Annotated in this window: 51 protein-coding genes and 1 riboswitch; of the genes, 32 read left to right on the top strand and 19 right to left on the bottom strand. The window is 73.2% G+C overall.

What is annotated here, in order from left to right:
• The 5 genes from AR3_RS15085 to AR3_RS15105 all read right to left on the bottom strand — a co-directional run.
• The coding region (locus tag AR3_RS15085; protein ID WP_305790610.1) for a biotin/lipoyl-containing protein at positions 1-320 on the bottom strand (320 nt) is incomplete at its 3' end.
• 39 nt (positions 321-359) lie between these two features.
• Positions 360-1,751 (bottom strand): dihydrolipoyl dehydrogenase, encoded by a 1,392-nt coding sequence (gene lpdA, locus AR3_RS15090; RefSeq protein WP_067914689.1) that lies wholly within the window; start codon positions 1,749-1,751, stop codon positions 360-362.
• 280 nt (positions 1,752-2,031) lie between these two features.
• Positions 2,032-3,525 (bottom strand): leucyl aminopeptidase, encoded by a 1,494-nt coding sequence (locus AR3_RS15095; protein ID WP_067914691.1) that lies wholly within the window; start codon positions 3,523-3,525, stop codon positions 2,032-2,034.
• 293 nt (positions 3,526-3,818) lie between these two features.
• Positions 3,819-4,577 carry an adenosylcobinamide-GDP ribazoletransferase gene (locus AR3_RS15100; RefSeq protein ID WP_067914693.1) on the bottom strand — a complete coding sequence of 253 codons (759 nt, stop codon included), beginning with the start codon at positions 4,575-4,577 and terminating at the stop codon, positions 3,819-3,821.
• Entirely contained in the window at positions 4,574-5,317 is a 744-nt protein-coding gene (locus tag AR3_RS15105) for a bifunctional adenosylcobinamide kinase/adenosylcobinamide-phosphate guanylyltransferase (RefSeq protein ID WP_313819666.1), read from the bottom strand. Before AR3_RS15105 ends, AR3_RS15100 begins: the two co-directional genes overlap by 4 nt.
• Positions 5,318-5,772: 455 nt before the next feature.
• On the opposite strand from AR3_RS15105, the gene AR3_RS15110 reads away from it, so the two are divergent.
• Both AR3_RS15110 and AR3_RS15115 read left to right on the top strand, forming a co-directional pair.
• Entirely contained in the window at positions 5,773-6,468 is a 696-nt protein-coding gene (locus tag AR3_RS15110; protein ID WP_067914697.1) for a DsbA family protein, read from the top strand.
• A gap of 42 nt (positions 6,469-6,510) precedes the next feature.
• Positions 6,511-6,711, top strand: coding sequence for a hypothetical protein (locus AR3_RS15115; protein ID WP_067914700.1), 201 nt, complete (start codon positions 6,511-6,513; stop codon positions 6,709-6,711).
• A gap of 57 nt (positions 6,712-6,768) precedes the next feature.
• Here the strand turns inward: AR3_RS15115 and AR3_RS15120 are convergent, their stop codons facing one another.
• Positions 6,769-7,770, bottom strand: coding sequence for an aldo/keto reductase family protein (locus tag AR3_RS15120; RefSeq protein ID WP_067914702.1), 1,002 nt, complete (start codon positions 7,768-7,770; stop codon positions 6,769-6,771).
• Between the two features lie 27 nt (positions 7,771-7,797).
• Positions 7,798-8,370: a DUF3043 domain-containing protein gene (locus AR3_RS15125; RefSeq protein ID WP_227023020.1), complete on the bottom strand. Its 573-nt coding sequence runs from the start codon at positions 8,368-8,370 to the stop codon at positions 7,798-7,800.
• A gap of 132 nt (positions 8,371-8,502) precedes the next feature.
• Between AR3_RS15125 and AR3_RS15130 the strand changes: the two genes are divergently transcribed.
• From AR3_RS15130 to pspAB, 4 genes are all read left to right on the top strand, one after another.
• A complete protein-coding gene (locus tag AR3_RS15130) occupies positions 8,503-9,342 on the top strand; it encodes a PspA/IM30 family protein (protein ID WP_083951548.1) in 840 nt (279 codons plus the stop codon).
• Complete coding sequence (gene pspAA, locus AR3_RS15135) at positions 9,339-9,617, top strand: PspA-associated protein PspAA (protein ID WP_067914706.1); 279 nt, start codon at positions 9,339-9,341, stop codon at positions 9,615-9,617. Before AR3_RS15130 ends, pspAA begins: the two co-directional genes overlap by 4 nt.
• A 237-nt stretch (positions 9,618-9,854) precedes the next feature.
• Positions 9,855-10,772: a zinc metalloprotease HtpX gene (htpX, locus tag AR3_RS15140; RefSeq protein ID WP_067914708.1), complete on the top strand. Its 918-nt coding sequence runs from the start codon at positions 9,855-9,857 to the stop codon at positions 10,770-10,772.
• Positions 10,773-10,774: 2 nt separating this feature from the next.
• Complete coding sequence (pspAB, locus tag AR3_RS15145) at positions 10,775-11,341, top strand: PspA-associated protein PspAB (protein WP_067914710.1); 567 nt, start codon at positions 10,775-10,777, stop codon at positions 11,339-11,341.
• A gap of 114 nt (positions 11,342-11,455) precedes the next feature.
• Here the strand turns inward: pspAB and nadA are convergent, their stop codons facing one another.
• Entirely contained in the window at positions 11,456-12,610 is a 1,155-nt protein-coding gene (nadA, locus tag AR3_RS15150) for a quinolinate synthase NadA (protein WP_067914713.1), read from the bottom strand.
• A gap of 275 nt (positions 12,611-12,885) precedes the next feature.
• Here nadA and AR3_RS15155 point away from each other — a divergent pair, with 275 nt between their 5' ends.
• Both AR3_RS15155 and AR3_RS15160 read left to right on the top strand, forming a co-directional pair.
• A complete protein-coding gene (locus AR3_RS15155; RefSeq protein ID WP_067914715.1) occupies positions 12,886-13,248 on the top strand; it encodes a HesB/IscA family protein in 363 nt (120 codons plus the stop codon).
• Between the two features lie 345 nt (positions 13,249-13,593).
• On the top strand, positions 13,594-14,580 hold the full coding sequence (locus AR3_RS15160) for a carbohydrate kinase family protein (protein ID WP_067914718.1): 987 nt from the start codon (positions 13,594-13,596) through the stop codon (positions 14,578-14,580).
• 154 nt (positions 14,581-14,734) lie between these two features.
• On the opposite strand, the gene AR3_RS31750 is transcribed toward AR3_RS15160, so the two are convergent.
• Together AR3_RS31750 and AR3_RS15170 are read right to left on the bottom strand one after the other, a co-directional pair.
• Positions 14,735-15,049 carry a sulfurtransferase TusA family protein gene (locus AR3_RS31750; protein ID WP_106258376.1) on the bottom strand — a complete coding sequence of 105 codons (315 nt, stop codon included), beginning with the start codon at positions 15,047-15,049 and terminating at the stop codon, positions 14,735-14,737.
• 87 nt (positions 15,050-15,136) lie between these two features.
• Positions 15,137-16,285: a cysteine desulfurase family protein gene (locus AR3_RS15170; RefSeq protein WP_106258379.1), complete on the bottom strand. Its 1,149-nt coding sequence runs from the start codon at positions 16,283-16,285 to the stop codon at positions 15,137-15,139.
• 206 nt (positions 16,286-16,491) lie between these two features.
• Between AR3_RS15170 and ctaC the strand changes: the two genes are divergently transcribed.
• The 4 genes from ctaC to AR3_RS15190 all read left to right on the top strand — a co-directional run bounded on the left by ctaC (position 16,492) and on the right by AR3_RS15190 (position 20,937).
• Positions 16,492-17,289: an aa3-type cytochrome oxidase subunit II gene (gene ctaC, locus AR3_RS15175; protein ID WP_067914720.1), complete on the top strand. Its 798-nt coding sequence runs from the start codon at positions 16,492-16,494 to the stop codon at positions 17,287-17,289.
• Entirely contained in the window at positions 17,286-18,950 is a 1,665-nt protein-coding gene (gene ctaD, locus AR3_RS15180) for an aa3-type cytochrome oxidase subunit I (protein WP_067914722.1), read from the top strand. The genes ctaC and ctaD overlap by 4 nt, the downstream gene beginning before the upstream one ends.
• Positions 18,951-18,956: 6 nt before the next feature.
• A complete protein-coding gene (locus AR3_RS15185; protein WP_067914724.1) occupies positions 18,957-19,367 on the top strand; it encodes a cytochrome c oxidase subunit 4 in 411 nt (136 codons plus the stop codon).
• 205 nt (positions 19,368-19,572) lie between these two features.
• Complete coding sequence (locus AR3_RS15190; RefSeq protein WP_227023018.1) at positions 19,573-20,937, top strand: L,D-transpeptidase; 1,365 nt, start codon at positions 19,573-19,575, stop codon at positions 20,935-20,937.
• Here AR3_RS15190 and AR3_RS15195 read toward each other — a convergent pair.
• From AR3_RS15195 to AR3_RS15210, 4 genes are all read right to left on the bottom strand, one after another.
• Positions 20,924-22,360, bottom strand: coding sequence for a M48 family metallopeptidase (locus tag AR3_RS15195; RefSeq protein WP_227023017.1), 1,437 nt, complete (start codon positions 22,358-22,360; stop codon positions 20,924-20,926). The genes AR3_RS15190 and AR3_RS15195 overlap by 14 nt on opposite strands.
• Positions 22,361-22,397: 37 nt before the next feature.
• Positions 22,398-23,681 (bottom strand): hypothetical protein, encoded by a 1,284-nt coding sequence (locus tag AR3_RS15200; protein WP_106258353.1) that lies wholly within the window; start codon positions 23,679-23,681, stop codon positions 22,398-22,400.
• A 259-nt stretch (positions 23,682-23,940) separates the two neighbouring features.
• A riboswitch (cyclic di-AMP (ydaO/yuaA leader) is annotated at positions 23,941-24,140 on the bottom strand.
• A 399-nt stretch (positions 24,141-24,539) separates the two neighbouring features.
• A complete protein-coding gene (locus tag AR3_RS15205) occupies positions 24,540-25,517 on the bottom strand; it encodes a C40 family peptidase (RefSeq protein WP_227023016.1) in 978 nt (325 codons plus the stop codon).
• 221 nt (positions 25,518-25,738) lie between these two features.
• The gene (locus tag AR3_RS15210) at positions 25,739-27,004 is read right to left on the bottom strand and encodes an NYN domain-containing protein (protein ID WP_227023015.1); all 1,266 of its coding nucleotides are present in this window, start codon (positions 27,002-27,004) and stop codon (positions 25,739-25,741) included.
• A gap of 321 nt (positions 27,005-27,325) precedes the next feature.
• On the opposite strand from AR3_RS15210, the gene AR3_RS15215 reads away from it, so the two are divergent.
• The 3 genes from AR3_RS15215 (at position 27,326) to AR3_RS15225 (ending at position 30,289) form a co-directional block, all read left to right on the top strand.
• Positions 27,326-29,104, top strand: coding sequence for a DEDD exonuclease domain-containing protein (locus tag AR3_RS15215; protein ID WP_067914725.1), 1,779 nt, complete (start codon positions 27,326-27,328; stop codon positions 29,102-29,104).
• A gap of 70 nt (positions 29,105-29,174) precedes the next feature.
• Positions 29,175-29,921, top strand: coding sequence for a rhomboid family intramembrane serine protease (locus AR3_RS15220; RefSeq protein ID WP_067914727.1), 747 nt, complete (start codon positions 29,175-29,177; stop codon positions 29,919-29,921).
• Positions 29,922-30,001: 80 nt separating this feature from the next.
• Complete coding sequence (locus AR3_RS15225) at positions 30,002-30,289, top strand: Lrp/AsnC family transcriptional regulator (RefSeq protein WP_067914729.1); 288 nt, start codon at positions 30,002-30,004, stop codon at positions 30,287-30,289.
• Between the two features lie 87 nt (positions 30,290-30,376).
• Here AR3_RS15225 and trpD read toward each other — a convergent pair whose 3' ends face one another.
• The gene (gene trpD, locus AR3_RS15230) at positions 30,377-31,426 is read right to left on the bottom strand and encodes an anthranilate phosphoribosyltransferase (protein WP_067914732.1); all 1,050 of its coding nucleotides are present in this window, start codon (positions 31,424-31,426) and stop codon (positions 30,377-30,379) included.
• A gap of 77 nt (positions 31,427-31,503) precedes the next feature.
• Positions 31,504-31,926, bottom strand: a complete 423-nt coding sequence (locus AR3_RS15235; RefSeq protein WP_067914733.1) for a type 2 periplasmic-binding domain-containing protein — start codon at positions 31,924-31,926, stop codon at positions 31,504-31,506.
• Positions 31,927-32,153: 227 nt separating this feature from the next.
• On the opposite strand from AR3_RS15235, the gene ctaE reads away from it, so the two are divergent.
• The 5 genes from ctaE (at position 32,154) to AR3_RS15260 (ending at position 37,788) form a co-directional block, all read left to right on the top strand.
• Complete coding sequence (gene ctaE, locus AR3_RS15240) at positions 32,154-32,813, top strand: aa3-type cytochrome oxidase subunit III (RefSeq protein ID WP_067914735.1); 660 nt, start codon at positions 32,154-32,156, stop codon at positions 32,811-32,813.
• 46 nt (positions 32,814-32,859) lie between these two features.
• Positions 32,860-33,771 carry a cytochrome bc1 complex diheme cytochrome c subunit gene (gene qcrC / locus AR3_RS15245; protein ID WP_067914738.1) on the top strand — a complete coding sequence of 304 codons (912 nt, stop codon included), beginning with the start codon at positions 32,860-32,862 and terminating at the stop codon, positions 33,769-33,771.
• A complete protein-coding gene (gene qcrA / locus AR3_RS15250; protein WP_067914740.1) occupies positions 33,768-34,880 on the top strand; it encodes a cytochrome bc1 complex Rieske iron-sulfur subunit in 1,113 nt (370 codons plus the stop codon). Before qcrC ends, qcrA begins: the two co-directional genes overlap by 4 nt.
• Complete coding sequence (qcrB, locus tag AR3_RS15255) at positions 34,877-36,535, top strand: cytochrome bc1 complex cytochrome b subunit (protein WP_067914741.1); 1,659 nt, start codon at positions 34,877-34,879, stop codon at positions 36,533-36,535. The genes qcrA and qcrB overlap by 4 nt, the downstream gene beginning before the upstream one ends.
• Positions 36,536-36,654: 119 nt before the next feature.
• The gene (locus AR3_RS15260) at positions 36,655-37,788 is read left to right on the top strand and encodes a glycosyltransferase family 4 protein (RefSeq protein WP_067914743.1); all 1,134 of its coding nucleotides are present in this window, start codon (positions 36,655-36,657) and stop codon (positions 37,786-37,788) included.
• Between the two features lie 86 nt (positions 37,789-37,874).
• Here AR3_RS15260 and AR3_RS30610 read toward each other — a convergent pair whose 3' ends face one another.
• On the bottom strand, positions 37,875-38,435 hold the full coding sequence (locus tag AR3_RS30610) for a hypothetical protein (RefSeq protein ID WP_146150197.1): 561 nt from the start codon (positions 38,433-38,435) through the stop codon (positions 37,875-37,877).
• A 1,290-nt stretch (positions 38,436-39,725) separates the two neighbouring features.
• On the opposite strand from AR3_RS30610, the gene AR3_RS15265 reads away from it, so the two are divergent.
• From AR3_RS15265 to AR3_RS15290, 6 genes are all read left to right on the top strand, one after another.
• The gene (locus AR3_RS15265) at positions 39,726-41,129 is read left to right on the top strand and encodes a M23 family metallopeptidase (protein WP_169803842.1); all 1,404 of its coding nucleotides are present in this window, start codon (positions 39,726-39,728) and stop codon (positions 41,127-41,129) included.
• Positions 41,113-41,880 carry a ferric reductase-like transmembrane domain-containing protein gene (locus AR3_RS15270; protein WP_067914747.1) on the top strand — a complete coding sequence of 256 codons (768 nt, stop codon included), beginning with the start codon at positions 41,113-41,115 and terminating at the stop codon, positions 41,878-41,880. The genes AR3_RS15265 and AR3_RS15270 overlap by 17 nt, the downstream gene beginning before the upstream one ends.
• Positions 41,877-43,370 (top strand): NADH-quinone oxidoreductase subunit NuoF family protein, encoded by a 1,494-nt coding sequence (locus AR3_RS15275; RefSeq protein ID WP_067914749.1) that lies wholly within the window; start codon positions 41,877-41,879, stop codon positions 43,368-43,370. Before AR3_RS15270 ends, AR3_RS15275 begins: the two co-directional genes overlap by 4 nt.
• A 258-nt stretch (positions 43,371-43,628) precedes the next feature.
• The gene (locus AR3_RS15280) at positions 43,629-44,267 is read left to right on the top strand and encodes a DUF4142 domain-containing protein (RefSeq protein WP_227023014.1); all 639 of its coding nucleotides are present in this window, start codon (positions 43,629-43,631) and stop codon (positions 44,265-44,267) included.
• 31 nt (positions 44,268-44,298) lie between these two features.
• On the top strand, positions 44,299-45,603 hold the full coding sequence (locus AR3_RS15285) for a DUF1996 domain-containing protein (RefSeq protein ID WP_067914753.1): 1,305 nt from the start codon (positions 44,299-44,301) through the stop codon (positions 45,601-45,603).
• 169 nt (positions 45,604-45,772) lie between these two features.
• Positions 45,773-46,438, top strand: a complete 666-nt coding sequence (locus AR3_RS15290) for an SDR family oxidoreductase (RefSeq protein WP_067914755.1) — start codon at positions 45,773-45,775, stop codon at positions 46,436-46,438.
• Between the two features lie 37 nt (positions 46,439-46,475).
• On the opposite strand, the gene AR3_RS15295 is transcribed toward AR3_RS15290, so the two are convergent.
• Complete coding sequence (locus AR3_RS15295; RefSeq protein ID WP_067914779.1) at positions 46,476-48,269, bottom strand: AMP-dependent synthetase/ligase; 1,794 nt, start codon at positions 48,267-48,269, stop codon at positions 46,476-46,478.
• Between the two features lie 333 nt (positions 48,270-48,602).
• Between AR3_RS15295 and AR3_RS15300 the strand changes: the two genes are divergently transcribed.
• The 6 genes from AR3_RS15300 to AR3_RS15325 all read left to right on the top strand — a co-directional run bounded on the left by AR3_RS15300 (position 48,603) and on the right by AR3_RS15325 (position 52,837).
• Positions 48,603-49,307: a copper homeostasis protein CutC gene (locus AR3_RS15300; RefSeq protein ID WP_067914781.1), complete on the top strand. Its 705-nt coding sequence runs from the start codon at positions 48,603-48,605 to the stop codon at positions 49,305-49,307.
• Positions 49,308-49,349: 42 nt separating this feature from the next.
• The gene (locus tag AR3_RS15305; RefSeq protein WP_067914756.1) at positions 49,350-50,117 is read left to right on the top strand and encodes a metallophosphoesterase family protein; all 768 of its coding nucleotides are present in this window, start codon (positions 49,350-49,352) and stop codon (positions 50,115-50,117) included.
• Positions 50,118-50,179: 62 nt separating this feature from the next.
• Positions 50,180-50,614, top strand: a complete 435-nt coding sequence (locus AR3_RS15310; RefSeq protein ID WP_067914758.1) for an SRPBCC family protein — start codon at positions 50,180-50,182, stop codon at positions 50,612-50,614.
• A 73-nt stretch (positions 50,615-50,687) separates the two neighbouring features.
• Complete coding sequence (locus AR3_RS15315; RefSeq protein ID WP_067914759.1) at positions 50,688-51,122, top strand: hypothetical protein; 435 nt, start codon at positions 50,688-50,690, stop codon at positions 51,120-51,122.
• 54 nt (positions 51,123-51,176) lie between these two features.
• Entirely contained in the window at positions 51,177-52,130 is a 954-nt protein-coding gene (locus AR3_RS15320; RefSeq protein WP_067914761.1) for an ROK family glucokinase, read from the top strand.
• Positions 52,127-52,837 carry an endonuclease/exonuclease/phosphatase family protein gene (locus tag AR3_RS15325; RefSeq protein ID WP_067914763.1) on the top strand — a complete coding sequence of 237 codons (711 nt, stop codon included), beginning with the start codon at positions 52,127-52,129 and terminating at the stop codon, positions 52,835-52,837. Before AR3_RS15320 ends, AR3_RS15325 begins: the two co-directional genes overlap by 4 nt.
• A gap of 17 nt (positions 52,838-52,854) precedes the next feature.
• Here the strand turns inward: AR3_RS15325 and AR3_RS31140 are convergent.
• Positions 52,855-53,423 (bottom strand): hypothetical protein (locus AR3_RS31140; protein WP_245637892.1); only part of this gene is annotated, 569 nt, incomplete at its 5' end.

The following is a 53,423-nucleotide window of genomic DNA, read 5'->3' on the forward strand; positions in this document are numbered from 1 at the left end:
GCGGACGGCGCGGGCTGCTGCGGCGCGGGCGCCTCCTGGGCGGGCTGCTCGGGCGCCGCCGGCGGCGCGGCGGCGGCCTCGGCCTGGTCGCCGATGACGGCGAGCTCGGCGCCGACCTCGACGGTCTCGTCCTCGGCAACGATGATCTTGGTCAGCACGCCCGACGCGGGAGAGGGGATCTCGGTGTCGACCTTGTCGGTCGACACTTCGAGAAGCGGCTCGTCCGTCTCGACGTGCTCACCCTCCTTCTTCAGCCAGCGGGTGACGGTGCCCTCGGTGACGCTCTCGCCGAGCTGGGGCATGGTGACGGAGACCGGCATGGCTCTCAGCGACTCCTTCGGAATCTGGCGTGCGGGCGTTCAGCCGTGCACGTGCAGTGGCTTGCCGGCGAGGGCGAGGTGTGCCTCGCCGACCGCTTCGGACTGGGTCGGGTGGGGGTGGATGAGCTGGGCGACCTCACCCGGCAGGGCCTCCCAGTTGTAGATGAGCTGACCTTCGGTGATCAGTTCTCCGACGCGGGCGCCGACCATGTGGATCCCGAGCACGGGACCGTCCACGGCCGCGATCACCTTCACCTCCCCCTGGGTGCCCAAGATCTTGCTCTTGGGGTTGCCGGCCAGGTCGTAGGTGAACTCCCTGACCTCGTGCCCCCGCTCCCGCGCCGCGGCGGTGGTCAGACCCACCGAGGCGACCTCGGGATCGGAGTAGGTGATGCGCGGCACCCCGTCGTAGTCGATCGGCTGCGGGTTCAGCCCGCCGAGCCGCTCGGCCACCAGGATGCCCTCGGCGAAGCCGACGTGGGCCAGCTGCGGGGTCGGCACCAGGTCGCCGACCGCCGAGATCGTCGGGACGCTGGTGCGGCAGTACTCGTCCACCTTGACGTAGCCGCGCTCGGTGGCGACGCCGACCTCCTCCAGTCCGATGCCGTCCGACACCGGGCCGCGGCCGACGGCGACCAGCAGCAGCTCGGCCTCCAGGACCTTGCCGTCCGCCAGCGCGACGCGCACGCCCGCGTCGGTGGTCTCCGCCTTCTCGAAGCGGACGCCGAGCTCGAAGCCGATGCCGCGCTTGCGGAACGCCCGCTCCAGCCGCTTGGACGACGACTCCTCCTCCAGCGGCAGCAGGTGCGGCAGCGCCTCGACGATGGTGACCTCGGCGCCGAACGAGCGCCACACGCTGGCGAACTCCACGCCGATCACGCCGCCGCCGAGGATGATCACCGAGCCGGGCACCCGGTCGAGGGTCAGCGCGTGGTCGCTGGTGATGATCCGCTCGCCGTCGATGTCCAGGCCGGGCAGCGACTTGGGCGCCGAGCCGGTGGCCAGCACGACGTGCCGGCCCTCCAGCGTGGTCACGGCGCCGTCCGCGCCGGTGACCGCCACCGAGGTCGGGCCGGTCAGCCTGCCGTGGCCCTCGACCATGGTGATGCCCTTGGACTTGATGAGGCCGGTCAGTCCCTTGACGGTGGTGGAGACGACCTTGTCCTTGTAGGCGTGCACGCCCGCGATGTCGATGCCCTCAAAGGCGGCTTTGACACCGTACTTCGCCGCTTCGCGGGTCTGGTCGGCGACCTCCGCCGCGTGCAGCAGCGCCTTGGTGGGGATGCACCCCCGGTTCAGGCACGTGCCGCCGAGCTTGTCGCGCTCGATCAGCGCCACGCTCATGCCGAGTTCGGCGGCGCGCAGGGCGCATGCGTACCCGCCGCTGCCGCCGCCGAGGACCACGATGTCGAAGGGGCCGTTGTCGGCCACTGGACGCTCCCTTTCCGGTCTGCGCGCTGTTGTTGTCCTTGCCAGTGTGGTCGGCCAGTCTCGTCGCACCACACCGCGCCGGGGCCGGGCTCCGGTCCGGCGTGCGTCCCGTCGCCGGGCACCGGCGCGTCCTGACGTCTCCGGCGGCCGGGCTCAGCGCACACGGCCCCGTCGCCATGGAGCAATCTATTCGGTTCTCGGACCGCCCGTACCGGCGGGGGCGAGCAAGGTTTCAGGCGCGTGTCCCGGGCGGGCCCGCCGCGCGGGTCCGCCGCGGCGGCTATAGGGCGCCGGCGGCCAGCTCCTCGGCGATGCGCACCAGCGCGCGGGTCGCCGCGCCGGTGCCGCCCTTGGGGGTGTAGCCGTAGGGCTCGCCCTTGTTGTAGGAGGGGCCGGCGATGTCCAGGTGCGCCCAGCGCAGCCCGTCGCGGACGAACTCCTTGAGGAACAGGCCCGCCACCAGCATGCCGCCCCACCGGTCGCCGCTGACGTTGGCGATGTCGGCCACGGCCGAGTCCAGGCCCTTGCGCAGCTCGGCCGGCAGCGGCATGCCCCAGAACGCCTCGCCCTCGCGCCGGGCCGCCGCGACCACCTTCTCCCGCAGGTCGTCGTCGTTGGCCATCACCCCGGTGGTGCGCGTGCCGAGCGCGACGATCTGCGCGCCGGTCAGGGTGGCGACGTCGATGAGCAGGTCGGGCTCGTCCTCGGCGGCGCGCACCAGCGCGTCGGCCATGACGAGGCGGCCCTCGGCGTCGGTGTTGAGCACCTCGACGGTCTTGCCGCCGTACACGCGCAGCACGTCGGACGGGCGCTGCGCGGTGCCGCTCGGCATGTTCTCGGCGAGCGCCAGGTAGCCGACGGCCTTGACCTTCACGCCGAGCCGGGCCATCGCCGACAGCGCGCCCAGGACCGCGCCCGCGCCGCCCATGTCGGACTTCATCCAGTCCATGGCGTCGGTCGGCTTGAGCGACAGGCCGCCGGAGTCGAAGGTGATGCCCTTGCCGACCAGCGCGAGCGTCCGCTCGGCCTCGGGGTGGGCGTAGACGAGGCGCACCAGGCGCGGCGGGTTGACCGAGCCCTTGCCGACGCCGGTGATGCCGCCGTAGCCGCCCTCGGCGAGGGCCTTCTCGTCCAGCACCTCGATCTCCAGCCCGGCCTCGCCCGCCACCCGCTCGGCGGTGCGGGCCAGGTCGTCGGGGGTCAGGTGGGACGGCGGCGTGTTGACGAGGTCGCGCACGAGCGAGACCGCCTCGGCCAGGGTGCGGGCGCGGTCCACCGCCGCCTGCGCGCCGTCGGCGGAGGCGGCCAGGACGATCCGCTCGACCGGGTCCTTGCGCTCGCCGGTGCGGAAGGAGTGGAAGGCGTAGTTGCCCAGCAGCGCGCCCAGCGCGACCGCCTCGACCTCGGCGGCGGACGCGGCGGGCAGCGCGATGCCGGCCCGCCGGGTGCCGGCCAGCGCGCGCACGGCCGCGCCGGCGGCGCGGCGCAGCGCCTCGGCGTCCGGCGACTCGCCCAGGCCGACCGCGACGAGCAGCGGCGCGGGCAGCGCGCCCAGGGTGGGCACCCGGGTGATCTCCTCGGCCTTGCCGGTCGCGCCCACGGCGCGCAGCGCGTCCGCCAGGCGGCCGCCGAAGGCCTGGTCGATCCCTTCGGCTCCCGCGGCGGGCCGGACGCCGTCGCCGCCGTCCTTTCCGTCCGGGACGACGCCGATCACCACGGCGTCGACGTCGAGTGTGGCGGGGGGCGCGTTGTCAAGGCTGATGGTGGTCGTCACGTCGTCCGATGGTAGTCCTCCCGGTGACCGGTTTCGCCCTTTTGGATCAAGCCTTGACCCTCGGGGCCCTGGCCGCTCGCGGCCTGCCGCCCTCCCGGACGGGGAGGGCCGAAGGCAGCCGGAGCGGTGGTGCACCGCAGGTCAGCGGCGTGTACGGAAGGGGGAACGGCGGGCTGCGCGCGGCACGTGCGCACGGTCTGGGAGTGATCGGCGACACGACGGGGCGGGCACCGCGGAAAGAATTCACGCGCGACGCTCCGCCGATCGGTGCGACCGTCAACTCCGTGCGGCCGTCAATGCGCGGCCATCACCACCAAGGCGGCGGTGGCCGCCAGCTCCACCAGGGCGCCGAGGACGTCGCCGGTGATCCCGCCGAGGCGGCGTACCGCGTGCCGCAGCATCAGCAGCGCCGCGGCCAGGCCGAGCAGCACGGCGGCGACGGCGCGCACCCCGCCGGCCGCGCCGTCCGCCCACACGCCCAGGCCGCCGGCGGCGGCCATGACGGCGGCGGTGACCGCGACCGCCTCACGGGCGCCGACCGTCCCCGCCACCAGAGCGCCCAGCCCTCCGGGACGCGCACAGGGCACCCCCGCACGGCACGCCCAGGGCAGGGCCAGCCGCCCGGCGACCGCCGCGACCAGCGCGGCCGCCGCGGCGTGCGGCGCCGTCGCCAGGGCGGCGACCTGGATCAGCAACGTCAGCAGCAGCGTCACCACGCCGAACGGCCCGATGTCGGACCGCTTCATCACCTCCAGGGCGCCCTCGGCGGGGCGGCGGCTGCCCAGCCCGTCGGCCAGGTCGGCCAACCCGTCCAGGTGCAGCGCCCGGGTCAGCGCCGCCGTCGCGGCCACGGCCAGCGCCGCCCGCAGCGGCGCCGCCAGCCCGGCCGGCGCGCCCACGGCCAGGACCGCCGCGGCGCCGCCGCCGACGATCAGGCCGGCGAGCGGGGCCAGCAGCATGGCGCGCCCGGCGGTGCGCCGGTCGATCTCCCCGGCGCCGGGCCAGGGCACGACGGTCAGCAGCGTGACCGTCAGCCGCAGCGCCGCGGTCATCCCAGCTCCAGCACGCGCCCCGCCACGACCAGCGCGGCCTCCTCCGACTCGGCGGCGAGCCGCTGGTTGAGACGGCCGAGCAGGTCGCGGAACGCGCGTCCGGAGGACGTGGCCGGCACCACCGACAGCCCCACCTCGTCCGTCACCGCGACCACGCGGGCGGACGTCCCGCGCCACGCATCGACGAGCTCGTCCAGGCGGGGCTGGACGGCGTCGGGGGCGTCCCAGGCGCCGGCCTCGTCGATGACCGCGGCCAGCCAGGTGCCGATGCCGTCCACGAGCACCGCGCCTTCAGCGGTTTCGAGCACGCGCATCAGATCGGTCGTCTCCAAGGTCGTCCACCAGGAGGGACGGCGCTTCTTGTGGGCCTCGACGCGGGCGTTCCATTCCGGGTCGTCGGCGCCGGTCTTTCCCGTGGCGACATAGGTCACGTGGGGGTGGGCGGCCAGCCGCAGCTCAGCCTCGGCCGACTTGCCGGATCTGGCCCCGCCCAGCAGCAGCAGACGGTGGGGACCGTCCTGAGGGCCCAGCCAATGCCTCAGACGGCGTTCCAGCTCGTCCGGCGAGGAGACCCGGTGGTCGATGTGGACGGCGTGCACCTCCGTCGCTTGGGTGACGGCCCCGATGCGGCGCAGCCATCCCAAATGCTCCGGGCACCCCACCAGATCGAGAAGCGCCGCGTCATATGCCGCCCCGTCCAGCGGTTCGGGACGGGAGCCCGGCCCGGACGCCACCAACACGCGGCTCCCGCATGGGCCCGTCACATCCCAGCCGCCAGGAACGTCGCGACGCGCGCACTCTTCCAGCGGCACGCCGTCCACCGTCGCCCGGGTAGGGGCGAACTGGATGCCGGCGGCACGCAGACGGTTGCACGAGGCGCAGCGGCAACCGGAAGCGGGCCAGCCGTCCGGTCCCGCGACGCCTTGCAGATCAATGTCCATCGTGGTCGAGAACTCTACGGGCCGCCCAAGGGCGGATCCGCCCGGCTACTCTCCACGTCAAGACCATTCGTCGCTGAGGAGACGCTGTGGCCAACCCCCCGAATGCACCTTGGCCCCCGAGTGCGCAACCGCCCGGAGCGTTTCCGCCCCCACCTCCCGCCCCTCCTCCCGGCGGCCCCGTCCCCCCGGGCACGCCCTGGGGGCCAGGCGGCACCCCGCCTGCGGGCGCCCCTCGCCGCGGCGGCCTGGGCCTGGTGATCGCCCTGGTCGCCGGAGGGCTGACGGTCGTGCTCGTCGCCGCCGTCGCCGCATTCGTCCTCCTGCGCGACGAGGAGAGCGGCGGCGGTCCGGAGCAGCTGCGCGTCGGGCAGATCGCGGGCGGCGCCGAGGCCCGGCCCGGCGCCGACGGCAGCCTCACCATGGTCCGGCCCGGCGTGGAGCGTCCCGTCGTGGAGGTCTACGAGGACTTCGCCTGCCCCCCGTGCGGCAGGTTCGACCGCGCCGTCGACCCCATGCTCAAGGAGCTGGCCGTCGCGGGACGGGCCAAGGTGGTCTTCCGGCCGATGGTCATCTTCGCGAAGGGCGTCGAGCCGATGCACGGCAACTCGCTGCGCGCCGCGTCCGCGCTGCGCTGCGTCACCGACGGCGCGCGCTGGCTGTCCTTCCAGGACGTCCTCTACACCCATCAGCCGGCCGAGGAGACGACCAGGGCCTACGAGATCTCCGATCTGCTCTCCTACGGGGCGTCGGTGGGACTGACCGACTCGCGGTTTCGCCGCTGCGTGACCGAGCAGGCCCGCGCGGAGGACGTGCTGAGCGCCAGCCGCACCTACACCACGTCGCACGGCGTCCATCGCACGCCGTCGGTGCGGGTGGACGGCCGCCTGCTCTCCGACGCCGACGTGCACTCTCCCGACGCCCTGCGGCGCGCGATCGAGGCCGCGAGCTGACCGGACGGGCTAGTCTCCTCACGGCGGAGGGAGGTCGAGCACATGGCGTGGAGCTGGCGGCTGGAGAAGGCCGACGGCCGAGAGCTAGGTCGCTCCGAGGAGACGTTCACCACGCAGGCGGACGCGGAGACCTGGCTGGGGGAGACCTGGCGCGGCCTGCGCGAGGAGGGCGTCGACCAGGTCACGCTCCTCGACGGGGAGTCGGTCGTCTACGGCCCCATGAGCCTGCACGATCCCGAATAACGGACGGGCCGCCGCGGCGCCGCCCGCCGTTCCGTGGCGGCGCCGCGGCGGACCCGTTCAGGGACGCGTGCGCGGGCTGACCGTCTTGGCCGGGTCCCGTTCGACCACCGGGCCCAGCACGTCGTCGATGCGCTTGAGCACGTCCGCGTCCAGCTTCACCCCGGAGGCGCGGGCGTTCTCGCGGACCTGCTCGGGACGCGAGGCGCCCACGATCGCCGACGACACGTTCGGGTTCTGCAGCACCCAGGCCACGGCCAGCTGCGCCATGGTCAGGCCCAGGTCCGCGGCGATCGGCTTGAGCTCCTGCACGCGGGTCAGCACGTCGTCGGTGAGGAACCGCTTGACGAAGTCCGCGCCGCCTTTGTCGTCGGTGGCGCGCGACCCCGGCGGCGGGGGCTGCCCCGGCAGGTACTTGCCGGTCAGCACGCCCTGCGCGATCGGCGACCAGACGATCTGGCCGACGCCCTCCTTCTCGCACAGGGGCACGACCTCGCTCTCGATCACCCGCCACAGCATCGAGTACTGCGGCTGGTTGGAGACGATCCGGTCGAAGCCCATCTCGTCGGCGATCTCGAGCGCGCGGGCGATCTCGTCGGCGCGCCACTCCGAGACGCCCACGTACAGCACCTTGCCCTGCCGCACCAGGTCGTCGAACGCGCGCAGGGTCTCCTCCAGCGGCGTCTCGTAGTCGAACCGGTGCGCCTGGTACAGGTCGACGTAGTCGGTCTGCAGGCGGCGCAGCGAGCCGTGGATCGACTCGAAGATGTGCTTGCGCGACAGCCCGCGGTCGTTCTGGCCGGGGCCGGTCGGCCAGTACACCTTCGTGAAGATCTCCAGGCCTTCGCGCCGCTGGCCCTTCAGCGCCCGTCCGAGGACCTCTTCGGCGCGCGTGCCCGCGTACACGTCCGCCGTGTCGAAGGTGGTGATCCCCTCGTCGAGGGCCGCGTGCACGCACGCGCGCGCCGCGTCCTCCTCGACCTGGGAGCCGTGCGTGAGCCAGTTGCCGTAGCTGATCTCGCTGACTTTGAGACCGCTGCGGCCCAAGTGTCGGAACTGCATGCTCCGACCCTAACCCCGGGTGATCGATCAGACCTTGTCGCCGATGTTCACCTGGGGGGCGGGGATGCGCAGCCTGCGGATCTGCATGGCGCGCATCGCCGCGTACAGGCCCACGCCGCGGCGGTCCTCGTCCGGGAACCGCTCGGCCGCCAGCTTCTTGACCCGCATGCTCAGCCAGAGCCCTTCGACCAGCACCACCGCCAGCAGCAGCGGGGGCGCGAGCAGCACCAGCAGCCTCGCCCACACCGTGGGCACCAGGCTCAGCAGGACGATGACGAGCATCGTGTACATCAGGTACGAGCCCACGGTGCGCCGCGCGTCGACGTAATCGCGGGCCAGCCGCCGCACCGGGCCCTTGTCCCGCTTGAGCAGGTAGCGCTCGTCGCCCCGGGCCATTCCTTCGCGGATCTTGGCGCGTTCGGCCGCCTGCTTCTCGCGCATGCGCCGGTAGGCCTCCCTGCGGTTGGCCGGCGCGGTGATCGGCTGGCGGCGCCGCTTCTCGGCGTCGCGGCGCTTGGGGGTCGGACGCCCCTTGCCGCCCGGCTTGGCTACTACCTGGGGAGGATTTGCGGGGGCTTCCTGGGTACGACGTCGGAACACGAGGTTCAGCCTACCGGCTGCGAACATCGTGGCTGCCTCGCGCGTTAACGCGTAGGGTGATAAGAACCCCAGCAGTGGTCATTGAGCCCAGTTTGCGACTGAGCCAGCACACGAAGGGACCGGCGCCGCGCGATGAGCGTGATGAAGCGAATGTCGATGATCTTCAGGTCCAAGGCGAACAAGGCTCTGGACCGCATGGAGGATCCTCGGGAGACCCTCGACTATTCCTACCAGCGCCAGCTGGAGATGCTGCAGAAGGTCCGTCGGGGTGTGGCCGACGTCGCGACCTCGCGCAAGCGTCTGGAACTGCAGATCAACCAGTTGGAGCAGCAGCACAACAAGCTCACCGAGCAGGGGCGCAAGGCGCTGCAGGTGGGCCGGGAGGATCTGGCCAGGGCGGCGCTGGAGCGGCGGGCCGGGCTCGACTCCCAGCTCAACGAGCTGCGGACGCAGTACGAGCAGCTGCAGGCCGAGGAGGAGAAGCTCACGCTCGCCTCGCAGCGGCTGCAGGCCAAGGTGGACGCCTTCCGCACCCGCAAGGAGACGATCAAGGCGACCTACACCGCGGCCGAGGCGCAGACCAAGATCAACGAGGCGTTCTCCGGCATCTCCGAGGAGATGGGCGACGTCGGTCTGGCCATCCAGCGGGCCGAGGAGAAGACCGAGACCATGAAGGCCCGCGCCGGGGCGATCGACGAGCTGCTGGCCTCCGGCGCCCTGGAGGACTTCACCGGGCCCAAGGACGACATCCAGGCCGAGCTGGACCGCATGGGCGCCACCACCGGCGTGGAGCTGGAGCTGGAGCGGATGAAGGCCGAGCTGGGGCAGGCGCCGGCGCCCAAGCAGCTCGAGAAGGGCGCGCCGGACGCGCAGCCGCAGCAGCAGGACGCCGCGCAGCAGGCCCAGCAGCAGACCCCTCAGCAGGCTCAGCAGCAGGCGCAGTACCCGCAGCAGCCCGGGGGTGGGCAGTGATCGTCAGGATCATGGGCGAGGGGCAGTTCGAGGTCGCCGAGACCGACCTGCCCGCGCTCAACGACCTCGACGCCCGGCTGGAGTCGGCGATCGAGACGGGGGACGAGGACACCTTCCGCGGCGCCCTGCGCTCGCTGCTGGACAACGTGCGCAAGGTCGGCACGGCGCTGCCCGCCGACAGCCTGGAGCCGTCGGAGCTCGTGCTGCCGCCCGTCGACGCGACCATCGACGAGGTGCGCGGCATGCTCGGCGACGAGGGGCTCATCCCGGGCTGACGCCGCCGCGCGGTCGCCCGTCGCACCGACCGCGCATCTCCCTGACGTCCGCGCGCAGCGCCCTCGTGGCGCGCGTCGCCGGACAGTGACACCCCCGCCCCCTTCGAGCGCGCCTGCCCGGAGAACGCCGGGCCGCCGCTGCTCAAGGGCACAAATGCGTCCCGTCGCACGTTCTTTTAATGGGATTTCGGGGACGCCCGGAATGCCGATGGGACCGACGACGGGAGGGGGCCGTTCATGGCGCGCACACGCTACGCGGCCGACCGGGGGCTGACGTCGCGCATGGTCGTGACCATGTTCCTGCTCGGCCTGGTGTACGTCGCCTTCGTGGCGGCGTTCTTCGCGATCGCGCCCGGCTGGGGGCTGGTCGCCCTGGCCGTCGCGGTCGCGATCCTGCTCGCCCAGTACTTCTTCTCCGACCGGCTGACGCTGTTCGCCATGCACGGCCGGGAGGTCTCCCCGCGGGAGGCGCCCGAACTGCACGGCGTCGTCGACCGCATCTGCGCCATGTCGGACGCGCCCAAGCCGCGCGTCGCCGTCGCCGACACCGACGTGCCCAACGCCTTCGCCACCGGCCGCAACCAGAAGAGGGCCGTGCTGTGCGTGACCACCGGGCTGCTGCGCCGCCTCGACCCCGTGGAACTGGAGGGCGTGCTGGCCCACGAGATGTCGCACATCGCGCACCGGGACGTGGCGGTCATGACCATCGCCTCCTTCCTCGGCGTGTGCGCCGGGCTGATCACCCGGTTCGGCCTGGAGTGGGGCCTGTGGGGCGGGTTCGGCCGCCGCAACGGCGACCAGAACGCCGGCCTGGTCCTGCTGGCCGTGGTGCTGGTCAGCGCGGTGGCGTACGCGATCAGCTTCCTGCTCACCCGGGCGCTGTCGCGGTACCGCGAGCTGTCGGCCGACCGGGCGGCGGCACTGCTCACCGGCCGCCCGTCCGCGCTGGCGAGCGCGCTGACCAAGGTGTCGGGGGAGCTGGCCCGCATCCCCAGCCGCGACCTGCGGGCGGCGGAGCCGTTCAACGCGTTCTTCTTCGCGCCCGCCCTCGCCAAGGGCTTCAGCGTCTCGGCGCTGTTCAGCACCCACCCGCCGCTGGAGCGCAGGCTGGCCCAGCTGCAGCAGATCTCCGCCCGGCTCGGCAGGGGGCTGTGACGATGAGGTTCCTGGACGCGCTGCTCGGCCGGTCCAAGCCGGCCCCGCCCGACCTGGACCGCCTGTTCGCGCTGCCGAACGCCGCGGTGACGCTGGAGGCGGCCACCGGGTTCACCCCCACGGGCCTGGGCTCGGTGTGCTTCCGCGCCGCCGAGGGCGGGGCGTTCGCGCGGCTGCAGCGCGACATCCAGGAGCTCCTGGACGCCGACGAGGGCCCCAAGGTGGAGGTGAGCACCGACTCCTACGGCTACACCTGGATGCTGGTCCGCCACGCCCCCGACGAGCTGCCCGCGGTGGTCACCGACCTGCACGCGATCAACTCCACGCTCGAGGCCGGCGGTTTCGGACCGCACCTGCTGTGCTCGCTGACCGGGTTCCGGGGGCCGGACGGACGCCGCCTGGCCCTGATCTACCTCTACAAGCGCGGCACCTTCTACCCGTTCGCCCCGCTGCCGGGCGACCGGCGCGACAACGCCCTGGAACTGCAGGTGCGCGGGGCCGTCGGCGCCGACCTGCCCGTCGAGGAGGACCTGGGCCGCTGGTTCCCCGTCTGGGGCGCGGAGTTCTGAGGGCCGCGCGACCCCGGACCGCGCGTCCGGCGCCAGGAGGCGACAGGGCGACGGGAGGAGAGGGGAGAGGCCGGGCGAGACGGGCGCGGAGCGTCCGCCCGGCCGCCGACGGCGCTACGGCAGCGCCAGCATCTGGTCGAGGGCGACGCGGGCGTAGTGCGCGGTCTCCGGGTCGACCTCGATGGGGTTGACGACCTCGTCCCGCGCCAGCGACTCCAGCGCCCACACCAGGTGCGGCATGTCGATGCGGTTCATCGTCGAGCAGAAGCACACCGTGCGGTCCAGGAACATCACGTTCTTGTCGGGGTGCGCGTTGGCCAGCCGCCGCACCAGGTTCAGCTCGGTGCCGACCGCCCACGCCGACCCGGACGGGGCCGACTCGATGGTCTTGATGATGTACTCGGTGGATCCGACCAGGTCCGCCTCCACGACCACCTCGTGCCGGCACTCGGGGTGGACGAGCACGTTCACGTCCGGCACCCGGGCCCGGATCTCGTCCACCGACTCCTTGGTGAACCGGCCGTGCACGGAGCAGTGGCCGCGCCACAGCAGCATCTTGGCGTCGCGCAGCTGCCGCGGGGACAGCCCGCCCTCGGGGCGGTGCGGGTCGTACACGACGCAGTCGTCCAGCGACATGCCCATCTGCAGGACGGCGGTGTTGCGCCCCAGGTGCTGGTCGGGCAGGAACAGCACCTTCGACCCCTTGGAGAACGCCCATTCCAGCGCGCGCTTGGCGTTGGACGACGTGCAGACCGTCCCCCCGCGGCGGCCCACGAACGCCTTGATGTCGGCCGAGGAGTTCATGTAGGTGACCGGCACCACCTCGTCGGCGATCCCGGCGTCCTCCAGCACCTCCCAGCACTCCTCCACCTGGTCGAACGTGGCCATGTCCGCCATCGAGCAGCCCGCGGCCAGGTCCGGCAGCACCACCCGCTGGTGGTCGGCGGTCAGGATGTCGGCCGACTCGGCCATGAAGTGCACGCCGCAGAACACCACGTACGGCGCCTGCGGACGGGCCGCCGCCTCCCGGGCCAGCTTGAACGAGTCGCCGGTGACGTCGGCGAACTGGATCACCTCGTCGCGCTGGTAGTGGTGGCCCAGCACGAACACCCGGTCGCCCAGCGCGGCCTTGGCGGCCCTGGCGCGCTCCACCAGCGCGGGGTCGGACGCGGGGGGCAGGTCGCCGGGGCAGTCGACGCCGCGCTCGCTGTCCGGGTCCGCGCCCCGGCCCAGGAGCAGCAGCGGAAGATCACGCACGGGGGTGGTCACGACGCTCTCCCTCCTGCGACGGACTTATCGTCGCTTTGACGACTAATAATCGCACACATATCGGGCACAGGGATCTGCGGGGGAGGGGTGTGACGCACACCGCAGCCGGAACGGCCGCGGGCCCGTGTGTCACACTGGCGTCACGTGGAATGCCTACGGGCCGAGGTACGTTGTCGTAAGAACGTCGAGGCGCGGAAGACCAGACGCGTCCCGTCTCGAAGGACATGCGAGACTGCGCCGCGGGCGCGGCGAAGCGAAACCCGGGAGCCACACACATGACGGTTTCAGGCGAGACCACGCAGGAGACCACGCAGCAGGGCGTCATCCTCACCGACGCCGCCGCCGAGAAGGCCAAGAGCCTTCTGGAGCAGGAGGGCCGCGACGACCTGGCGTTGCGTGTCGCCGTGCAGCCGGGCGGCTGCTCGGGCCTGATCTACCAGCTGTTCTTCGACGAGCGGCAGATGGACGGCGACCTGGTCCAGGACTTCAACGGCCTGGCGGTGCGGGTCGACCGGATGAGCCTCCCGTACCTGAACGGCGCGACCATCGACTTCGTCGACACGATCGAGAAGCAGGGCTTCACGATCGACAACCCGAACGCGTCGGGCTCGTGCGCCTGCGGCGACTCGTTCAACTAGGCCCGCGTTCGACTGGGCCCGCGTTCGACTAGGCCCGCGCGGCGCCCGAGCGCCGCGCTCGACCGCGCGGCCGGCACGGTGACCCGCACGTGACCTGCTCGGTGACCCGCACGCGCACGCGCGGTCGTCGCGAACGCCCGTGAGCGGCCCGGACGACGCGTCGTCCGGGCCGTCGCGCGTCCGGCGGCGGATTGGCGCCGTCCCTACGAATTACTTCCGTGCCGGAGATGGAGCGCGGGCCGATCCCGTGGTGCCATGGGCAGTAGTCTTGACCGTCCGCGATCCCCCCATGGGGTCGAGCGACAGCCGGACACTGCCGGACGACACCACGAGGAGAGCGACGCCGTGCGCATCGCCGTGACAGGCTCCATCGCGACCGATCATCTGATGACCTTCCCCGGCCGGTTCACCGACCAGCTGCTCCCCGATCAGCTCGATCGGGTGTCGCTGTCGTTCCTGGTCGACGAGCTGGAGATCCGGCGGGGCGGCATCGCCGCCAACATCTGCTTCGGCATGGGCAGCCTGGGCAAGGAATCGATCTTGGTGGGCTCGGTCGGCGACGACTTCGCCGACTACCGCTCCTGGCTCGAACGGCACGGCGTGGACACCGCCTCGGTGCACGTGTCCGAGCTGCACCACACCGCCCGGTTCCTGTGCACCACCGACCAGGACCAGAACCAGATCGCCACCTTCTACGCCGGCGCCATGAGCGAGGCGCGCTCCATCGAGCTGAAGCCGGTCGCCGACCGGGTCGGCGGGCTCGACCTGGTGGTGATCAGCCCGAACGACCCCGAGGCGATGCTGCGGCACACCGACGAGTGCCGCGCCCGCGGCATCCCGTTCGCCGCCGACCCGTCCCAGCAGCTGGCCCGCATGGACGGCCCGGACGTGCGCAGGCTCATCGACGGCGCCGCCTACCTGTTCAGCAACGAGTACGAAAAGGCCCTCGCCGAGGAGAAGACCGGCTGGTCGGAGCAGGAGTTCCTGGACCGGGTCCAGGTCCGGGTGACCACCCTCGGCCCCAAGGGCGCGATCATCGACCGCAAGGGCGAGGAAGGGCTGCACGTGCCCGCCGTCCCCGTCGCCAAGGTCGTCGACCCCACGGGCGTCGGCGACGCCTTCCGCGCCGGCTTCCTGACGGCCGTCGCGTGGGGCCTGCCCCTGGAACGCGCCGCCCAGGTCGGCAACGTCACCGCCGCCTACGCCCTGGAGGCCGCGGGCCCGCAGGAGTACACCCTGTCCACCTCGGCGTTCCTGGAGCGCCTGGCCGGGACCTACGGCGCCTCCGCCGCCGACGACGTGCGCCCCCACATCTCCTGCCCGAACCCGTAACGGACACGGCCGCAGCGCCCCGCCCGCACCGCGCGACGAGCGCCGTAGGGCGGGGCGCATCCGTTTTCGCGCCCGTCTGCTCATGGACCGGCGGGGCGCGCGCCCCGCATCGCGGCGCACGCGGCGCATCGGCCCGCTCAGCACATGCGGCGGATCAGTACATCCGGCGGATATGGAAGGCCCAACCGCCGCGTTCGACGGGCTCCTCGCGGACGAACTCCTGCGACTTCATGCGGCACCAGGCGGGCACGTCGGTCCGGGCGGCCACGTCGTCGGCGAGCACCGCGATGATCTCGCCCACCGGGACCTCGCGGATCCGCTCGGCCAGCATGATGATCGGGATGGGGCACTTGCGGCCCAGCGCGTCGACGACCAGCGCGGGCCGGGGCCCGGCCGGTGCGGCGGGCGGGTCGGCGGGGGGCTGCTGCGCGCGCCGGGCGGCGCGACGGGAACGGCCGGGGAACCTCATCGGAGCGGCCGCCTCGCGGTCGCCGGCGACGGCGGCGCCGGACGGGGGGGACGGGGCCACGGGGGCGTCTGCGGGGTCATCGGGGCGTCACTCCACGCTTGCTCCGGCGGCCCGGCGCAGCCGGGCGACCGCGTCTGGCAGCACCTGAAGGAACCGGTCGACGTCGGCCGGGCGCGCGTCGCGAGGAAGCGACACCCGCACGTTGCCATGGGTGATCACTCCCATCGCCTCCAGGACATGGCTGGGACGCAGCGTATCGGCCGTGCACGAGCTTCCCGACGAGACCGCGAAACCCAGGCGGTCCAGTTCGGTCAGCAGCGCCTCGCCCGGCACGTACAGGCAGGAGAAGGTCACCAGGTGCGGCAGCCGCCGCTCCGGGTGACCGACCACCTGTACGTCTTCGATCGTACGCGGCACCCGGTCCCGGATACGGCCGATCAGCTCGGAAAGACGGGGCGCGCGGACGGACATCTCGTCCCGCAGCGCCGCGAGCGCGGCCGCCGCCGCCACCGCGCCGGGCACGTTCTCGAACCCGGGCACGCGCCGCCGTTCGCGCTCGTCCTCCGGCAGCGGAGAGCGCCAGCGCACGCCCTTGCGCACCACCAGCACGCCGACGCCCGGCGGCCCGCCCCACTTGTGCGCGCTGGCGGCCAGCAGCGACCAGCCGTCCGGCACGTCCACCCGGCCGACGGACTGCGCCGCGTCCACGAACAGCGGCACCCCCGCGGCGCGGCACGCCTCGGCGGCCTCGGCGACCGGCTGCAGCGTGCCGACCTCGTGGTTGGCCGACTGCAGGCAGGCCAGCGCGGTGTCGGGGCGCAGCGCCGCGGCGAACTCGGCGGGGTCGACGCGCCCGTCCCGGTCCACCCCCACGACGGTGACCTCGCCGCCCTCGCGCTCGTGCGCCTCGGCCGTGTGCAGCACGCTGGAGTGCTCCACCGCGCTCACCACCAGGTGCCGGCCCGCGCGGCGGCGGGCCCGCAGCGCGCCCAGCATCGCCAGATGCACCGCCTGCGTGCCCGACGAGGTGAACGACACCTCGTCGGGGCGCACGCCGAGCACGGACGCGACCTGCGCGCGCGCCCGGTCGAGCATGATCCGGGAGCCGCGCGCCAGACCGTACAGCCGCGCCGGATCGGCCCACCCGGATTCGAGCGCGCTCAGCAGCGCCTCGCGCGCCGCCGGGTGGAGCGGCTCGCTGGACGCGGCGTCGAAGTAGACCCTCTCGCCGGCCATCTCGGAAGGGGGCGCGGCGTCGGTGCCCATGTCGGAAATGGCCACTCCAGGAGCGTAACCGGGACCCGATCGGGGGTTCCGGGGACCCTCGCGCTAATCTGTCCCTCGCACGTGTGACAACCGACCTGACCGCCCGGAGGACCGGGCTTCATCTGTGGGGAAGGCAATCCGTGAGTCCGACCCGCTCTAGGGAGCGGCGTACGCCTGTGCGCGGGCGCCGCGCGTTGAAAAGCGCAGGGGCCCTGGGCCTGCTGGCGTTGACCGCCACCGCCTGCAGTGGCGAGGTGAAGCGCTTGGGCATGCCCGAACCGATCAGCGAGCAGGCCGAGCGCATGCTCACGCTGTGGCAGGGCTCCTGGATCGCGGCGTTCGCCGTCGGCGGCGTCGTCTGGGGCCTGATCATTTGGGCGGTGCTGTTCCACCGCAAGCGCTCGGACGACCTGCCGCCTCAGGTGCGCTACAACCTGCCGATCGAGATCCTCTACACGGCGGTCCCGTTCGTCATCATCGGCGTGCTGTTCTACTTCACGGCGCGCGACCAGGACTACGTCGAGAAGATCGACAACAAGAAGCCGCCGGCGGTCACGGTCGACGTCATCGGCTTCCAGTGGAGCTGGCAGTTCGACTACAAGGAGAAGGACGCCTCCGGCAAGGAGCGCACCGTCGCCTCCGTGGTCGGCGTGCCGGTCTCCCCGGACTCCGACAACAAGCCGGTGCTGACCGTCCCGTCCGGTGAGCGCGTGCGCATCAGGCTGCACTCGAACGACGTCATCCACTCGTTCTGGGTCCCGGCGATGCTGTACAAGAAGGACGTGATGCCGGGCTATGTGAACGAGTTCGAGTTCACCGCCACCAAGACCGGCACCTATGAGGGCCGGTGCGCCGAGCTGTGCGGCGTCGACCACAGCCGGATGCTGTTCCAGCTGCGGGTCGTCACGCCCGAGCAGTACCAGAAGTTCATCGCCCAGGCCAAGGCCAAGGCGGCTCAGGGAGCCAAGCAGTGACCACCGTCAGTGACGCACCGAGCGCGCCGATCGCCGCCGCGCGCACGAGCAAGGGGCGCATCCTCGCGTCGTGGCTGTCCAGCACCGACCACAAGGTGATCGGCTACCTCTACCTGATCACCTCGTTCTTCATGTTCCTCATCGGCGGCGTCATGGCGCTGGTGATGCGGGCGGAGCTGTTCAAGCCGGGCCTGCAGGTGGTCAGCAACGAGCAGTTCAACCAGCTGTTCACCATGCACGGCACGGTGATGCTGCTCATGTTCGCCACCCCGCTGTTCGCCGGGTTCGCCAACGTCATCATGCCGCTGCAGATCGGGTCGCCGGACGTGGCGTTCCCGCGCATGAACATGCTGGCGTACTGGCTGTTCCTGTTCGGCAGCCTGATCGCGCTGTCGGGGTTCCTCACCCCGGGCGGCGCGGCCAGCTTCGGGTGGTTCGCCTACGTGCCGCTGTCGGACGCGGTGCGCTCGCCGGGCATCGGCGGTGACCTGTGGGTGATGGGCCTGGCCATGTCGGGCTTCGGCACCATCATGGGCGCGGTCAACTTCATCACCACGATCCTGTGCATGCGCGCGCCCGGCATGACCATGTTCCGGATGCCGATCTTCACCTGGAACGTGCTGCTGACCTCCATCCTGATCCTGCTGGCGTTCCCGCCGCTGGCGGCCGCGCTGCTGGGTCTGGAGGCCGACCGCAAGTTCGGCGCGCACATCTTCGACGCCGCGCACGGCGGCACGCTGCTGTGGCAGCACCTGTTCTGGTTCTTCGGGCACCCGGAGGTCTACATCATCGCGCTGCCGTTCTTCGGCATCGTGACGGAGATCCTGCCGGTGTTCAGCCGCAAGCCCATCTTCGGCTACATCGGCCTGGTGTTCGCCACCATCTCCATCGCGGGGCTGTCGGTGACGGTGTGGGCGCACCACATGTACGTCACCGGCCAGGTGCTGCTGCCGTTCTTCTCGTTCATGACGTTCATGATCGCGGTGCCCACCGGCGTGAAGTTCTTCAACTGGGTCGGCACCATGTGGCGGGGGCAGCTCACCTTCGAGTCGCCGATGCTGTGGGCGATCGGCTTCCTGGTGACGTTCCTGTTCGGCGGTCTGACCGGCGTCATCCTGGCCTCCCCGCCGATGGACTTCCAACTCAGCGACTCCTACTTCGTGGTGGCGCACTTCCACTACGTGGTGTTCGGCACCGTGGTGTTCGCGATGTTCGCCGGGTTCTACTTCTGGTGGCCGAAGTGGACCGGCAAGATGCTCAACGACCGGCTCGGCAAGGTGCACTTCTGGATGCTGTTCTTCGGCTTCCACGGCACCTTCCTGGTGCAGCACTGGCTGGGCGCCGCGGGCATGCCGCGCCGGTACTCCGACTACGCCGAGGAGTTCACCGGCCTGAACCAGGTGTCCACCGCCTTCTCGCTGCTGCTCGGCCTGTCGATGCTGCCCTTCTTCTACAACGTCTACATCACCTGGAAGAAGGGCAAGCGGGTCGAGGTCGACGACCCGTGGGGCTACGGCAACTCGCTGGAGTGGGCGACTTCGTGCCCGCCGCCGCGGCACAACTTCAACTCCATCCCCCGGATCCGCTCCGAGCGTCCGGCGTTCGACCTGCACCACCCGCACGTCGGAGCCAAGCGCGAGCTCACCGAGGCGAAGGGATAGCCGGCGATGCGCGTACAGGCGTTCATGTTCTACGGATGCGCGGTGTTCTTCCTGGTCACCGACATCGTGTACTGGCTGTGGTCCAAGGACTGGACCGGCACCACCGCGCTGGCGCTGTCCGTCGGCCTCGCGGGCCTGGTCGGGTTCTACATCCACTTCACGATCCGGCGGCTGGAGAAGGCCAACAACGGCCCGCTGTACGAGGACGACCCCGAGGGTGAGATCGCCGACGCCGCGGGCGAGCTGGGCTTCTTCAGCCCGCACAGCTGGTGGCCGCTGTTCGTGGCGCTGTCGGCCGCGGCGGTCGCGCTGGGCCTGGTGTTCGGCTGGTGGCTGGTGATCGCCGGGCTGGCCGCGTCGCTGCTCAGCACGATCGGCCTGGTGTTCGAGTACTACCGGGGCCACTTCTCGCACTGACGCGGACGCGGCGGCGGTCGGCGGGGTCGATCCCCGGCCCGCCGCCCGCAATGGCGCCGTGCCGATCGCTCCAGGGGTCGGCAAAGAAAGCCGTGGAGGGCCGGGATCCGTCTACCGGACGGGTCCCGGCTTTCCGCATAATGATCGTCGTGCACGATTCGTGAGAAATGTTTGCCCAGAGTGACACGGCGATCGGGGGGTCACGGTGCGCGTCGGTATCTGGGGAGCGAAGGGCCGCGGACGTCCCGTCGCGGCCGTCCGGCGACGGCCCGGCCCGGCGGGGGACGGCCGGCGGCGGACGACGGCGCTGCTGATGGGAGCGGCGGCCGTGGTGGCGGTCGGCTCGGCCGCCTGCGACGACGCCCAGCGCGGGCCGAACCCGCGCGACGCCGTCCACCTGTCCGTGACCCCTCAGGACGGCACCGCCCTGCTGCGGCCCGACAGCGCCATCGACGTGCGCGCCCGCAACGGCACCATCGAGAACGTCACGGTGACGACCAAGGGCACGCCCGTCGAGGGAGTCCTCAACGGCGACCGCGACCGCTGGCGTTCCCGCTGGACGCTCGACCCGGGAACCGACTACACGGTCGTCGCCACCGCGCTCGGCCGCGACGGCAGGACGCGCACGGTCGTCAGCCACTTCGGCACGGCCAAGGCCGGACGGACGCTGGGCGCCGCCGTCGTCGCCCCCGACAATGGGGAGACCGTGGGCGTCGGCATGCCCATCGTGCTGCGGTTCGAGCGGGAGGTGGCCGACCGCGCGGCCGTGGAGCGCGCGCTGGAGCTGCGTTCGTCCCGGCCGGTGGAGGGCGCCTGGCACTGGCTCGACGACCAGAGCGTGGTGTTCCGCACGAGGACCTACTGGCCGTCCTACACCGACGTGCGGTTGCTGGCGCACCTGAGTGGCGTGCGCGCGGCCAACGGGGTGTACGGCACGCGGAACTTCGACGTCGCCTTCCGCATCGGCGACCGGCACGACATCAGGGCCGACGAGGACACGTACCGGATGACGGTGCACAACAACGGTCGTCTGGTGCGCACCATGCCCATCAGCATGGGACGCGGCGGCATCGAGAAGTACACCACCACCAACGGCGTCCACCTGACCATGGAGAAGGGCAACCCGGTCATCATGGACTCGTCGACGGTGGGCTGCGGGCCCGGCTGCCCCGACTACTACCGCCAGACCGTCTACTACGCCGTCCGCATCTCCAACAGCGGCGAGTACGTGCACAGCGCGCCCTGGTCCGTGGGCTCTCAGGGGCGTGAGAACGTCAGCCACGGATGCATCAACGCCAGCCCGAAGGACGCGCGCTGGTTCTACCACTTCGTCTACCGGGGCGACCCCGTCACGGTGACGGGCAGCTCGCGCGAGCTCAAGCCCGACAACGGGTGGGGATACTGGCAGATGAAGTGGGACGACTGGGTGAAGGGCAGCGCCCTGAAGCGGTCGGTGTGGGTGGGCCCGCACGGCAGCACCCCCGCGAAGACGTCCGTGCAGGCGCCCAGCCAGGCCGACCGTACCTCCGCCCCGGGCGGGGGCGGCACCCGGGCCTCTAACGGCGACTGAGCGGCGGCGGCTCCGGGACGCCGTGCTTGCGTGCCCAGTCGCGGGCCATCGCGATGCGCTCGGGGGCGGCGGGATGCGTCCGCCACAGCACGTGCTCCACGATGTCCGGGCGCAGGTCGGAGATGTTGCGCACCGACAGCTCGCGCTGCATCCCGACAAAGGTCGACGGGTCGCGGGTGAGGTCGAGGGAGTGCGCGTCGGCGCGGGCCTCGATGTGCCTGCTGACCAGGTTCTGCACGGGGGCGCCGACCTGCGCGGCCACCGTCACCAAGGCCAGCAGGAGCGCCGCCGAACGGGCGTCCGCGATGCCGCTCCGGTCGACTCCGGCGCGTCGTCGCACCCGGGGGGAGGTCAGCACCACGTACAGGAGGCAGATTCCCCCGGACACGGCCAGCGCGCCGATGAGCGTGCCGTGGAGCACGTCGTTGTTCTCGGCGTGCCCCAGCTCGTGCGCGACGATCGACTCGATGCGGGCGCGCGGGGTGCTCTTCAGCAGCGTGTCGTAGACGACGATGCGGCGCGTGGACCCGAACCCGGAGACGTAGGCGTTGAGCGCGGTGGTGCGCCGCGACGCGTCGGCGACCAGCACGTCCTCCACCGGGACGCCGTCGCGCCGCGCCATCGCCAGCAGGTCGGCGCGCAGCGGCCCGTCGGGCAGGGAGTGGAACCGGTTGAACAGCGGCTCGACCGCCACCGGGTACACGAAGGACACGGCGACGACCAGGACGAAGCCGCCCGCCGCCGCCCCGGCCCACCACCAGCGGGGGAAGCGGCGCATCAGCGCGTACAGCAGCGTGAGCGCCACCGTCCAGATCACCCAGGTGACGCCGAGGGACTTGAGCTGGTCGGTCAGCCACGCCGACCACGACTGAGTGGACAGCCCGTACCGGCGCAGCACCGTCTCGCTCCACGCGTCGAACGGCAGCCCCGCCAGCCGCACCACCACTGTGAGCAGCAGCGCCGCCGCGGCCGCGCGCAGCGGACGGCGCCGCACCCGGGCGGTGGCCCAGCCGACGAACCGCGAGCCCAGGGGCGTCAGCCCCAGGACGAGCACGACGGCGAGGCCGACCAGCAGGCCCGCGTACGCGGGCGGGGCGAGCGCCGCGTCGAACGCCCGCGACCGCTCGATCTGGTCGGCGGTGAAGTCCAGGGACGGGTCGGGAGCGGCACGACCGCCGGGGACCGGGCCGGGCAGCGGGGTCCACGGTGTGGTGACCGCCAGGACGACCCCGACGGCGGCGAACAGCACGACCGACGCGACCGCCGCGGCGACCCGGGGCCTGGAGCGCCCCCGGGGGGCCGCCGGCTCCGGCCGATCCGGCGGCGGCCCGCTCGCCCGTGCGGCGCTCACCCGGGGGGCGTCCGCCTCCGCGGCTTCCGCTCCCGGAGCCGTCGTCGTCTCGTCGCCGCGCTCGCTGCTCACTGCCTCGCCTCCGCCCCGCCGTGCAACCCGATCGTCCTCAACCCAGTGTCTCGCGCAGATAGTCGCGCCATAGCGCGGTGAGGCGGGCCGGGTCGACGCCCAGCGTCGCGCGCAGGGCGGCGTCCAGCGGCCCGCGGCCCGCGGCGCGGTACAGCCGGACCAGCGCGGCCTCACCGTACCGCTCGGCGATCATCCGGCAGGCCAGCCACGCCTCCTGGTAGGCCTGCGGCAGCCGCGGCGCCGAGGCGGCGAAGTCGTCGGGGCCGGGGAGCCGGGCGGGCAGGCGTCCGGCGGCGACCTCGGCGCGCAGTTCGCGTGCGGCCGACCGGACGCTCACGTCGGCGCGCAGGTAGCCGACGTAGTCGGCCAGGCCTTCGATGAGCCACACCGGGGTGCGGCCGTCGCGCGCCCCGCCGGTGGCCACGTGGGTCAGCTCGTGCGTCAGCACCACGTCGCGGCCCAGCGCGCTGAGGCGGGCGAACGCGACGGGGGAGACGACGACGCGATCGGCGCCGCGGCCCTTCCCGGCGGTGGGCGCCGTGGTGGCGACGGCGGCGATCCGGTCCAGTCCCTGCGCGCCCGCGCCCGACGGATCGGCGAGCGCGGCGGCCAGCCCGGGGTCGGCGGGCGCCACCGCGACGGTGCGGCGCCGCCAGCCGTCGCCGACGACGCCGGAGACGACCGGCACGGCCGCGTCCAGGCGGCGGGCGATCTCGTGCAGGCGCGGCCCGTCGCCCAGCACGAGGGTGCGGCGGCCGCGGACGACGGTCAGCGGGCCGCCGTCGAAGACGTCGGCCTCGTCGGGGAGGCCGCGCGCCGCGCCGTCGCCCGCGACCGTCCAGGAGCCCGAGCGCGGCGCGAACGCCATGTACCGGGTCCGGACCACCGGGGCGTCGTCGAAGCCGCGCAGACGGTAGCTCAGGCGCACGCGCGCCACCGCCGATCCGGGCTCCAGGCGCACCAGCGTCTCGCTCCAGGACGCCAGGGGCAGCCGCAGCAGGTTGTCGAACATGCGGCCCTGGGCGTCGCGGTAGGCGGCGGGCGCGGCGGCGACGGTGGCCATGAAGGCGACGCGGTCGCGTTCGCGCACGGCGCGCGTCCGGTTGGCCAGGACGGCCGCGACCGCGCGGGGGTCGGGCACGGCGGGAGCCGGTGCGGACGAGGCCCCGGGGCGCCGGGACGCGTCGGACCCGGCGGCGGTCAGGCCGAGCCCCGCCAGCACGCCCCCCGCCGACGCGGCGGCGATCGCGGTGACGGCCGCGCGGCGCGGGATGCGGCGGACCGGCGGTCCGTCCCCTTCGGCGTGGCCGTCGTCGTTCATGCGCGCGATCCTATGCGGGCCGCACCGGTCGGGCGGCGGCCGGTTCGTCCTCCTCGGAGGATTCGGCGTCCTCGGAATAGGCGAAGCCCGAGGCGGGTTCTGCCGTGTGGGGAGCCGCCGGGTACGCGAACGCGGCCGCCCGTTCGGGCGGCCGCGTCGAAGCACACTATCGGTCAGTGGATGACGAACGAACGAGGATGGAGACCGCCGGGATACCGGGGCGGCGGTCCGTGCCTGTTGACAGCGTTCTCAGTCGGCGCTCACTCCTTCCATACGCCTACCGGGTTAGCTGACGGGTTCGGTCGTGGAAGTCGACCTACGGCGCACGGCCTCGACTCCGGGTGCGAGGCGCGGCGCCGATTCACCCCGGAGCCGGCCGCCCGCGAGCGGCGGGACGAACGGCTCGGTGGTTCCCCGGCTCCACCCCCGTGCCGGGGGCGGACTCGGCGGCCAAGCGGCGGTATTCGGCTGAACTCGTGACGAGGACGGGACCCGTGGGACGGACCCGTCGTGCCGGTCCCGCAGACCTTCCCAGTGCGCTCGCGGCGCCATGCACGCCGCAGGCGTGCGCACGGTACGGCCTCGAGCCGGCGGGAGGACGGCATCTGGCGGATGCCGCCAGGGCGACGCGGCACCGGGTGCCGCAGCGGGGGCGCGGCACCTGGCGGGTGCCGCGGGATGACATCCCGGGACGTCGGCGCTGGCACGGCGCCTGGTGGACGCCGTGAGCGGTCACAAAGTACCAAAGGCGGACGAAGAGGCAAATAGTCGGCAAAAAGATCTACGGTCCAGGTCAGAACGCGTCTGACCTGGACCGCAGTCGTGATCGTGCCGGAGGGCGAGGGGAGCGCGGACTCCTCAGACCCGGCCGGCGCCGTAGAAGTTGGTCCGGTAGTAGCCGGACGTGATCGAGACGATCTCCACGTTCTTGCCGGTGCGCGGCGCGTGGATCATCTTGCCGCCGCCGATGTACAGCCCCACGTGCCCCAGGTTGTTGAAGAACACCAGGTCACCGGGCTGCAGGGCGTCGAAGGACACCCGGCGGGTGGCGGCGTACTGGCTGTTGGTGACGCGCGGCAGGTTCACCCCGGCCGCGCCCCAGGCGCGCATCGTCAGGCCCGAGCAGTCGTAGGAGTTGGGCCCTTCGGCGCCGTACTGGTACGGCTTGCCCAGCTGCGCGTAGGCGAACTGGATGGCGACCCGGGCCGAGCCGCTCGCCGGGCCGTTGTAGGTGGCGCCGGCGCCCTCGCCGGGCGCGGCGTCCCGCTCGCCCAGCTGACGCAGCAGCTTCTTCTGCTGCGCGATCGACTTTTCGACCTCGGCCTTCTTCTCGCGCAGCTCCTTGGCCTTCTTGGCGACCTCGTCGTAGGCCTGCTGGGCCTGGGCCTGCTCGCGGCGCAGCCGCTGCGTCGAGGCCAGGAACTGCTCCAGCTCGGAGCTGCGGTTGCGCGACAGGTGCGCGAAGATCGCGGTCTGGTCGAGGATCTTCTGCGGGTCGTCCGCGGCGGCGAAGCCCACGACGTCGCCGGTCTCGCCGTTCTTGTAGGCGGCGGCCGCCATCTCGGCGATCCGGCGGCGCAGCTCGTTGAAGGTCTTCTGCTCTTCCGCGCCGGCCCGCTTGGTCGCCTGGAGCTTGCGCTTGGCGATCTTCAGCTCCTCGCCGACCTGGTTGTACTTCTCGACCAGCTGCTCGACCTGCTCGTTGAGCTTGATGAGCTTCTTGCGGGCGTCGGACGCGCTGGGCGTCGGCTCGGCGTGCGCCGCCGTCACGGGCACCGCGAGGGACGCCGCCAGGGTGAGGCAGGCGGTCGCCGCCAGGCGCCGGGGGGCGAGCAAGCCCCCGAAAGGACTCCGCGGGCCTCGCGGGTCCGCTGCGGAGCCCCCGGTCAGATCATTGGTCACGGTCGGTTATGCCCCTCTCGTCCATGACGTCAGCCGACGACACTAGCGAGGGGTCACACCAGTCACAACCGATTCGTTACTATTGCGCGTCTTGTTTCACCTGTCCGCGCACAGATGATCACCAGACGCACCGGGCCCGGCCCGCGCCCGCGGGGTCACGAGCGGCCGAGGCGGCGCAGCAGGAGGGTGGAGGGGGCGGGACGGGCGCCGATGCGGCGGGCGGCGTCGGCCACCTCGCGGTCGGACGACACCACGACGACCGCCCGGCCCGACGGCTCGGCGCGCACCAGCTCGCCGATCAGCTCGTCGGCGGTCTGCCCGGGGCGGCTGAACAGCACCCGCACCCCGCGCGGCGCGGTGACCGCCACGGGGGCGTCCAGGTCGGCGCCGTCGAACACGCAGGTGACCTCGGCGCGGGTCTGCGCGGCCAGGCCGCCCAGGCCCGACAGCAGCCGGGTGCGCTGGTCGGCCAGCGGCAGCTCCCCGTACCCGGTCTTGGTGACGTTGTAGCCGTCCACGATCAGGTGCACCTGCGGCAGCGTCAGCAGCCGGTCGAGCAGCTGGGGGTCGTCGTCCGACAGCGACCGGCCGGGCAGCGCGCGCAACGCCTGCTGGTCCGGCGTCACCGCGCCGACCGCGTCGGCCGGGCGGCCGATCGTGGACGGCAGCGCCAGCTCCCGCCGCACCCCCTGGGCGGCGTCCACGAGCGCGTCCAGCAGCATGCGCAGCCGCACGTCGTCGATGTTGCGGCCCTCCCGCGCCGCGCGACGGGCCGCCTCGGCGTTGGCCTCGGCCTGCCCCAGCCGGGCGCGCAGCCGCCGCAGCTCCTTGGAGTCGGCCGCCGCCGCCTCCATCGCCTCCGCCAGCCGCCGCTCGGCCGCGGCCGCCGCCGCGTCGGCCTGCTCGCGCGCCGCCCGGGCCTTCGCGCGCGCCTCGTGCAGCTTGCGGCGCAGGTCGGCGATCTCGGCCTTGGCCTCGCGCAGCTCGGCGCGCAGCCTGTCCGCCTCGGCCGCCCGCGCGGCCCGCAGGGCCGCCAGCTCCTCGCGCAGCTCGGCGATGCGGCGCTCGGCCGCGGCCTCCTCGTGGGCGTGCGCCGACCGTTCCAGCTCGGCGCACGCCGCCTCCACCTGCCGGGTCCAGCCCCGCGGGCGCAGCAGGTACGCCAGCGCCGCCACCCGGGCGGGGTCGGCGGCGGGCGGCACCTGCCCCGCCTCGAGCGCGTCGGCCAGCTCCGCCTGCCCGGCCCGCAACGGCTCGGCCACCCGGCGGCGGAACGCGTCGTCCTTCTCCAGCAGCGCCGCGATGTGCTGCGCGGCGAACTTGGCGCGCTTGCGCCGCTCGAAACGGGCGAACGGACGCAGCGGGGCGGGCACCTCGTCGGGCGGGAGGGCACCGATCAGTTCCGCGGCGGCCTCGACCACGTGCTGCCGGACCGCCCCGGGGAGGGGACGGGCGAGCCGTTCGTCCGGATCCGGGCCGCTGTCGATGGTCCTGCTCCTCCCAGGCCGAAATGACCCCCGGTGCGCTGTCTGTTCCCGGGCGTGTCGCGCCCTAACCAGCGCGAACGCGCGATCCCCCGACCCCCTTGCATTCCGGTGAGCCAGGGGGACGTCCATCACCGGGCAAGGGGCGCCGGATCCCGCGCCCGCCCCCCGAGGGCCGACGGCCGCACATGGCACGGTCCGGCACAGTCCACACTAGCGGGACCCGCACTGTCGGTGGCGTCCTCTACGGTCGCCCACATGACTGCAGTGCCCTCCGCTTCCCGCGGCGGAACCGTCCCGTCCCACGGCGTCCAGGGCACCCTCGACGACCTCGGCACGCCCCTCTCCGAGGTCACCTTCGTCGTGGTCGACCTGGAGACCACCGGGGGCTCGCCCGCCGACTCGGCCATCACCGAGATCGGCGCGGTGAAGGTCCGCGGCGGCGAGCCGCTGGGGGAGTTCGGCACGCTGGTCGACCCGGGCGGCCCGATCCCGCCGTTCATCACCGCGCTCACCGGCATCACCCAGGCCATGGTGACCGCGGCGCCGCGCATCGAGGCGGTGCTCCCGGCCTTCCTGGAGTTCGCCCGGGGCGCCGTGCTGGTCGCGCACAACGCCGGCTTCGACGTCTCCTTCCTCAAGGCCGCCTGCGCCGCCCACGGCTACGCCTGGCCGGGCTTCACCGTCATCGACACCGTGGACCTGGCGCGCCGCGTGCTGACCCGCGACGAGGTCCCCAACTGCAAGCTCGACACCCTCGCGCGGTTCTTCCGCACCGGCTCCGCGCCCCGCCACCGCGCGCTGGCCGACGCCCGCGCCACCGTCGACGTGCTGCACGGCCTCATCGAACGGCTCGGCTCGTTCGGCGTGCACTCGCTCGAGGAGCTGCGCGGCTTCGCCAAGGCCCCCACTCCCGAGCAGCGCCGCAAGCGCCACCTCGCCGACGACGTGCCCAGCGCCCCCGGCGTCTACATGTTCGAGGACGCCCGCGGCGAGGTGCTGTACGTCGGCAAGAGCAGCGACCTGCGCTCGCGCGTGCGCAGCTACTTCACCGGCTCGGAGACCCGGCTGCGGATACGAGAGATGGTGGGACTCGCCGAACGCGTCCGCACGATCGTGTGCGCCACCGCCCTGGAGGCCGAGGTGCGCGAGCTGCGGCTCATCGCCGAGCACAAGCCGCGCTACAACCGCCGCTCCAAGTTCCCCGAACGGTCGCTGTGGCTGAAGCTCACCGTCGAGCCGTTCCCGCGCCTTTCGATCGTGCGCGAGTGCCGCGACGACGGCGCCGCGTACCTGGGGCCCATGGCGTCGCGGCGGCAGGCCGAGGAGGCGCGCGCCGCGCTGCACGAGGCCGTGCCGCTGCGCCAGTGCACCCAGCGGCTGACGCCCCGGCTCATCGCGGCGGGACGGGCCCGCACCTGCGTGCTCGCCGAGATCGGCCGCTGCGGCGCCCCCTGCGCCGGCCGCCAGAGCGCGGACGCCTACGCCGGGCACGCGGCCGCCGTCCGCTCGATCATGGCGGGGGACGTGCGGCCCGTGGTGGCCGCGGCGCAGGCGCGCATCGACCGGCTCGCCGCCGAGCTGCGGTACGAGGAGGCCGCCGCGCAGCGCGACCGGCTGGCGGCGTTCGTGCGCGCCGCGGCGCGCAGCCAGCGCCTCGCCGCGCTGGCCCGCTGCTCCCAGCTGGTGGGCGCGCGCCCCGCGTTCGACGGCGGCTGGGAACTGGCCGTCGTGCGGTACGGCAGGCTGGCCGCGGCCGGGACGGTCCCGCCGAACGCCCATCCCCGCCCCTACCTGGACGCCCTCGTCGCCACCGCCGAGACGGTCCTCCCGGGGCCCGGCCCGGCGGGCGCGGCCGGCGCCGAGGAGATGGAGTGCGTGCTGCGCTGGCTCGACTCGCCCGGCGCCCGCCTGGCCGACGTGCAAGGGGAGTGGAGCTGCCCGGTCCACGGCGCCGAGCGGCTGCGCGGCTGGATCGAGGCCGCCTACGTGACGCCCGACCCCGAAGACCGCGGGGCCGGGCGGCCGCTGCGCTGAGCCCGCCTCGCCCCGCTAGGGTTGCGGGCGACCCCGGCGATCAGAGTCCCCGGAAGGAAGCCCCTCGCGCATGGCCCTGCCGTTGTACGACAGCCAGCCGACCCGGCGGGTGCCGTGGATCACCTACGCGCTGGTGGCGGTCAACGTCGTGGTGTACCTGCTGACCCCCATGGCCAACTTCGCCACCTGGTACGGGGAGGGCCGGGCGCGCGAATGCCGGGCGGCCGAGTTCGTCCTGGAGCACGGCGCCGTCCCCGCGGAGCTGACCACCGGGCGGCGGCAGCCGCCGCCGGAGGACGTCGTCCGCCGCTGCGGACCGGTCGACTACGACAAGACCCCGTGGCTGTCGGCGTTCACCTCGATGTTCCTGCACTCGGGCGCGCTGCACCTGATCGGCAACCTGGTGGCGCTGTTCGTCGTCGGCCAGGGCGTGGAGGACCGCCTGGGCCGCCTGCGCTACCTGCTCGCCTACCTGGCCTTCGGCCTGGTCGCGGTGTACGGGTACGCCTACACCGCCGCCGACGCCGGAACGCCGCTGATCGGCGCGTCCGGGGCGATCGCCGGCGTGCTGGGCGCCTACCTGGTGCTCAACCCGCGCGGCCGCATCGTCAGCCTGCTCATGCCCGTCGTGATCCGCCTGCCGGTGTGGACGGTGCTGGGCTATTGGTTCGTCGTGCAGTGGCTGTCGACGGGCGACGACGACAGCAACGTCGCCTACACCGCCCACATCTACGGATTCGCGGCGGGCATGCTGTTCGCGCTGCTGGCCCGGCGCGCGGGCCCGGCCCGCAAGATCGCCGCGCTGAGCCGCGGGTAGAGTCGTCCGGGTGTGTGAGGCGGCCCCACGGGCGGTCGGGGCGGCCGGCAGTGACGCAGACAGAGGCTGGGGAGGTAGCGGTGGTCACCGCCATCGTGTTCGTCAAGACCGACGTGGCGCGCATCCACGAGGTGGCCGAGGCGGTCGCCGCCCTGGACAACGTCAGCGAGGTCTACTCCGTCACCGGGGAGTACGACCTGGTCGCCATGGTGCGGGTGCGCCGCCACGAGGAACTGAACGACGTCATCCCGGGCCGTCTCAACAAGGTGCCCGGCATCCTCGACACCGAGACCCACATCGCCTTCCGCACCTACTCCCAGCACGACCTGGAGGCCGCCTTCTCCCTCGGCCTCCCGGACGCCGACTGACCGGACAGGACGCGGAAGGCGCCCGCCCCGGGGCGACGCGATCGCACCGGGGCGAAGGGCGTCCCCGGAGGGTCGGAACGTCAGGGCTCAGTTCTTCAGGGACTGCGACAGGGCGACCCAGCGCTCGAGGAGCGAGGCGGCGGCGCCGGAGTCGACCGCCTCGGCGGCGCGCGACTGCGCCTCGCCCAGGGCGGCGGTGAGCCCGTCGGCCGCCGGGACGCCGTCGTACGCCACGATCAGCGCGGCCGCGTTCAGCAGCACCATGTCGCGCACCGGGCCGCGCTCCCCGGCGAACACGGCGCGGGCCACGCCCGCGTTGTAGGCGGCGTCGGCGCCGCGCAGCTCCTCCGGCTTGGCGCGGGGGATGCCCAGGTCGGCCGGGTCGAACGTGGTCTCCGTGGCCGTGCCGTCGCGCACCACCCAGACGGTGGAGGTGCCCGTGGTGGTCAGCTCGTCCAGCCCGTCGTCCCCGCGGAACACCAGCGACGAGCAGCCGCGCTCGGCGAACACCCCGGCCATCACCCCCGCCATGCGCGGGTGGAAGACGCCCACCGCCTGGCAGGTGGGACGGGCCGGATTGGTCAGCGGCCCCAGGAAGTTGAACACCGTCGGCGTGCCCAGCTCGCGGCGGGGCTTGGCGGTGTACTTGAACGCCGGGTGGTACAGCGGCGCGAAGCAGAACGCGATGCCCAGCTCCTCGGCGACGCGCACGGTCCGCTCCGGCGGCAGGTCGATGGCGACGCCGAGCGCCTCCAGCAGGTCGGCCGCGCCGCACGACGACGAGGCCGCGCGGTTGCCGTGCTTGACCACCCGCACGCCCGCCGCGGCCGCCACCACCGCCGCCATCGTGGAGATGTTCACGGTGTGCGCGCGGTCGCCCCCGGTGCCGACCAGGTCGGCGATCCGCCCGGGGACCTCGATCGGGGTGGCGTTGTCGAGCATGCCCCGGGCCAGGCCCGCGACCTCCGCGACCGTCTCGCCCTTGGCGCGCATGGCCACGGCGAACCCGGCGATCTGCGCCTCGGTCGCCTCCCCGGCCATGATCTGCCGCATGGCCCAGGCGGCCTCCTCGCTGGACAGCGACTCGCCGTCGAGCAGGGCGCCCAGCAGCGCCGACCAGGTCCTGCGCGCATCCATGGTGTTCCCCCGGACAGGGTCGATCGGACAAGGGCACCCCGGCCGCGGGGCGGCCGGGCACGGTGCGCCCGCGGCGGCTAGACGGCCGGGAGGCGGTCGCCGACGCGCCGGCGCATCAGGTCGGCCACGGCGCGCGCCACCGCCATCGGGTCCAGCGGCAGGCTGACCACGGCGTCGGCCCGCGACCAGGTCGCCAGCCAGCCGTCGTCGCGCCGGGCGATGATCGCGAGCACCGGCGGGCAGTCGTAGACCTCGTCCTTGGCCTGCCGGCAGACCCCGAGGCCCCCGGCGGGCTGCGCCTCGGCGTCGACCACCATGACGTCGATGTCGCCGCGGTCCAACCGCTCCACCACCGCGGGCTGGGTGGCGATCTCGACGAACTCCACCTTCGGCAGGTCGGCGGCGGGACGGCGGCCGATCGCCATCTTGATCTGGGCCCGGGTGTCGGCGTCGTCGCTGTAGACGAGAACCTTCATCGGGCGCTCCGGCGCGGTGCTCATGGGAGAGAAGGCTACCCGTTCCGCGCGCCGGGGAGCGAGGCAGCGCCCGCACGCGCGCGCGGCGGCCCAGATCCGACGGCCGCGAAGGGCCGCGAACGCCCCCGCGCACAGGCGTTCCGGACGTTGTGCTCACCTGCGCACGGCGGCGCTGTCGAGCCGCCGTGTGAACACCTTCATGAGCCGCAGATGGGGGGTCATGCACGGGTCGGGGGAGGGGTGACGTAATAATGTCGCCCGTGGCAACAGCAACCGCGATAGATACAACACCTCACGCTCGGGCGAACCGTCCCAACCTTGTCAGCGTGGGGACGATCGTCTGGCTGTCGTCCGAGCTGATGTTCTTCGCGGCTCTGTTCGCGATGTTCTTCACGATCCGCTCCGTGACGATCGGCCAGGAGGGGCACGACGCGTGGCCGGGCGCCGAGCTCGACCTGCCGCTGTCGGCGGTGAACACCACGATCCTGGTGCTCTCGTCCGTGACCTGCCAGATGGGCGTGTTCAAGGCCGAGGCCGGCAAGGTGGGCCGCTCCGGCGGCCTGCTCAACGTGCGCGGCTGGGGCCTGCGCGAGTGGTACGTCCTGTCGTTCCTGATGGGCGCGTACTTCGTGGCCGGCCAGTGCTACGAGTACTACCAGCTGGTCACCAAGGACGGCCTGACCCTGTCCTCCTCGGCGTACGGGTCGGTCTTCTACATGACCACCGGCTTCCACGGCCTGCACGTGACGGGCGGGCTGATCGCGTTCCTCTTCGTGCTGGGCCGCACCTACGCTGCGAAGCGCTGGACCCACGAGCAGGCGACGAGCGCGATCGTGGTCTCGTACTACTGGCACTTCGTCGACGTGGTGTGGATCGGCCTGTTCGGCGCGATCTACCTGCTCGACATCTGACGATCTGACCCTCGTACCGACGACCATGACCCGAACGGGGATTTCCGTGAAAAGGTTCACCGCATGGCGACGGCGCCCATGGGCGGGTTACGCCGTCGTCCTGGCGGCCCTGGCGGCGATCGGCGCCATCTATGCCGGCTTCACGCCGCAGAACGGCCGCGCCGAGGCGGCCGGCATCGCCCAGGCACAAGAGGATCTCGAGAACGGCCGGCAGCTGTACAACAAGAACTGCGCCAGCTGCCACGGCCAGAACGCCGAGGGCACCAAGGACGCCAACGGAAAGCCGCTCGCGCCGAGCCTGCTGGGGGTCGGTGCGGCCTCGGTCGACTTCCAGGTCAGCACGGGCCGCATGCCGGCGATGAACCCGGGCGCGCAGATGCCGCGCAAACGGCCGATCCCCGAGTTCGACGTCAACATCAAGACCGACTACCACGACCCGGAGCAGCGCGAGGCGGCCGAGAAGAAGAAGGCCCAGGCCGAGAAGAACCTGGCCGACCTGCGCGCCTACATCGCCTCGCTGGGCGGCGGCCCCGCCGTGCCGACCGCCGACCAGGTGGACCCGGACAAGGGCGACGCGGCGGTCGGCGGCAAGCTGTTCCGGACCAACTGCGCCCAGTGCCACAACTTCGTGGGCTCGGGCGGTGCGCTGACCGGCGGCAAGTACGCCCCGCCGCTGGACAGCGACGATGTGACGCCGACCCAGATCTACGAGGCCATGCTGACCGGCCCGCAGGCGATGCCGGTGTTCAACGACACCACCCTGACGCCCGAGAACAAGCGGGACATCATCGCCTACCTGGTGAAGACCCGCGAGGAGCCCAACCCCGGCGGTAACGGCCTGGGCCGCATCGGCCCGGTCTCCGAGGGCCTGGCGGGCTGGCTGATCGGCCTCGGCCTGCTCGTCCTGGCGGCGATGTGGATCACCGCGAAGAAGCCGAAGAAGCTGAAGAAGTCATGAGCGACAACAAGGACCACAGCACCGGCGGCGAGCAGCAGCCGCGGGAGGAGGGCGGCGCGCCCGGACGGGTGGTCGGCACGCCGTCCCCCGCCGCCGAGCGGCGCCTGCTGCCGGAGGGCGACACCGCCGCCCCCGAGGGCGCCGGCGAGGAGCTCGACGAGCAGGCGGCCAAGCGCGCCGAGCGCGTGGTGGCCTCGCTCTTCGTGCTCGCCTTCGCCGCCAGCGTGGCGTTCATCGCCTACTACATCGGGTGGAGCGGCCGCGACGGCGGCATGCACGGCATCGAGCGGGCCCGCGAGTCCAACCTGTGGCTCGGCGGCACGATGACGCTGGCGTTCCTGGCCATGGCCGTCGGCATCACCATCTGGGTGCGCCGGCTGATGACCAGCCAGCCGGTCGTGCAGGAGCGGCACGAGCTGCGCGCCGACGACGCCACCCGCGAGTCGTTCGCCAAGACGTTCCTCGAGGGCGCCCAGGAGAGCGGCATCACCAAGCGGCCGCTGCTGCGGCGCACGCTCCTGCTGGCCGCCGCCCCGCTGGGCCTTGCGCCGCTGGTGCTGCTGCGCGACCTCGGTCCGCTGCCGGAGAAGCGGCTGCGGCACACCTACTGGGGCGAGGCCGTCCGCAGGGCCAAGGCGCAGGGCAAGAAGGGCGTGCGCCTGGTGGTGGACGGCACCAACAAGCCGCTGAAGGTCAGCGACTTCGCCACCCCCGGAGGCATGATCACCGTGGTTCCGGAGGGGATCGAGGAGCACTCCGAGCACCCGCTCAACGAGATCGCCAAGGCGGTCACGATCCTGATCAACGTCCCGCCGGACAAGATGTCGCCGCGCATGCGGGCCCGCGGGTGGGACGTCAACGGGATCGTGGCGTACTCGAAGATCTGCACGCACGTGGGCTGCCCGGCGGCGCTGTACGAGCAGACCACCCACCACATCCTGTGCCCGTGCCACCAGTCCACCTTCGACGCCACCGACGCGGCGAAGGTCGTCTTCGGCCCGGCGGCGCGGCCGCTGCCGCAGCTGCCGCTGGCCGAGGAGGACGGCTACCTGGTGGCCACCGGCGACTTCCCCGAGCCGATCGGGCCGAGCTTCTGGGAGCGCGGATGAGCCAGACCGCACCGGCCGCGCCGAAGGCGGTCGAGGGATCGCTGAACTTCCTCGACGACCGTCTGGGGTCCACCAACTTCTTCAAGCGCAACGCGCGCAAGGCGTTCCCCGACCACTGGTCGTTCATGCTGGGCGAGATCGCCCTGTACTCGTTCGTCATCCTCCTGCTGACCGGCACGTTCCTCACGCTGTGGTTCAAGCCGAGCATGCATGAGGTGATCTACGAGGGGTCGTACACCAAGCTCAACGGCGTGAAGATGTCCGAGGCGTACGCCTCGGCGCTGCACATCAGCTTCGACGTGCGCGGCGGTCTGCTCATGCGGCAGATCCACCACTGGGCCGCCGTCCTGTTCATGGCGGCGATCATGGCGCACATGCTGCGGGTGTTCTTCACCGGCGCCTACCGCAAGCCGCGCGAGCTGAACTGGCTGATCGGCATCGTCCTGTTCACGCTGGGCATGGTGGAGGGCCTGTTCGGCTACTCGCTGCCCGACGACCTGCTGTCGGGCACCGGTCTGCGGATCACGCAGGGCGTGCTGGAGGCGGTCCCGCTCGTCGGGACCTACGGGTACATGTTCCTGTTCGGCGGCGAGTTCCCCGAGGGCAACCACGGGGACCTCATCCCGCGCCTGTTCACCCTGCACGTGCTGCTGATCCCGGGGGTCATCCTGGCGCTGGTCACCGCGCACATGATGATCATGTGGCATCAGAAGCACACCGCGATGCCGAGCCGCAACCAGTCCGAGAAGCAGGTCTACGGCTACCCCTTCTACCCGGTGTTCATGGCCAAGACGGGCGCCTTCTTCATGTTCACCTTCGGGGTGACGGCGCTGCTGTCCACGGTCACCCAGATCAACCCGATCTGGCTGTACGGGCCGTACGACCCGGGCGCCATCTCGGCGGGTTCGCAGCCCGACTTCTACATGGGCGTGCTCGAGGGCGCGCTGCGCATCATGCCCAACTGGGAGATCACCGCCTGGGGGCACACGCTCAGCCTGAACGTGCTGATCCCCGCGACGCTGCCGCTGGGCATCGTCTTCGGCGGCGCGGCGGCCTGGCCGTTCCTCGAGCGGTGGGTGACGGGCGACAACCGCAGCCACCACGTCGTGGAGCGTCCGCGCAACGCCCCGGTCCGCACCGGCGTGGGCGTGGCGGCCGTCACCTTCTACGGGCTGCTGTGGCTGGCGGGCGCCAACGACGTGCTCGCCGACAAGTTCCACGTCGAGCTGTTCAAGACCACGTGGTTCTTCCGGGTCGCGATCTTCGCCGGGCCGATCCTGGCGTACATCGTCACCAAGCGGATCTGCCTGGGCCTGCAGCGCCGGGACGCGGCGGTGATCGACCACGGCGTGGAGAGCGGCATCATCGTCATGTCGCCCGAGGGCAAGTTCAGCGAGCGGCACGTGCCGGTCCGCGAGGAGGAGAAGGCGGTCATCCTGAGCAAGGAGAACGCCAAGCCCGAGGCGCCCGCGGTGGACGGCAGCGGCATCCCGGCGCCGGGCACCAAGGGCCCGATGGGCTTCCTGCGCTCGCGCCTCAACCGTGGCTGGACCCTCGACGACATCCCCGTCGAGGACCGGGGCCACCACGGCGAGCACCACGAGGTCGAGGAAGGGGAGCGCGCCGGCGCCGAGCAGAAGGAGCTCAGCCGCTAGCATTCCCCGCATCGTCTGAGACGAGGGCCCGTCACCGCGCACACGGTGGCGGGCCCTCGTGCGACTTCGCCTCTTGCCGCCAGACTTCGCCTCCTGCCACCAGACCGACGGACAGGCCGATGGATTCCACGCGCACCCTCGTCGTCACCAACGACTTCCCGCCGCGACCGGGCGGCATCCAGGCGTTCGTGCACAACCTGGCGTTGCGGCGCCCGGCCGGTTCGGTCGTGGTGTACGCCCCCGCCTGGAAGGGGGCGGCGGCCTTCGACGCGGCTCAGCCGTTCCCGGTGGTGCGGCATCCCACGTCGCTGATGCTGCCGGAGCCGAGCGTGCTGCGCCGTGCGGGGGAGCTCGTCCGGTCCGAGGGGTGCGATTCGGTGCTGTTCGGGGCTGCGGCGCCCCTGGGGTTGCTCGCCTCGCCGTTGCGCCGATACGGGGCGGAGCGCTTCGTCGGCATCACCCATGGGCACGAGGCCGGATGGGCGGCGCTGCCCGTGGCGCGGCGGGTGTTGCGCCGTATCGGCGACACCGTCGACGTGTTGACGTATCTGGGGGAGTACACGCGCTCGCGTATGGCCAAGGCGCTGTCCCCTGCCGCCGCCGCCCGCATGGCGCGTCTCGCACCAGGGGTGGACGAGAAGGTCTTCTTCCCTGGGGCGGGGGGTGAGGAGATCCGGAAGCGGTACGGCCTGACGGGACGGCCCGTCGTGGTGTGCGTGTCGCGGCTGGTGCCGCGCAAGGGGCAGGACGCGCTCATCCATGCCTGGCCCCGGGTGATGCGCGCCGTTCCGGACGCGGCGCTGCTGCTCGTCGGTGGGGGGCCGTACCGTGCGCGCCTTGAGCGCATGGCCGATTCTCTCGGCGTGGCCGGCGCGGTGGTGTTCACCGGCAGCGTGCCGTGGGAGGAGCTGCCCGCCCACTACGACGCGGGCGACGTGTTCGCCATGCCGTGCCGTACGCGCCGCCGGGGACTGGACGTCGAGGGCCTCGGGATCGTCTACCTGGAGGCGTCCGCCACCGGATTGCCCGTCGTCGCGGGGGATTCCGGTGGAGCGCCCGACGCCGTTCTGGACGGCGAGACGGGCGTGGTGGTGCCGGGGCGTTCGGTGGCGGCCGTGGCCGCCGCCCTGGTGGACCTGCTCCGCGACCCCGGGAAGGCACGGGAGATGGGGCAGCGGGGACGCCACTGGGTGGAGACCGAGTGGCGGTGGGAGGTCCAGGCGGCGCGTCTCGACGCGTTGCTCAGGCCGTAGTCACCGTCGCACGCCGAACGTGGACGCCGAAATGGACCTGGTCGCGCGGGGCCGCCCGTAGCGCGCCGACGGACGGCCCCGCGGGCTCATCGTCCGGCGGCCGACGCGTGCCGGCGCCGTCCGGTGGACGACAGGGTCCCGGTGGACGACAGGGTCGCCGTGCCCCCGAGCGCGAGGTCCGCGGCGCCCGCCATGCCGACGGCGCCGACGGCGGTCGCGTCGCCCGGAGGCGGAGAGGAGGGGCCGGTTCCGCGGCGGTTCCCCGCCGCCGCGCCGTCTGCGGGGCGTCCGCCGCGGAACCGGTCGGCCGGACGAGCGCAGCGGGCCGTCGGCGGAGCGGAGATCCGCCGCGCGGCCGCCGCGGGGGCGCGGGGGCCGTCCCCCGCGCGAAGGGAGGCGACAGGGTGGGGACGCCCCGGCTCCCGTCGACCAGGTGCACGCGGCCCGTGTCGAGGAGGACGGGTGATCCCCGCGATGCCGGCCTCGGCGCCCTGAGTGGGGGAGGTGCTGGAGGCGGGCGCCCGGCGGAAACGGGCCGGGTCGGGGGGATCGGCGGTGCGCGGACGGGAGTCCGGGGCGAGACCCCGGCATTCGGCCGCGACGGTGCGGGAGAAGGGGTGGGCCTCCCCGCTGCGGTGATCGTTCATCGGGGCACCTCCTCCGGTCGTGTCGGCGGCCGATGACGGCGTCGACGCTAGGCCGGCCGGACGACGCCGCGAAGTCTGTTATGGGCCACTTAAGGGATAAATCAGACGGTGCTAAGCCCCGATGCGACCGGCCGCGACCGGCGGATCGCCGACCTGCCTGGGGCGACGTCGCCTTCGGGGCGGTCCTGGGAGCGCGCGGCCCGCCGCCCGCGCGGGGCGGCCCGAACGTGATCCTCGTCTCATTCGCGCGGCTCGCCGAACCGTCCGGCGGTCGCGCGGCGGGCCGGACGTGGCCGCCGACATGCCCGAACCGCTCGCCGGACTCGTGCGTATGGCATCGGCGGAGATGGAAATTTTGTCGTCGATGCGCATCCAAGTGGCTCATGGGGCGTATGCTCCGTGGGTGCGGGCCCGCCCCGAGGAGGGGAGGCCCCCGGACGCCACCGGAGCAGAGCGGGCTCCCACGGTGGCGGCCGCACTGTCTCAGGGAACCAGCGCCGGGTATGAGCGGGCCCGGTGCGGTGCGGACCTGTGCCCTCGTTCGCCGAGCGCTCCGCCTCCCTTCCACAGGAGAGGGGCATGGCGCAACGCGACGGCAGGCATGCGTCTCAAGGCTTCACCCATGCGTCGCCGCAGGCGACTCGCGTGTCTCCGCAGGAGACCTCTGCGACCTCGCAGGACGCGTACGCGCGCTTCTGGGAGGACCGGCCGGGCGGAGGCCGGCGCTCCCGGAGCCGGCGGCCGCAGCAGCGGCAGCGGGCGCGGTCGCAGCGTTCCGGGTCGGACGGCGTGGCCGAGGAATGGCTGTTCGGCAAGCGTTCATCGGAAGAGACGCTCCTCGACGAAGCGAGTCCTCGTGGGCCGTCCGCACCGTCCCTCGGCGCACCGCTGAAGCGGCCCGCGACCGAACCGCCCCGGCGCGAGCGGCGCGCACCCATGCGCCCCCTCAGCGAGCGGCGCTCGCCCGCAGAGCACCCCAGCTCCCGCTTCCCGGCCGGCGGGCGATTCGACAGCGACCTCGACACCACCGAGGACCTCACCGCCCGAGGACTGCGGCCGCGGGCGTTCGCCTCGGAACCGGGCGGCCTCGCCTCCGGCGCGGTCGGCGCGGCGGCCGGCCCTGCGGGCCCGGCGTCCGGCCCGCGCGTCATGCCGCTTCGCCGCGACCTCGGGGCGCGGCCGCGTGCGTTCGATGACCGTTCCTTCAATGACCGTGCCTTCAATGACCGTGCGTTCGATGACCGTGCGTTCGATGACAGCGCCCCGGCGCGCGCGACGCGCGAGGAGAGGGTGTTCTCGCCCGGGCCGCGCGGCAAGAGCGAGCGCCGCGCCTGGAGAGGCGGGCGTCCGTCGGACCGGGCACGGCGCCGGGACGACGCCCGGCCCGCCGCACCGCGCCCGCGGATCAAGCTCGGGCAGACCGACCGGCTGAGCGCGGGCGCGCTCACCCTGTCCGTCGTCGTCGGCCTCTCCCTGCTGGCTGTCGTGGAGCGCGCCGTCATCGAAGGCGGCCCCATCGGCACGCCGCAGCAGGCCGGGTCGGCGGGCGCGCTGCCCGACGAGCGCGACAAGACGACCCGACCGCAGCGCGAGCAGCCCTCGCAGCGCCCCGCGCAGACCCCCGGCGCGTCCGCGCCGGCCGCGCCCGACGTGGAGACGCTGACCGCGCAGATCCGCCGCGTCACCCTGCAGGAGCGCGGCCCGGCCGCCCGGCTGGCCTACGGGGCCGAGGTGACCGGGCAGCCCATCGTCGCCACCATCCGCATGAGCCCCGACCGGACATGGGCGTTCGGCACCACCGTGATCCCGGTGCCGCAGAACCGCTCGACGATGCCCGAGGTGGCGTTCTTCGTGGCGCGCTGGTCGCTGGGACGCTGGCAGACCGCGCTGTCGGGCTCCAGCGCGTTCGCCGCCCAGCTCGGCCGCATGCCCGCCTCCGTGATGCCGCCCGAGGAGGCGCGGGCGCTGGCGCGCTTCAGCGGCATCACCGCCCAGCAGGCCGCCGCCGCGACCAACGGGTCCCGCGTCGGCGACCGGCTCATGCTGCCCTGGAAGATCGGCGACATCTGGACGATGGGCACCGCCGCCGACGGCGGCGCGCAGCCGGGGCGGCCGCTGGGCACGCTCGCCTTCTCCGGAGGCGACGGGCGCGTGCTGGCCGCCGGCGACGGCCGGGTCTACCGCTTCTGCCGCGACAACGCGGGCAACGCGCTGGTCATGGTGGTGCACGACAGCGGTCTGGCCAGCGCGTACTACCGGGTGACCGCGGTCACCCCCCAGCGGGACGGCAGCCTGGTGCGGCGCGGCGCCCCGCTGGGACGCACCGGGACCGCGCGGCCCTGCGGCGGCGCGCCCTCCCCGCGCGCCGAGGTGCAGTTCGGGTTGCGCCGCGGCGAGGAGGCGGTGCCGCTGGAGGGGGCGCGGATCGGCGGCTGGACGTTCCGCGAGCAGGCCGATCCGCTGCTGGGGTTCGCCCAGCGCGGGCTGATGCAGGTGCTCCCCGGCGGCCTGCTGGCCAATCTCGGCCCGGTGCCGCCCGAGGACGAGGAGATCCCGCCGGGCCAGGACGAGGGCGGCGAGTCCGGCAAGGGCGGCAACGGCAAGGGCGGCGGCAAGAAGTCCGAGACCGACCAGGAGAATCCCGCGCCTTCCGCAACACCGAAGAGGAGTTCGACCAGTGAAGATCCGCAGTAGCGACGAGCCCGTCCTGCCGTCTTGGGCGCTGTGGGCCATCGCGCTCGCCTCGGTGCTGGTACTGGTGGGGGCGGCGACCCCTCCGGGAGCCGCCGCGGCCGGTCGGGTGCAGGCGTTCCTGAACTACTACGTGGGCGTGTTCACGCTGCTGACGCTGACCGCGGCGGTGGTCACCGGCCTGCTGGCCACCGACCGGTTCATCCTGCACATCCGGCACCGCGTGCTGATCCAGGGCGTGCACCGGGCGGCCTCACTGCTGTCGGTGACGTGCGTGATCGCGCACTTCACCGTGAAGGTGCTGGGCGGGCTGGCCTCCCCGGCGCAGATCGTCATCCCCAGCTTCGGGCCGATCGGCCTCGGCACCCTCGCCATGGAGATGATGATCTTCCTCGGGGTGACCGGCGTGCTGCGGGTGCGGTTCGCCTTCCGCGGCGGCGCGCCGTGGCTGTGGCGCTCCATGCACGCCGTCGCCTACGTCGCCTGGCCGCTGGCCCTGATCCACGGTCTCACCGCCGGGCGCGCGGCGGCCAACTGGGTGAACCTCAGCTACATCCTGTGCGCCGGCGCCGTCTTCCTGGGCCTGGTCACCCGGCTGTTCGCGGCGGGCAAGCCGCGCGAGATCCGCTACGTCGGCCAGGACCTGACCGACCCGTCCACCGTCGCGCAGCGCACCATGGCGCAGGCGCCCGGCGTCGCCGACCCGATGTCCGTGCCTCAGGCGGGTGCACGGGGTGGTGAAACGGTGCGATGACGTCCACCTCCGCGATCACCGTCGGCAACATCGGCGGCCCACGGCTGACGCTCGGCTTCGACCGGTTCGATCGCCTGGACCTCAGCCGGCACCTGGCCGTGCACGGCAAGCTGCACACGCCGGTGCTGGAGGACCTGGTGAAGATGTGCGAACAGGTCGACCTGCGGGGCCGCGGCGGCGCGGGCTTCCCGTTCGCCCGCAAGCTCATGGCCGTCGCGTCGCGCATCCGGTACCCGTCCGCCGACCCGGCCAACCTGCTGCCCGGCGAGGAGCAGGACGGCCGCCGGGACAGCGAGGACGCGGTCGTGGTGGTCAACGGGGCGGAGGGCGAGCCCGCCAGCTACAAGGACAAGGTGCTGCTCACCCGGGCCCCGCACCTGGTGCTGGACGGCGCCGAGATCGCCGCCACCGCGCTGGGCACCCGCCGCATCGTGGTGGCGGTGGAGAGCGAGGAGGCCGCCCGCTCGGTGCGGGCCGCCATCACCGAACGGCGCATGCCGGCCCGGGTGGTGCTGCTGACCGAGCGGTTCATCTCCGGGCAGGCCGGCGCCGTCATCAACGCCATCAACGGCGAGCGGCCGGTGCCGCCGACCCGCAAGGTCCGCGCGGCCGAGCGCGGCGTGGACGGCTGCCCGACCCTGCTGTCCAACACCGAGACGTTCGCGCAGCTCGCGGTGCTGACCTCGCTCGGACCCGACCTGTACGCGTCGGCGGGCACCGAGGACGAGCCCGGCACGACGCTGCTGACCATCGGCGGCACCAAGGTGGTGGAGGCGCCGCTGGGCACGCCGCTGCAGACCGTCCTGGACTACTGCGACGTCCCGCCCTACCAGGCCGTGCTCGTGGGCGGCTACCACGGCATCTGGCTGGACCTGCAGAAGGTGGGCATGGCCGTCCTGTCCCGCAAGGGGATGCGGAAGGTGGGCGGAACGGTCGGCGCGGGCATCATCGTGCCGCTCGCCGAGGGCACCTGCCCGCTGGGCGAGGTCACCCGCATCGCGTCGTACCTGGCGCGCGACTCGGCGGGGCAGTGCGGCCCGTGCCGCCTCGGCCTGCCGGAGATCGTGCGCGCGCTGAACGCGCTGATGGGCGGGGCGGCGATCCCGGACGACGTGCGGCGCGCCGCCGGGATCGGACGGGGCCGGGGCGCCTGCTCGCACCCCGACGGCACCGCCAAGTTCGTGCTGTCGGCGATGGACACCTTCGTCGACGACATCCGGATGCACATGCGCGGCGGCGACTGCGGCCTGAAGACCTTCGGGGTGCTGCCGCTGCCCGTCCCGAAGGGCACCGAGGGCAAGGTGTCCATCGACTGGGGGCGCTGCGACGGCCACGGCCTGTGCGCGTACCTGCTCCCGGAGCTGATCCAGCTGGACCGCTACGGCTTCCCTCAGGTGCTGGGCAACGAGATCCCGACCTGGATGGAGCGGGACGTGCAGCGCGCCATCGCGATGTGCCCGGCCCTCGCCCTGCGGGTGACGCCGGCATGACCCGCGGGCGGCGCGGCGGCGCGACCGGCGCCCGTCGACCGCGCCGCCCGCCCGCCATCGGGCCGTGCCGCCTCGATGACACCGCATCTCGACCGCACGCGCGGCGCTCGCGCGTGCGTTCACGCTGCCCGGAAAAGCCGCAACGGTTGACGCAGAAAAAAGCTGATTCGGATGAACCGGAGAACCGAGCGGGCGCGTATCGATCGATGACCCCCGTCGGGTCGACCGACGCGATCTTGGAAAAGGAAAGGACATCGCGTGGGAAAGTCATACGGAGCGGCGGAGCTTCGGGTGCTGCGGCGTTTCGGCCGCAGCCAGGTGCTCCTGGTCGCGGTGGCGGTCGTCGCGGTGGGGGCCGCGCTGTTCGTGGTGCTGCGGCCGCCGGGTGAGCCGGGCGTGTCCGGGAAGCTCACCGGCGCCACGACCGAGACCCGGTGGGGGCCGCTGAGCCCGCTCGACCGCGACCTGCTGGTCAAGGTGCGCCTGGCCGGCCTGTGGGAGGGCCCCGCGGGCCAGATGGCCCAGCAGCGGGCGGGCAGCGCCAAGGTCAAGGAGGTCGGCCAGATGATCGCCGAGCAGCACGCGCAGCTGGACGCCGACACCCGCACCACGGCCCAGCGGCTGGGCGTGCTGCTGCCCAGCCAGCCCAACCGCGACCAGCAGGGCTGGCTGCGGGAGATGTCGCAGGCGACCGGGGCCGATTTCGACAAGGTCTTCGTGCTGCGGCTGCGCACCGCGCACGGAAAGGTCTTCCCGACCATCGCCCGGGTGCGCTCCGAGACGAAGAACACCGAAATGCGCGCTTTCGCCGAGCGTGCGCTGCGCTACGTCAACACCCATTTGACATTGCTGGAGAGCACGGGTCTGGCCACCGAGGAGTCCCTCGTCTCCAAATAGGTCCCCGACCCCGCTTTCAAGGGAGATCTCAATGCACAAGAAGAAAGCCATCGCCGTGGCCGTTCCGGCAGCGCTGCTGGTGGCGGCCTCGGTTTCCCAGCCAGTGGCCTGGGCGGCGCCCGGGGAGCGGTCCGCCGCCGCGATGCCCGGCGACCCGCGCGGCGGGCAGCGCGGCGGAAACGACCCCGGCGGGCAGATGCCCGGTGACCAGGCGCCTGGCGACCAGGCTCCCGGTGACCAGGCGCCCGGCGGGCAGGCTCCCGGCGGGCAGGCACCGGGCGACCAGGCGCCTGGCGACCAGGCTCCCGGCGGGCAGGCACCGGGCACCGGAGCCCCCGGGGACGGCCAGAACCAAGGCGGCCAGGACCAAGGGCAAGGCGGTCAGGACCAGGGCCAGGGCGGCCAGGGAGGCCAGGGCCAAGGCGGCCAGGATCAAGGGCAGGGCCAGGGGGTCGTCCCCGGTCCCAACCGCGGCGACTTCGCCCCGATCGCGCAGGCCCCGCGGCGCAACCAGCCGCGCGTCGGCCGCAACGGCTCGCGCGGCACGTTCGTGTCGCGCTGCGGAACCAACCAGAACCGGCACCACAACCCCGACAACTTCATCACGGCGCCCGGAGTCCGGAACGGCGCCCACCACACCCACGACTACGTCGGCAATCTGTCGACCGACGGGCAGTCCACCGACGAGAGCCTGGCGGCGGCGGGCACCACGTGCGCCCGAGGCGACAAGTCCGCCTACTTCTGGCCCGTGATGCGCAACCGCACCCAGCGGGACGACTCCCCGACGGCGGCGGAGAGCGCGGCCGACGGGAACATCGGCCGGATCGTGCTGCCAGTGGAGGCGCGGATGGAATTCCGCGGCAACCCCCGCAGCAAGGTCGTCGCGATGCCGAGGTTCATGCGCGTCATCACCGGTGACGCCAAGGCGGGTACGAACGGCACCGCCAACGCGCGTGCGCTGTGGACCTGCTCCGGCCAGGAGAACCGAGGGTTCACCGACAAGTACCCGCTGTGCCCCCGCGGCAGCCGGCTGACCCGCATTCTGGAGTTCCCCAGCTGCTGGGACGGCCAGAACACCGACAGCGCCAACCACCGCTCGCACGTGGTGTTCCCCGACCAGTCCGGCGCCTGCCCGGCCGGCACCCGGGCGATCCCGCAGCTGCGCATGACGCTGCGCTACAACCTGCCGAACCGGCCGCTCGCGTTCGCCCTGGACTCCTTCCCCGAGCAGGCGCACAAGCCGGTGACCGACCACGGCGACTTCGTCAACGTCATGCCCGACAGCCTGATGCGGACCGTCGTCAACTGCATCAACAGCGGCCGCCGCTGCAGCTAGCCGCCGTCGGCCCTCGGACGCACGGCCGGTGAGGACGCTCTTGCGGGGCGTCCCCACCGGCCGTCCGCGTCGTACGGCCGTCGCACCGCGCGGGCGCGCCGCTCCGCACGGCGCGCGGGAGGACGTGCGCTGTGCGCCGCGCCAGGGGCGTCCGCCTAGGATCGGCCGCATGGACGTTGTGATCGCCGGAGGCCACGGGAAGATCGCGCTGCGGCTGGCCAGGCTGCTGACCGCCCGGGGCGACCGGGTGCGCTCCCTGTTCCGCAACCCCGCGCACGCCGACGACGTGCGGGCCGCGGGCGCCGAGCCCGTCGTGTGCGATCTGGAGCGCGTCGGCGTGGCCGAGGTCGCGCGGCACGTCGACGGCGCCGACGCGGTCGTGTTCGCCGCCGGGGCCGGGCCGGGCAGCGGCGCCGCCCGCAAGGACACCGTGGACCGCGCCGCCTCGGTCCTCATGGCCGACGCCGCCGAGCGCACGGGCGTCCGGCGGTTCGTCCAGATCTCCTCCATGGGCGCCGGGCAGCCGCCCCGGCCGGGCGCCGACGAGGTCTGGGCCGCCTACGTCAAGGCCAAGGGCGAGGCCGAGGACGACCTGCGCGCCCGCGACCTGGACTGGGTGATCCTCCGCCCCGGCCGGCTCACCGACGACCCGGGCACCGGCCGCGTCACGTTGGCCGAGCCCCCGGTCGGCCGCGCCGAGGTCGCCCGCGACGACGTCGCCGCGGTGATCGCGGCCCTGCTGGACGCCCCGTCGGTGAACCGGCGCACCCTGGAACTCGTGGGCGGCGACACCCCCGTCGCCGAGGCCGTCGCCGCCCTGTCGTCGCCCCTCTAACCGGCTCTGGGGCCGGCCTGCTCCGTCGTGAGGGCCGTCAGCCCTCGTACATCGCCTCGATCTCGTCGGCGAAGTCCTTCATCACCGCGTGGCGGCGGACCTTGAGGCTGGGGGTGATGTGGCCCGCCGCCTCGGTGAAGTCGACGCCGAGGATGCGGTACTTCTTGATCGCCTCGGCGTGCGAGACCGACCTGTTGGCCTCGGCCACCGCCGCGTCGATCTCGGCGATCACGTCGGGGTCGCGGCGCAGCTCGTCCAGCGTCATGCCCGCGGGCTTGCCGTGCCGCTCCTTCCAGGGGCCGAGCGCCTCCTCGTCCAGGGTGATCAGCGCGCTGATGAACTTGCGGCCGTCGCCGACCACCAGGCACTGGCTGATCAGCGGGTGCGCGCGCAGCCGGTCCTCCAGCGGGGCGGGCGCGACGTTCTTGCCCGCCGCGGTGACCAGGATCTCCTTCTTGCGGCCGGTGATGCGCAGGAAGCCGTCCTCGTCGAGCGCGCCCAGGTCGCCGGTGTGGAACCAGCCGTCGTCCAGGGCCTCCTTGGTGGCGGCCTCGTTGTTCCAGTAGCCGCGCAGGACGTTGACGCCCTTGACCAGCACCTCGCCGTCGTCGGCGATGCGGACGGTGGTGCCGGGGATCGGCTGGCCGACGGTGCCGATGCGCAGCGCGCTCGGCCGGTTGACGGTGGCCGGGGCGGTGGTCTCGGTCAGCCCGTAGCCCTCCAGGATGGTGATGCCCACCCCGCGGAAGAAGTGGCCGAGCCGTTCGCCGAGCGCGGCGCCGCCCGAGACGGCGTACTTCACCTCGCCGCCGACCGCGGCCCGCAGCTTCTTGTACACCAGCGCGTCGAACAGCTTGTGCCGCAGCCGCAGCCCCAGCCCCGGCCCGCGGCCGCCGTCCAGCGCCCTGCTGTAGGCGATGGCGGTGTCGGCGGCCGCCTTGAAGATCTTGCCCTTGCCCTCGGCGATGGCCTTCTGCTCGGCGCCGTTGTAGACCTTCTCGAACACGCGCGGGACGGCCAGCAGGAACGTCGGCCGGAACGAGGCCAGGTCGGGCAGCAGGCCGGCGATGTCGCTGTGGCCGAGGACGATCCCGCCCTCGATGGTGGCGACCTGGATCAGCCGCGCGAACACGTGCGCCAGCGGCAGGAACAGCAGCGTGCTGCTGCCGTCCACGGCGACCTCGGCGATGGCGCCCTGCACCGCGTTGCGGGCGGTGAGCACCAGGTTGCCGTGGGTCAGCTCGCAGCCCTTGGGGCGGCCGGTGGTGCCGGAGGTGTAGACGAGGGTGGCCAGGTCGTCGCGGGTGCGGGACCGGCGCCGCTCCTCGATCACCGCGTCGTCCAGCTCCTCGCCGAGCGCGGCGGCGGCGTCGACGCCGCCGGAGTCGATGACCCACACGTGCTTGAGGTCCGGGAGCCTGCCCCGGACCTCGTCGATCGTCGCGCCGTGGGCCTCGGTCTCGGCGAACGCGCAGACGGCGCCCGAGTCGGAGAGGATCCACTCGACCTGCTCGGCCGAGGACGTCTCGTAGATCGGCACGGTGACCGCGCCCGCCGCCCACACGGCGTAGTCGATCAGCGTCCACTCGTAGCGGGTGCGCGACATCAGGGCCACCCGGTCGCCGGGCCGCACGCCCGCCGCCACCAGGCCCTTGGCGACCCGCGTCACCTCGGCGGCGAACTCGCGGGCGGTGACCTCGCGCCAGGACTCGCCCTCCTTGCGCCGAAGCATGACCTGCCCGGGCCGGTCGGCGGCCCGGGAGAACGGTGCGTCGGTCAGGTTGGCGGAGTCGGAGACCTCCACCATCGCGGGGACGCTGAACTCGCGCACGGCCACTCCTCGATCGAACTGTGCGGGTGCGTTTGTGCGGGTCGGAACCGTGCGGATCCGACCGCGGGGTGGACACTGCGTATCACAACTCGAAGGTCGGCGGGCACGACGGTACAGGGTCCTCTGGCCCGAAGGGTACCCGTGAGTAGGAAAACGTCCGTCGTGTCGTGCTTCCGCCCGTCGTCCGCGCCGCGGCGAGGCCGCCGCGCGGCCGACGCGTCCCCAGTAACAGACGGGCAAAGGCCGCGTCGTCCCGCGGTCGAGCCCATCCGCCCTCGCCTACGCTCACCAGGTGAAACGCGACCGCACAGGAAAAGGGACGGGGGCGTGGCGATGGCGTTGCTCGAAGTGATCGCGCTGAGCGCGGACGACGCGCGCGCCGCGCAGGACGGCGGCGCCGACCGCCTGGAGATGGTCGCCGACATGGCCGCCGACGGCCTGACCCCCGACCCGCACGTCGTGGCGGAGGCGCGGCGCGCCACGACGCTGCCGATCCGGGTCATGCTGCGCGCCAACGCCGGGTTCCGCACCACCGGGCGGGAGCTGTCGCGGCTGCTGGAGGCGGCGCGGCGGCTGCGCGACTGCGGCGCCGACGGCTTCGTGCTCGGCTTCCTCGACCCGTTCGGCCAGCCCGACCTGGGCGCCACCGGCAAGCTGGCCGCGGCCGCGGGACCGCTGCCGTGGACGTTCCACCGCGCGATCGACCACGCCGCCGACCCGGCCGCGGCCTGGCGGGCGCTGCGCGCCATGCACGGCGGACCCGACACGGTGCTGACCGCGGGCTCGCCGCGCGGCGTGGACGCCGGGCTGGACACGCTGGTGCGGCGCGCCGCCGAGGGCCCGGCCGCCGCGTCCCTGATCATGGCGGGCGGAGGGCTGCGCCGCCGCCACATCGCCCCGCTGGCGGCCGCGGGCGTCACCGCGTTCCACGTCGGCACCGCGGTGCGGGCCGACGGCTCCTGGGACAACCCCGTGGACCCGGACCTGGTCGCCGAGTGGCGCGCGCTGGTCTCGGCCGCGTCGCGGCAGGGCGCGTGATCTGATCTCGCGCGCGGCGGGCGGCGCCTTTAAAGTCGCCTCATGCGGATCCACGTGGTGAGCGACGTCCACGGCCGCGCGGACGCCCTCAAACGTGCGGGGGAGGGCGCGGACGCGCTCATCTGCCTCGGCGACCTGCTCCTGTTCATCGACTACTCCGACCATGCGCAGGGCATCTTCGCGGAGCTGTTCGGACGGCACAACGCCGACCACCTCATCGCGTTGCGCACGCAGAAGCGCTTCGACGAAGCGCGCGCGTTCTCCCGCAGGATGTGGGACTCCCTGGAGGGCGGCGCGTGGCCGCACATCGAACGCGCCGTCCGCAGGCAGTACGCCGAGCTGTTCGCGGCCATGCCCGCGCCCGCCTACCTCACCTACGGCAACGTGGACCTGCCCCACATGTGGGGCGAGTACGTGCGCGACGGGCATCGGGTGCTGGACGGGGAGACCGTCGAGATCGGCGGGCTGCGGTTCGGGTTCGTCGGCGGCGGCCTGCGCACCGAGTACCGCACCCCCTACGAGCTGGACGACGACGCCTACAACGCGAAGGTCGCCGCGGTCGGCGAGGTGGACGTGCTGTGCTGCCACATCCCGCCCGCGGTGCCCGAGCTGCTGTACGACACCGTGGCCCGGCGGTTCGAACGCGGCAGCGAGGCCGTCCTCGAGCTGATCAGGGACACCCAGCCGCGCTACGTTCTGTTCGGACACGTCCACCAGCCGCTCGCGCGGCGCGTCCGCATCGGCCGCACCGAGTGCGTCAACGTCGGGCACTTCCGGGCCACCGGGGTGCCCTACGCGCTGTCGGTGTGACGGATACTTTCGGTGGACTCGCGGGCGGGGGCCCCGCGACTGACGAGGCGAAGGAAGGCGCGATGGCGGACCGGACGAGTTCTTCCATCACGATCGAGGCCGACCGGGCCGAGATCATGGCGGTGATCGCCGACCTGGAGTCCTACCCGAGCTGGGCGAGCGGCATCCGCGAGGTCACGGTGGAGGAGACCGGGCCGGACGGCCGGGCGAGCCGGGCCCGGCTGACCTTCGACGGCGGGCCGTTCAGCGACACCGTCGGCCTGGCCTACCAGTGGGACGGCGACGAGCAGGTGCGCTGGGAGCTGGTGGACAAGGGCTCGGTCGTCACCGGGCTGCACGGCTCGTACCGGCTCGCCCCGGTGGACGGCGGCACCGAGGTCACCTACGAGCTGGCCGTCGACGTGCGGGTGCCGATGATCGGCATGGTGCGGCGCAAGGCCGAGAAGCGGATCATCGACTCGGCCCTCAAGGGCCTCAAACGGCGCGTGGAGGGCTGATCCCTCCGGGGCGCCCCGCCCCCGGCCTGGGCGGCGGTGCGTTTCCCTTCGGCGACCGTGGAAAATGACTCTCATGAGCGAGCAGCCAGGCGACGTCCTCGACGAGGCGATCCGGCTCTTCGGCGCGCTGCGCAAGCGGGTCGGGGAGTTCGGCGACGCCCTCGGCGGCGCGCCGCGCGACGACCGCGGCGGCGCCGACGACGGCGGGGACGTGTGGGCCCGCGTCACGGCCGAGGCGAGGGAGGAGGAGCGGCGCGGGCCGGATGAGCCGCCGCGCATCGCCACCGGCGCGCCCGAGTGCCGGGACTGCCCGGTCTGCCGGGCCATCGTGCTGGCCCGCGAGTCCGGGCCGGACGTGGCCGAGCACGTGCGGGAGGCGGGGCGCTCGCTGGTGGCCGCCGCGCTGGACGTGCTGGCGGCGTTCGAACGCACGCGCGGCGGTCGGACGGGCCCGGACGCACGAGGGCCGGGGCGCGGCGCCGCCGCGGACCCTATCGACATCGGCTAGACCCGGACGGTTTTCCATGCGTCCGGGGCGCCGCGAGGAGGAGGAGAACGGTAGATGGCCCTGACCATCGGCGTGGATGTGGGCGGGACGAAGGTCGCCGCCGGGGTGGTCGACGACGGGGGACGGATCTTGGAGAAGGTGCGGCGACCCACCCCCTCCACCGACCCCAAGGAGATCGCCGACGTCATCGCCGAGGTCGTCGACCTGCTCAAGGGCAAGTTCGAGGGCGTGCGGGCGGTGGGGCTCGGCACGGCGGGCTTCGTCGACGAGACCCGCTCGACCGTGCTGTTCGCGCCCAATCTGGCCTGGCGGGACGAGCCCATCAAGGAGAAGGTCGAGCAGCGGGTCGGGCTGCCGGTGGTGGTGGAGAACGACGGCAACGCCACCGCGTGGGGCGAGGCGCGGTACGGCGCCGGCCGCGGGCACGACTTCATCGTGCTGATCACGCTGGGCACCGGCATCGGCGGCGGCATCATCTTCAACGGCGAGCTGTACCGGGGCCGGTTCGGCATCGGCGCCGAGGTCGGGCACTTCCGGGTCGTGCCGGACGGGCGCCGCTGCGGGTGCGGCAACCGCGGCTGCTGGGAGCAGTACGCCAGCGGCAACGCGCTCGTGCACGAGGCCCGCGAGCTGGCGCGGGTGGCCCCGGCGATGGCGGGGCGGCTGCTGGAGCTGGGCGACGGCCGTCCCGAGGGCATCAGCGGCCCGGAGATCACTCAGGCGGCCCGGGAGGGCGACAAGGCGGCGCTGGAGTGCTTCCGCACCGTCGCCAAGTGGGCGGGCCAGGGGCTGGCCGACCTGACCGCCATCCTGGACCCGGGCGCGTTCATCATCGGCGGCGGGCTGTCGGACGCGGGCGACCTGCTGCTCGATCCGACGCGTGAAGCGTTCCACAACGCGCTGACCGGACGCGGGCACCGTCCGCTGCCGGAGATCCGCATCGCCGAGCTGGGGTCGGACGCGGGCATCGTCGGCGCCGCCGACCTGGCCCGCACCGACCTGCGGTGAGCGCGGGAACGGTCCGGATCCTCAGTTACAACCTCCGTTCGCTGCGGGACGACCCCGCGGCCGTCGGGCGCGTCGTGCGCGCCCTGCGGCCGGACGCGGCGTGCCTGCAGGAGGTGCCGCGGTTCTGGGGGTGGCGCCGCAAACGGCGGCGTCTGGCCCGCGGCTGCGGGCTGACCGTCGCGGCGGGCCGGCGCCCGGCGGGCCTGGCGGTGCTGGCCGGGCCGCGCGTCCGGTGCGTGAGCCGCGAACACCATCTGCTGTCGCGGGTGCCGGGCCTGCACCGGCGCGGGCTCGCGGTCGCCGTGCTGGAGCTCGAGTCCGGCGGACGCCTCATCGCGGCGAGCACGCACCTGGACCTGGTGGACGAGCCGCGTCGCGCGCACACCGGCGAGGTGCTGGCGCTGCTGGAACGCGCCCGCCGCCGGTACGGGGCGCCCGTCGTGCTGGCGGGCGACGTCAACGAGGAGCCCGGCGGGGCGTCCTGGACCCTGCTCGCCGAGGCGTTCCAGGACGCCTACGCCGTCGCGCCGAAGGGGGAGGAGTTCACCTTCTCGGCGCGCGCACCCCGCAGGCGCATCGACGGCGTCTTCGCCGACCCGGGCGTCGAGGTGGTGTCGTGCGGCGTTCCGGACGACCCGGCGGCGGCCGCGGATTACGCCGCGGCCACCGACCACCGCCCCGTCCTCGCCGAGCTGCGTCTCACCTGAAAGCCCGGCGCCGGCGGTCAGACGACGGCGCCGTCGTCGGGGTCGCGGGGCTCGTCGCCCATGCGCAGCACCAGCGTGACGAACCCGCCGATGAACGCCGCGACCGCCAGGAACGCCGCCCAGCCGGGCACGTGCCAGTCCATCACCACCGTGAGCAGCAGGTAGAGCGGCCCGCCGACCAGCGCCCCCCAGGCGCCCTTGGTGAGCGGGTCCGGGTTGGGCAGCGGCGGCGGGGGCGGAGGGACGAAGTGGCCCTCGTCGTCGTCGGAGGACGGGGCCGGGGCGTCGGCGGCGTCGGCCGGTCCGGTGACGTCCGCGGCCTTGATGACCCGCGCGTGCGGCAGCCGACCGGTGCGGTCCTCGCCCTCGCTCAGCGCGCCGGGCCGTCCGGTCGGCTCGTCGCGGATGTCCTCCTGCTCGGGCCAGGGGGTCGCCCCGTCCTGCGGTTCGGCGTCGAACCCCGCGACGATCTCGGCCCAGATGGCGTCCTCGTCGCGTTCGGCGGCGCCCTCCAGGCCCGTGCCCGGGCGCGGCTCGTCGGTGGCGGTCGGGGCGCCGCCCGGCGCGCCGCGCGCGCCGCCCGGGG

The sequence above is a fragment of the Actinomadura rubrobrunea NBRC 15275 genome, from assembly GCF_001552235.1.
Lineage (GTDB): Bacteria > Actinomycetota > Actinomycetes > Streptosporangiales > Streptosporangiaceae > Spirillospora > Spirillospora viridilutea.

Coding starts and splice junctions, on each gene's coding strand:
- AR3_RS31750 (WP_106258376.1), bottom strand. CDS start 15,049: ATGAGGTTCCCCGGCCGTTCCCGTCGCGCCGCCCGGCGCGCGCAGCAG.
- AR3_RS15130 (WP_083951548.1), top strand. CDS start 8,503: ATGAGCGTGATGAAGCGAATGTCGATGATCTTCAGGTCCAAGGCGAAC.
- AR3_RS15100 (WP_067914693.1), bottom strand. CDS start 4,577: ATGACCGCGGCGCTGCGGCTGACGGTCACGCTGCTGACCGTCGTGCCC.
- AR3_RS15285 (WP_067914753.1), top strand. CDS start 44,299: ATGCACAAGAAGAAAGCCATCGCCGTGGCCGTTCCGGCAGCGCTGCTG.
- ctaE (WP_067914735.1), top strand. CDS start 32,154: ATGTCGCCCGTGGCAACAGCAACCGCGATAGATACAACACCTCACGCT.
- AR3_RS15300 (WP_067914781.1), top strand. CDS start 48,603: ATGGCGTTGCTCGAAGTGATCGCGCTGAGCGCGGACGACGCGCGCGCC.
- AR3_RS15235 (WP_067914733.1), bottom strand. CDS start 31,926: ATGAGCACCGCGCCGGAGCGCCCGATGAAGGTTCTCGTCTACAGCGAC.
- AR3_RS15170 (WP_106258379.1), bottom strand. CDS start 16,285: ATGGCCGGCGAGAGGGTCTACTTCGACGCCGCGTCCAGCGAGCCGCTC.
- qcrB (WP_067914741.1), top strand. CDS start 34,877: ATGAGCCAGACCGCACCGGCCGCGCCGAAGGCGGTCGAGGGATCGCTG.
- AR3_RS15215 (WP_067914725.1), top strand. CDS start 27,326: ATGACTGCAGTGCCCTCCGCTTCCCGCGGCGGAACCGTCCCGTCCCAC.
- htpX (WP_067914708.1), top strand. CDS start 9,855: ATGGCGCGCACACGCTACGCGGCCGACCGGGGGCTGACGTCGCGCATG.
- AR3_RS15120 (WP_067914702.1), bottom strand. CDS start 7,770: ATGCAGTTCCGACACTTGGGCCGCAGCGGTCTCAAAGTCAGCGAGATC.
- AR3_RS15185 (WP_067914724.1), top strand. CDS start 18,957: ATGCGCGTACAGGCGTTCATGTTCTACGGATGCGCGGTGTTCTTCCTG.
- AR3_RS15290 (WP_067914755.1), top strand. CDS start 45,773: ATGGACGTTGTGATCGCCGGAGGCCACGGGAAGATCGCGCTGCGGCTG.
- AR3_RS15220 (WP_067914727.1), top strand. CDS start 29,175: ATGGCCCTGCCGTTGTACGACAGCCAGCCGACCCGGCGGGTGCCGTGG.
- AR3_RS15310 (WP_067914758.1), top strand. CDS start 50,180: ATGGCGGACCGGACGAGTTCTTCCATCACGATCGAGGCCGACCGGGCC.
- AR3_RS15275 (WP_067914749.1), top strand. CDS start 41,877: ATGACGTCCACCTCCGCGATCACCGTCGGCAACATCGGCGGCCCACGG.
- AR3_RS15200 (WP_106258353.1), bottom strand. CDS start 23,681: ATGAACGACGACGGCCACGCCGAAGGGGACGGACCGCCGGTCCGCCGC.
- AR3_RS15305 (WP_067914756.1), top strand. CDS start 49,350: ATGCGGATCCACGTGGTGAGCGACGTCCACGGCCGCGCGGACGCCCTC.
- AR3_RS15315 (WP_067914759.1), top strand. CDS start 50,688: ATGAGCGAGCAGCCAGGCGACGTCCTCGACGAGGCGATCCGGCTCTTC.
- qcrA (WP_067914740.1), top strand. CDS start 33,768: ATGAGCGACAACAAGGACCACAGCACCGGCGGCGAGCAGCAGCCGCGG.
- AR3_RS15260 (WP_067914743.1), top strand. CDS start 36,655: ATGGATTCCACGCGCACCCTCGTCGTCACCAACGACTTCCCGCCGCGA.
- AR3_RS30610 (WP_146150197.1), bottom strand. CDS start 38,435: ATGAACGATCACCGCAGCGGGGAGGCCCACCCCTTCTCCCGCACCGTC.
- AR3_RS15155 (WP_067914715.1), top strand. CDS start 12,886: ATGACGGTTTCAGGCGAGACCACGCAGGAGACCACGCAGCAGGGCGTC.
- AR3_RS15115 (WP_067914700.1), top strand. CDS start 6,511: ATGGCGTGGAGCTGGCGGCTGGAGAAGGCCGACGGCCGAGAGCTAGGT.
- trpD (WP_067914732.1), bottom strand. CDS start 31,426: ATGGATGCGCGCAGGACCTGGTCGGCGCTGCTGGGCGCCCTGCTCGAC.
- pspAB (WP_067914710.1), top strand. CDS start 10,775: ATGAGGTTCCTGGACGCGCTGCTCGGCCGGTCCAAGCCGGCCCCGCCC.
- AR3_RS15320 (WP_067914761.1), top strand. CDS start 51,177: ATGGCCCTGACCATCGGCGTGGATGTGGGCGGGACGAAGGTCGCCGCC.